Origin of the sequence: Paenibacillus sp. EKM211P (assembly GCF_011066175.1) — a bacterium.
Lineage (GTDB): Bacteria > Bacillota > Bacilli > Paenibacillales > Paenibacillaceae > Paenibacillus > Paenibacillus polymyxa.
The window spans coordinates 57,672-115,342 of sequence record NZ_JAAMNS010000005.1 but is presented as its reverse complement, the minus strand read 5'-3'; the positions used below and the strand labels follow the sequence as shown (position 1 = coordinate 115,342).

General features: G+C 44.5%; 53 protein-coding genes (2 of these 53 cut by a window edge). 17 read left to right on the top strand and 36 right to left on the bottom strand.

What is annotated here, in order from left to right; all coding sequences use genetic code 11:
- A protein-coding gene (locus tag G9G57_RS10920) for an ABC transporter ATP-binding protein (protein ID WP_013373145.1) crosses the window boundary here: on the top strand, positions 1-209 show its 3' portion. 469 nt of this gene lie to the left of the window's left edge; 209 of the gene's 678 nt are visible here — the last part of the coding sequence; its start codon lies beyond the left edge, outside the window; it ends in the stop codon at positions 207-209.
- On the top strand, positions 206-2,764 hold the full coding sequence (locus tag G9G57_RS10915; protein WP_013373146.1) for an ABC transporter permease: 2,559 nt from the start codon (positions 206-208) through the stop codon (positions 2,762-2,764). The genes G9G57_RS10920 and G9G57_RS10915 overlap by 4 nt, the downstream gene beginning before the upstream one ends.
- Before the next feature lie 305 nt (positions 2,765-3,069).
- On the opposite strand, the gene G9G57_RS10910 is transcribed toward G9G57_RS10915, so the two are convergent.
- Positions 3,070-4,125 (bottom strand): radical SAM/SPASM domain-containing protein, encoded by a 1,056-nt coding sequence (locus G9G57_RS10910; protein WP_013373147.1) that lies wholly within the window; start codon positions 4,123-4,125, stop codon positions 3,070-3,072.
- Positions 4,126-4,150: 25 nt separating this feature from the next.
- Positions 4,151-5,383, bottom strand: a complete 1,233-nt coding sequence (locus G9G57_RS10905; protein WP_013373148.1) for a radical SAM/SPASM domain-containing protein — start codon at positions 5,381-5,383, stop codon at positions 4,151-4,153.
- A 326-nt stretch (positions 5,384-5,709) separates the two neighbouring features.
- Here G9G57_RS10905 and G9G57_RS10900 point away from each other — a divergent pair, with 326 nt between their 5' ends.
- Positions 5,710-6,669, top strand: a complete 960-nt coding sequence (locus G9G57_RS10900) for an ABC transporter transmembrane domain-containing protein (RefSeq protein WP_013373149.1) — start codon at positions 5,710-5,712, stop codon at positions 6,667-6,669.
- A gap of 1 nt (position 6,670) precedes the next feature.
- Complete coding sequence (locus tag G9G57_RS10895; protein ID WP_013373150.1) at positions 6,671-7,291, top strand: ATP-binding cassette domain-containing protein; 621 nt, start codon at positions 6,671-6,673, stop codon at positions 7,289-7,291.
- Positions 7,292-7,346: 55 nt separating this feature from the next.
- On the opposite strand, the gene G9G57_RS10890 is transcribed toward G9G57_RS10895, so the two are convergent.
- The 3 genes from G9G57_RS10890 to G9G57_RS10880 all read right to left on the bottom strand — a co-directional run bounded on the left by G9G57_RS10890 (position 7,347) and on the right by G9G57_RS10880 (position 10,733).
- On the bottom strand, positions 7,347-8,651 hold the full coding sequence (locus G9G57_RS10890) for a sensor histidine kinase (RefSeq protein WP_044786282.1): 1,305 nt from the start codon (positions 8,649-8,651) through the stop codon (positions 7,347-7,349).
- Positions 8,652-9,386 carry a LytR/AlgR family response regulator transcription factor gene (locus tag G9G57_RS10885; RefSeq protein WP_013373152.1) on the bottom strand — a complete coding sequence of 245 codons (735 nt, stop codon included), beginning with the start codon at positions 9,384-9,386 and terminating at the stop codon, positions 8,652-8,654.
- 324 nt (positions 9,387-9,710) lie between these two features.
- Positions 9,711-10,733 carry a S8 family serine peptidase gene (locus tag G9G57_RS10880; RefSeq protein ID WP_013373153.1) on the bottom strand — a complete coding sequence of 341 codons (1,023 nt, stop codon included), beginning with the start codon at positions 10,731-10,733 and terminating at the stop codon, positions 9,711-9,713.
- A gap of 414 nt (positions 10,734-11,147) precedes the next feature.
- Here G9G57_RS10880 and G9G57_RS10875 point away from each other — a divergent pair, with 414 nt between their 5' ends.
- The gene (locus G9G57_RS10875; RefSeq protein WP_013373154.1) at positions 11,148-11,657 is read left to right on the top strand and encodes a thiol reductase thioredoxin; all 510 of its coding nucleotides are present in this window, start codon (positions 11,148-11,150) and stop codon (positions 11,655-11,657) included.
- Positions 11,658-11,767: 110 nt separating this feature from the next.
- Here G9G57_RS10875 and G9G57_RS10870 read toward each other — a convergent pair whose 3' ends face one another.
- Positions 11,768-12,298 carry a GNAT family N-acetyltransferase gene (locus tag G9G57_RS10870; RefSeq protein WP_044786283.1) on the bottom strand — a complete coding sequence of 177 codons (531 nt, stop codon included), beginning with the start codon at positions 12,296-12,298 and terminating at the stop codon, positions 11,768-11,770.
- 248 nt (positions 12,299-12,546) lie between these two features.
- On the opposite strand from G9G57_RS10870, the gene G9G57_RS10865 reads away from it, so the two are divergent.
- On the top strand, positions 12,547-13,521 hold the full coding sequence (locus G9G57_RS10865; RefSeq protein ID WP_013373156.1) for a ring-cleaving dioxygenase: 975 nt from the start codon (positions 12,547-12,549) through the stop codon (positions 13,519-13,521).
- Positions 13,522-13,678: 157 nt separating this feature from the next.
- Here the strand turns inward: G9G57_RS10865 and G9G57_RS10860 are convergent, their stop codons facing one another.
- The 4 genes from G9G57_RS10860 to G9G57_RS10845 all read right to left on the bottom strand — a co-directional run bounded on the left by G9G57_RS10860 (position 13,679) and on the right by G9G57_RS10845 (position 20,182).
- Positions 13,679-15,376 (bottom strand): M3 family oligoendopeptidase, encoded by a 1,698-nt coding sequence (locus tag G9G57_RS10860; RefSeq protein WP_044786284.1) that lies wholly within the window; start codon positions 15,374-15,376, stop codon positions 13,679-13,681.
- Positions 15,377-15,614: 238 nt separating this feature from the next.
- The gene (gene thiD / locus G9G57_RS10855) at positions 15,615-16,424 is read right to left on the bottom strand and encodes a bifunctional hydroxymethylpyrimidine kinase/phosphomethylpyrimidine kinase (protein ID WP_164964931.1); all 810 of its coding nucleotides are present in this window, start codon (positions 16,422-16,424) and stop codon (positions 15,615-15,617) included.
- Positions 16,425-16,621: 197 nt separating this feature from the next.
- Positions 16,622-18,028, bottom strand: coding sequence for a hypothetical protein (locus G9G57_RS10850; protein ID WP_013373159.1), 1,407 nt, complete (start codon positions 18,026-18,028; stop codon positions 16,622-16,624).
- Positions 18,029-18,280: 252 nt separating this feature from the next.
- Positions 18,281-20,182 carry a bifunctional 2',3'-cyclic-nucleotide 2'-phosphodiesterase/3'-nucleotidase gene (locus G9G57_RS10845; protein WP_044786285.1) on the bottom strand — a complete coding sequence of 634 codons (1,902 nt, stop codon included), beginning with the start codon at positions 20,180-20,182 and terminating at the stop codon, positions 18,281-18,283.
- Positions 20,183-20,436: 254 nt separating this feature from the next.
- Between G9G57_RS10845 and G9G57_RS10840 the strand changes: the two genes are divergently transcribed.
- The 4 genes from G9G57_RS10840 (at position 20,437) to phnE (G9G57_RS10825) (ending at position 23,922) form a co-directional block, all read left to right on the top strand.
- Positions 20,437-21,405: a phosphate/phosphite/phosphonate ABC transporter substrate-binding protein gene (locus G9G57_RS10840; RefSeq protein WP_044786286.1), complete on the top strand. Its 969-nt coding sequence runs from the start codon at positions 20,437-20,439 to the stop codon at positions 21,403-21,405.
- 101 nt (positions 21,406-21,506) lie between these two features.
- Positions 21,507-22,277, top strand: coding sequence for a phosphonate ABC transporter ATP-binding protein (phnC, locus tag G9G57_RS10835; protein WP_023990372.1), 771 nt, complete (start codon positions 21,507-21,509; stop codon positions 22,275-22,277).
- Complete coding sequence (gene phnE, locus G9G57_RS10830; RefSeq protein WP_113051019.1) at positions 22,274-23,128, top strand: phosphonate ABC transporter, permease protein PhnE; 855 nt, start codon at positions 22,274-22,276, stop codon at positions 23,126-23,128. Before phnC ends, phnE (G9G57_RS10830) begins: the two co-directional genes overlap by 4 nt.
- Positions 23,125-23,922, top strand: a complete 798-nt coding sequence (gene phnE / locus G9G57_RS10825; RefSeq protein WP_016820374.1) for a phosphonate ABC transporter, permease protein PhnE — start codon at positions 23,125-23,127, stop codon at positions 23,920-23,922. Before phnE (G9G57_RS10830) ends, phnE (G9G57_RS10825) begins: the two co-directional genes overlap by 4 nt.
- 85 nt (positions 23,923-24,007) lie before the next feature.
- Here phnE (G9G57_RS10825) and G9G57_RS10820 read toward each other — a convergent pair whose 3' ends face one another.
- The 16 genes from G9G57_RS10820 to G9G57_RS10745 all read right to left on the bottom strand — a co-directional run bounded on the left by G9G57_RS10820 (position 24,008) and on the right by G9G57_RS10745 (position 39,261).
- Positions 24,008-25,138 carry an aminotransferase class V-fold PLP-dependent enzyme gene (locus G9G57_RS10820; protein WP_016820375.1) on the bottom strand — a complete coding sequence of 377 codons (1,131 nt, stop codon included), beginning with the start codon at positions 25,136-25,138 and terminating at the stop codon, positions 24,008-24,010.
- A gap of 162 nt (positions 25,139-25,300) precedes the next feature.
- Positions 25,301-26,176: a sulfate ABC transporter permease subunit CysW gene (cysW, locus tag G9G57_RS10815; RefSeq protein ID WP_013373166.1), complete on the bottom strand. Its 876-nt coding sequence runs from the start codon at positions 26,174-26,176 to the stop codon at positions 25,301-25,303.
- A gap of 73 nt (positions 26,177-26,249) precedes the next feature.
- On the bottom strand, positions 26,250-27,083 hold the full coding sequence (gene cysT / locus G9G57_RS10810) for a sulfate ABC transporter permease subunit CysT (RefSeq protein WP_016820376.1): 834 nt from the start codon (positions 27,081-27,083) through the stop codon (positions 26,250-26,252).
- 79 nt (positions 27,084-27,162) lie between these two features.
- The gene (locus tag G9G57_RS10805) at positions 27,163-28,227 is read right to left on the bottom strand and encodes a sulfate ABC transporter substrate-binding protein (RefSeq protein ID WP_044786287.1); all 1,065 of its coding nucleotides are present in this window, start codon (positions 28,225-28,227) and stop codon (positions 27,163-27,165) included.
- A gap of 367 nt (positions 28,228-28,594) precedes the next feature.
- Positions 28,595-29,275 carry a hypothetical protein gene (locus tag G9G57_RS10800; RefSeq protein WP_016820378.1) on the bottom strand — a complete coding sequence of 227 codons (681 nt, stop codon included), beginning with the start codon at positions 29,273-29,275 and terminating at the stop codon, positions 28,595-28,597.
- A gap of 116 nt (positions 29,276-29,391) precedes the next feature.
- Complete coding sequence (locus tag G9G57_RS10795; protein ID WP_044786288.1) at positions 29,392-29,892, bottom strand: hypothetical protein; 501 nt, start codon at positions 29,890-29,892, stop codon at positions 29,392-29,394.
- Between the two features lie 60 nt (positions 29,893-29,952).
- A complete protein-coding gene (locus G9G57_RS10790) occupies positions 29,953-30,267 on the bottom strand; it encodes a hypothetical protein (protein WP_102997602.1) in 315 nt (104 codons plus the stop codon).
- A 145-nt stretch (positions 30,268-30,412) separates the two neighbouring features.
- Positions 30,413-31,603, bottom strand: coding sequence for an MFS transporter (locus G9G57_RS10785; protein ID WP_102997601.1), 1,191 nt, complete (start codon positions 31,601-31,603; stop codon positions 30,413-30,415).
- Positions 31,604-31,651: 48 nt separating this feature from the next.
- Positions 31,652-32,224 carry a TetR/AcrR family transcriptional regulator gene (locus G9G57_RS10780; RefSeq protein WP_102997600.1) on the bottom strand — a complete coding sequence of 191 codons (573 nt, stop codon included), beginning with the start codon at positions 32,222-32,224 and terminating at the stop codon, positions 31,652-31,654.
- 201 nt (positions 32,225-32,425) lie between these two features.
- On the bottom strand, positions 32,426-33,727 hold the full coding sequence (locus tag G9G57_RS10775; RefSeq protein WP_164964930.1) for a pyrimidine-nucleoside phosphorylase: 1,302 nt from the start codon (positions 33,725-33,727) through the stop codon (positions 32,426-32,428).
- A gap of 32 nt (positions 33,728-33,759) precedes the next feature.
- The gene (gene deoD / locus G9G57_RS10770) at positions 33,760-34,467 is read right to left on the bottom strand and encodes a purine-nucleoside phosphorylase (RefSeq protein WP_013373173.1); all 708 of its coding nucleotides are present in this window, start codon (positions 34,465-34,467) and stop codon (positions 33,760-33,762) included.
- A 91-nt stretch (positions 34,468-34,558) separates the two neighbouring features.
- Positions 34,559-35,743, bottom strand: a complete 1,185-nt coding sequence (gene deoB / locus G9G57_RS10765; RefSeq protein WP_180361613.1) for a phosphopentomutase — start codon at positions 35,741-35,743, stop codon at positions 34,559-34,561.
- 29 nt (positions 35,744-35,772) lie between these two features.
- Complete coding sequence (locus tag G9G57_RS10760; RefSeq protein ID WP_016820385.1) at positions 35,773-36,951, bottom strand: NupC/NupG family nucleoside CNT transporter; 1,179 nt, start codon at positions 36,949-36,951, stop codon at positions 35,773-35,775.
- A 75-nt stretch (positions 36,952-37,026) separates the two neighbouring features.
- Positions 37,027-37,422 carry a cytidine deaminase gene (locus G9G57_RS10755; protein WP_016820386.1) on the bottom strand — a complete coding sequence of 132 codons (396 nt, stop codon included), beginning with the start codon at positions 37,420-37,422 and terminating at the stop codon, positions 37,027-37,029.
- A 30-nt stretch (positions 37,423-37,452) separates the two neighbouring features.
- A complete protein-coding gene (deoC, locus tag G9G57_RS10750) occupies positions 37,453-38,115 on the bottom strand; it encodes a deoxyribose-phosphate aldolase (protein ID WP_044786291.1) in 663 nt (220 codons plus the stop codon).
- 210 nt (positions 38,116-38,325) lie between these two features.
- Complete coding sequence (locus tag G9G57_RS10745; protein ID WP_017425578.1) at positions 38,326-39,261, bottom strand: sugar-binding transcriptional regulator; 936 nt, start codon at positions 39,259-39,261, stop codon at positions 38,326-38,328.
- Between the two features lie 275 nt (positions 39,262-39,536).
- Here G9G57_RS10745 and G9G57_RS10740 point away from each other — a divergent pair, with 275 nt between their 5' ends.
- Entirely contained in the window at positions 39,537-39,950 is a 414-nt protein-coding gene (locus G9G57_RS10740; protein WP_017425579.1) for a chemotaxis protein CheW, read from the top strand.
- 56 nt (positions 39,951-40,006) lie between these two features.
- Here G9G57_RS10740 and G9G57_RS10735 read toward each other — a convergent pair whose 3' ends face one another.
- The 6 genes from G9G57_RS10735 to G9G57_RS10710 all read right to left on the bottom strand — a co-directional run bounded on the left by G9G57_RS10735 (position 40,007) and on the right by G9G57_RS10710 (position 49,134).
- Positions 40,007-41,125, bottom strand: a complete 1,119-nt coding sequence (locus G9G57_RS10735; protein ID WP_107734518.1) for a slipin family protein — start codon at positions 41,123-41,125, stop codon at positions 40,007-40,009.
- Positions 41,126-41,930: 805 nt separating this feature from the next.
- Positions 41,931-42,560: a class I SAM-dependent methyltransferase gene (locus G9G57_RS10730; protein WP_107734516.1), complete on the bottom strand. Its 630-nt coding sequence runs from the start codon at positions 42,558-42,560 to the stop codon at positions 41,931-41,933.
- A 42-nt stretch (positions 42,561-42,602) separates the two neighbouring features.
- On the bottom strand, positions 42,603-45,527 hold the full coding sequence (locus tag G9G57_RS10725) for a glycosyl hydrolase (protein WP_113051023.1): 2,925 nt from the start codon (positions 45,525-45,527) through the stop codon (positions 42,603-42,605).
- Positions 45,528-46,088: 561 nt separating this feature from the next.
- Positions 46,089-47,192, bottom strand: a complete 1,104-nt coding sequence (gene ribD, locus G9G57_RS10720) for a bifunctional diaminohydroxyphosphoribosylaminopyrimidine deaminase/5-amino-6-(5-phosphoribosylamino)uracil reductase RibD (protein ID WP_113051024.1) — start codon at positions 47,190-47,192, stop codon at positions 46,089-46,091.
- The gene (locus tag G9G57_RS10715) at positions 47,189-47,953 is read right to left on the bottom strand and encodes a GTP cyclohydrolase II (protein ID WP_016820395.1); all 765 of its coding nucleotides are present in this window, start codon (positions 47,951-47,953) and stop codon (positions 47,189-47,191) included. The genes ribD and G9G57_RS10715 overlap by 4 nt, the downstream gene beginning before the upstream one ends.
- An 83-nt stretch (positions 47,954-48,036) precedes the next feature.
- Entirely contained in the window at positions 48,037-49,134 is a 1,098-nt protein-coding gene (locus G9G57_RS10710; protein WP_044786299.1) for an FAD-dependent monooxygenase, read from the bottom strand.
- 256 nt (positions 49,135-49,390) lie between these two features.
- Here G9G57_RS10710 and G9G57_RS10705 point away from each other — a divergent pair, with 256 nt between their 5' ends.
- Positions 49,391-49,726 (top strand): winged helix-turn-helix transcriptional regulator, encoded by a 336-nt coding sequence (locus tag G9G57_RS10705; RefSeq protein ID WP_164964929.1) that lies wholly within the window; start codon positions 49,391-49,393, stop codon positions 49,724-49,726.
- 169 nt (positions 49,727-49,895) lie between these two features.
- On the opposite strand, the gene G9G57_RS10700 is transcribed toward G9G57_RS10705, so the two are convergent.
- On the bottom strand, positions 49,896-50,288 hold the full coding sequence (locus tag G9G57_RS10700) for a winged helix-turn-helix transcriptional regulator (RefSeq protein WP_016820397.1): 393 nt from the start codon (positions 50,286-50,288) through the stop codon (positions 49,896-49,898).
- A 149-nt stretch (positions 50,289-50,437) separates the two neighbouring features.
- Here G9G57_RS10700 and G9G57_RS10695 point away from each other — a divergent pair, with 149 nt between their 5' ends.
- Both G9G57_RS10695 and G9G57_RS10690 read left to right on the top strand, forming a co-directional pair.
- Positions 50,438-50,956, top strand: a complete 519-nt coding sequence (locus tag G9G57_RS10695) for a DJ-1/PfpI family protein (protein ID WP_153794242.1) — start codon at positions 50,438-50,440, stop codon at positions 50,954-50,956.
- Between the two features lie 193 nt (positions 50,957-51,149).
- Entirely contained in the window at positions 51,150-51,851 is a 702-nt protein-coding gene (locus tag G9G57_RS10690; protein WP_017425588.1) for a YoaK family protein, read from the top strand.
- 12 nt (positions 51,852-51,863) lie between these two features.
- Here G9G57_RS10690 and G9G57_RS10685 read toward each other — a convergent pair whose 3' ends face one another.
- The gene (locus tag G9G57_RS10685; protein ID WP_164964928.1) at positions 51,864-53,039 is read right to left on the bottom strand and encodes an alanyl-tRNA editing protein; all 1,176 of its coding nucleotides are present in this window, start codon (positions 53,037-53,039) and stop codon (positions 51,864-51,866) included.
- Positions 53,040-53,279: 240 nt separating this feature from the next.
- Here G9G57_RS10685 and G9G57_RS10680 point away from each other — a divergent pair, with 240 nt between their 5' ends.
- The 3 genes from G9G57_RS10680 (at position 53,280) to G9G57_RS10670 (ending at position 56,503) form a co-directional block, all read left to right on the top strand.
- The gene (locus tag G9G57_RS10680; protein WP_019688671.1) at positions 53,280-53,813 is read left to right on the top strand and encodes a MarR family winged helix-turn-helix transcriptional regulator; all 534 of its coding nucleotides are present in this window, start codon (positions 53,280-53,282) and stop codon (positions 53,811-53,813) included.
- A 136-nt stretch (positions 53,814-53,949) separates the two neighbouring features.
- The gene (locus tag G9G57_RS10675) at positions 53,950-55,269 is read left to right on the top strand and encodes an HlyD family secretion protein (RefSeq protein WP_164964927.1); all 1,320 of its coding nucleotides are present in this window, start codon (positions 53,950-53,952) and stop codon (positions 55,267-55,269) included.
- On the top strand, positions 55,253-56,503 hold the full coding sequence (locus tag G9G57_RS10670) for an ABC transporter permease (protein WP_126666618.1): 1,251 nt from the start codon (positions 55,253-55,255) through the stop codon (positions 56,501-56,503). The genes G9G57_RS10675 and G9G57_RS10670 overlap by 17 nt, the downstream gene beginning before the upstream one ends.
- Before the next feature lie 155 nt (positions 56,504-56,658).
- Here the strand turns inward: G9G57_RS10670 and arsC are convergent, their stop codons facing one another.
- Together arsC and G9G57_RS10660 are read right to left on the bottom strand one after the other, a co-directional pair.
- Positions 56,659-57,078 (bottom strand): arsenate reductase (thioredoxin), encoded by a 420-nt coding sequence (gene arsC / locus G9G57_RS10665; protein ID WP_016820404.1) that lies wholly within the window; start codon positions 57,076-57,078, stop codon positions 56,659-56,661.
- Positions 57,079-57,103: 25 nt separating this feature from the next.
- Positions 57,104-57,671: the final stretch of an arsenic transporter gene (locus tag G9G57_RS10660; RefSeq protein ID WP_274597698.1), read on the bottom strand. 722 nt of this gene lie beyond the right edge of the window; only the last 568 of its 1,290 coding nucleotides appear in the window; its start codon lies off the right edge, out of view; its stop codon occupies positions 57,104-57,106.

The window sequence follows — 57,671 nt, the reverse complement described above, 5'->3', positions numbered from 1 at the left end:
CGACGAAACCAGCCATTATTTTGGCTGACGAGCCTACTGGCAACCTGGACAGTAAAACCAGTCTGGATGTGATGGGATTGATCAAGGTATCCAGCCAGCAGTTCGCCCAGACAATGGTGATGATTACCCACAACGAGGAAATCGCGCAGATGGCAGATCGCATCATCCGCATTGAGGACGGTAAAATAGTAGGTGGTGCGACTAGATGATCAAAATAAAAAACAGTAAGGCAGTTCGTAATTTATCAGATAAAAGTTTTAAAGCGAATAAAACCCGCAATATTATTGCGATTATCGCTATTGCCTTAACCACTTTGTTATTTACATCTCTGTTTACTATGGGGATTGGCGCGATAGAAAGTCTCCAGCAGGCAACGATGCGGCAGTCCGGGGGAACTGCGCATGCTTTACTTAAATATATCAACGATGAGGAATTTAATCAGGTCAAAGACCACCCTCTTATTAAGGAGATAGCATATAACCGCTTGTTAAGTGGAAAGGTAACAAACGAGCAATTTTTAAAGCGCAAAACGGAGTTCTGGTATCATGACGATGTAGGGCTAAAGCTAGGATTGATTGAGCTAGAAAAAGGCCACAAACCGGTGGCAGAAAATGAGGTTATCGCGGACTCTAGCACCTTACAGTTACTGGGTATTCCCCTGAAAGAGGGCGCCACATTGTCCTTGAAGCTTGAGGTTCACGGCAAAATGGTACAGCGTGAATTTATCCTCTCCGGCTGGTGGAAGAGTGACCCCGCCGCCATGATAGACAGAGGTCAAATTTATGCTTCTAAAGCTTATGTGGATGCACATGCCGAAGAATTACGCTACACATATAAGCAGGATCATGATATGACCGGAGCCATCAATGCAGGTATCATGTTCGATAACAGCTCGAACATCCAGGGAAAACTTGATCAAGTGATTACAGAAAGTGGTTATTCCCTTGACAAAAATGCACCGAACTTCATTGAAACTTCTATGAACTGGGCGTATCTTTCCAACACTTTCAGTTCGGACCCTGAAACCATCTTTGTCCTAGCTGGTGGCCTGTTACTGATCATGCTTACTGGCTATTTGATCATCTATAATATTTTCCAAATCTCGGTGATGCGTGATATTCGTTTCTACGGTCTTCTAAAAACCATCGGCACAAGCAGTAGTCAACTCCGTAGGCTCATTCATAGACAGGCATTATTTCTTTCCTTGATCGGGGTTCCCATCGGCTTGCTCGGGGGTTTTGGGGTCGGCAAATCGCTTATCCCTCTGCTGCTTATGAACAATTATAGGCACGCAAATGCTGAGGTAACCCTATCCCCCAGCCCATGGATTTTTATCGGCTCAGCTCTGTTTGCAGTCGTGACAGTTATGATCAGCATTTATAAGCCTATTAGGGTTGCAGCGACTGTGTCTCCAATCGAGGCTGTAAGATACGTAGACGGAGATACCAAAAAGGGTGAGAAAAAACTAAAAAAATCAACTAACGGTGCTAAAATGCCGCTGATGGCTCGAGCCAACTTAGGGCGCAATAAGAAGCGGACCACTTTAGTGCTGCTTAGCCTTTCTCTAGGTTTAATGCTACTGAATACTACTCTTACATTATCCCAGAGTCTGGATATGGATAACTTTGTGTCAAAAAACAATGATACTGACTTTCTGATTGCACATGCTGATTATTTTCAAGAATATTTCACAGGCCCTGACAATGCAACGACGGAAAGCTATATTCAGGCCGTACAGACACAACCCGGTTTTGAAGAAGGTGGACGATTGTACAGTGGCAGCAATTTATTCACTGTCGAGCATAAAGAGAACAAAGAGGGGATGAAGTTGTACGGGGAAATCGTCACTCCTGACGCTCGTGGCAACTTATCTACAGTAGTGTATGGGCTTGAAGCTCTCCCCCTTCACCGACTAAAATTAATTGATGGTGAACTTGATTATGACAAGCTAGCTTCGGGAAAGTATATTTTGGAAGGGATCATATTAGACAATTACGATAATCCTGACATGGAACTATCCGTATACAAAGTAGGTGAAAAGGTTACTCTTCATAACTATATGGGCACAGCAAATGCCCAGGGGTATACTAGTCATGAATTCACAGTGCTTGGTCATGTTGGCGTAAAATCAACCAATTCTGGTGTAGCCGTTCCTACTTATACTAACTTATATCTCCCGGCGGATATCTATAAAACGCTTGTGAAGAAGCCTGTGGTGATGAGTTATGCCTTTAATGTGTCCAATAGTAAAGAAAAAACGATGGAGAGCTTCTTAAAGAACTATACCGAAATAAAGGAGCCAACGATGCATTATAAATCCAAATTCACCTCAATTGACACGCTTTCAGGTATGCAAAAAACAATTCTGATGATCGGCGGTACGCTCAGTATTATTATTGGTGTGATTGGCATTATTAATTTTGCAAACACGCTTCTAACTAGCATTCTGACCCGCCATCAAGAATTTGCTATACTACAAAGCATCGGCATGACCAACAAACAATTAAAAACAATGCTTGTTTATGAGGGGATGTACTATGTGCTCGGCACCAGCTTATGCTCCATCTTATTAGGAAGCCTATTTTCCATCTTGATTGTGAGACCCTTGAGTGCCCAAATATGGTTTATGAGTTATAGATTTATTATCTGGCCGCTGATCCTCGTGCTACTTGTTCTGCTCGTGCTTGGGATCTGTCTTCCTCTCGCTATTTATTCTCTGAGCAACAAGAAAACTATCGTAGAACGACTGCGAACAGCAGAATAAATATCCCCTAGTCAAGAAAAGAAATGACCTAGCAAAAACTTCTGGCTAGGTCATTTCTTATTTACTCACCTCTATAGTTTGTACTTGTTCTCTAACCTCCCTGAAATTAATTATAATAATGAGAAAACAGAGAAAATGCATACGTACCACCTTCAATTTGAACTCTGGTGTGTATATTCTAAACTTCTGTTCTTTGATGGCCATGACAAATCCCCTTTAGAAAGTAGTGCCAGATCACATCATATATGTGCTCTTTTAACACTCTCTACCCAAAGGGGATAATATCACCGTCCCCATCTGAGGAATCAGTGGGTAGAAAGAAGAAGCTCGAAGTTTTTTAATATATATTCATACTCCTTCACTATTGAATAGTGTATCCTTTGAGTTGCACAAAATACGGGTGATGATTCATAATGATTTCCAGTTTGGATTTTATTAATAATTTTACACATTTTGCTGCGACAATTATTATACATAGCACACTTTGTACAATCCCCTTGATCTTTTTGGTTGATTACATCTAAATTGGACAAACGATGTTCAATTATATCAGAAAATACATCCCCCATGGAAAATTCTTCGTGGCCTACTGCAAGAATACAAGGATAAATATTCCCAGCACTAGAAATATGAAAGCTGCTATGACATCCATCGCACGTTCCTCTTGGCCGAAAATATGCGTTTTTGAAATTATATAAAAAATACTGTGCTTTGATGATATCTTTATTCACCATATATGAAAATATTTCGTCAAGATTCTTTTGATAAACTTTCATAAGTTCTTTATTCCAATTCGGATTACTTTCATCTAGCGCAAAGCTGACAGTCGGATACCCTTTTTCAAAAAGGAAAATATAATTGTCAGCAAAATATGAAACATTATTAGGTGTAACAGTCATTCTTACTCGAAAAAAATGTGATTGATGATTAATGTAGTCAAGAGTTTCAATCACTCGATTGAAGCTTCCTTTCCCATTTCTGTATACTCTGTTGATATCGTGACTTTCTTGCTTCCCATCCAAACTAATTGTTAATTGGATATTTTCAGAAACATAATCAAGTATTTCTTGATTATAAATGGTGCCGTTCGTTGTCATTCTAAAAGAAACTTCGCCATGAATTTTTTGCTTTAACTCTTCTACTAGATAACGAATGATCGGATAATTAAGTAATGGTTCCCCCCCATGTAATGCTATGCGTATTTTATCTTTAGGATCCAAAGGATTTGCTGCAAGCTTTTTTTCCGTAAAATCAATAGCTTTTGCAGCCGTTTCCCTACTCATCATTTTTGGTACTTTACTAACATAACAATATTTACATTTCAAGTTACAATCTTCAGTTACCCAATATGTGAAGTTCATGGCATTACTCTCCTTAAATAAAAATTTAGCTATTCCAAACTAGTTCTTGAAGTTGTTTCTTTTGTTTTTGACAAATGGTATCGAACAACTCTTGGTTTTGATGCAAATAGTAGATGTTGCTTATGCAGTGATGGCAAAATAAATTAACGTTGCAGTTCTTACAGGGTTCAAATTCCCATGGTCTTACACATCCGATTTTATTATGATCTGCTTTTGGATTGCCTTTAGCCATTAATTCAATTAAATTATCATCAAATACATTTCCTAAAACAAAATCATCAGAATCCATCAACCCCCCACAAGGATAAATTTTCCCATTACCTCCAATAAATAACTCCCTTTTCCCTGGTGAACAAAGTCGACAGGTAACATCTTGAGAGGTCAGATCATCTACAAATGGCTTTTCGGGAAAAATCTCTTCACTATTCTCTCCTGCCCTTCCAGCGGATGTTAAGATTCTTAAAATAGGTTTAACACCTAATTTTTCACACAAATCAAGGAATTTATCTTCACCTCCATCAAAAGTATATTTTGTAATAACCATTGATAATGCGATTTTTTTCAGCCCATTACTTTGCATTAGTTTTATACTTTTTAGAACTCTACTAAAAACACCTTTGCCTCTAATTTGATCGCAAGTTTCTTCATCATAACCGTCCAGACTAAGGGAAACCTTATCTACATACCTAATCAATTGTTCCACATTTTTTGGGGTTATAAAAAGGCCATTGGTAGAGAGCAAAATGGCTCCGTTGAATGTTTGTTTTATGTACGCCAAAAGCTCCATGATATCTAATCGCATCATAGGCTCTCCACCCGTAACATTGATGGCTTGGGGTTTAAGTACGACGATCTGATCAATGATTTCTTTCACTTTTTCAGTTGTTAGTGCATCGGTAAAATGAGCATCCGCTGAAGCGCTGCAATGTTTACAGTGTAAATTACATCTATTTGTTAATCCTAGATAAACAACATCCAAGACCTCCTCATGAATATTTGTTAATTGTTCTTCGGTTAGAATACATTTGATATTCACCAATTCATAAAAGAGACTTGTTAAATTATGAATAACATCAGCATGTTGAGAACTTTTGGTAGGACTTAATAACGACTCAATCTCCCCATTATTAACCATATCCTTCAGCACAAGATAATAAGATTTAGAGGTTTTCAAAAAAGCTCCTGATTTTGTATTCGCGATAATGACTTGATGATTATGAAATAGTTCACGTGAGTAAGGATTTAAAACATATACCATGATTTTTTCTCCTCTCATACATCCCAAATTCATTTTCCATTCTATTAAATAGATCATGAATTGTTCTGATATTTACTGTTATGTCATAATCTAATGTTTTAATGCCATAAATTGATAATAATCAGAGTTAAATAACAAATGGATTCTTTAGAGTATTTGAGGGGATGAGAGAAAGACGCGCTACATCCGTAAAAAACGTATACATAGATGTATTTCACGACATTAAAGAGGTCATTTATACCATAAATATAATTATTAGATATTCGATAGTAGAATGAGAAGTAGCTTCTTTATATATTTGTATCAGAAGGGCGGAATGGAATTTTATGCTTAGAAAATATAATTGGATTTTTAAAGAAGTTCATAAATTTTATCTTTTTATTGTACTTATTTTAGTTTTTCAAGCTTTAGATACAATACTTAGCATGATAATTCCCCAATACATAAGTAAGATTGTTGATTCTGGACTAGTATCCAAAGATCTCTCCTTAATTGTGAAGTTTATAGGAATAGCAACAGGCTTATTTATTCTATCTCACCTATGCAGTTTACTTTGTGAATTCATTTTTGCCGAATTAGGTAAAAGAATCTCTTATGCTATGAAAAAAAAGTTGTTAGAAAAGTTTTTTGTTTTGCCAGGTGAGACCATTACTTCAAACAGCGATAAGCTATTTTCCCTGTTTATTAACGACATTGGAATCATCGAAAGATTAGTATCCCACGGTATCCCTATGCTAATATCAAACTTACTTTTTCTAATTGTTATTTGTATTGTATTGCTTTTTTTCAACTACAAATTATTTACACTTGTACTTTTGATCATGCTTCTAACAATGATTAGTCAAATTTTCTTTAATAAAAGAATTACTCACAAGACAAAAGCAGTCATGAATGCTTATGATGACTCTATTTCTTATATTAGGCATACGCTTGGATCACTTTTATATTCTATTGGAATGGATATAAAAGACTATATTTTGGGAAAGTACATGCCTTTAGAGGAAAAATCACTTGAAGCTTATAGACAGAGAAGCAATACAATTATCGTAGCTTCCACTGTCCCTTCTGTCATTACCTCTATTGGAAGTGTATTGCTTTTGGGGGTGGGTACAATTTTAGTAATGAAAGGCCAAACAAGTATGGGAGTACTGACGGTATTTGTTTATTATTCAAATCAGATCATAAGTCCGATCAAAAGTGTTACAAACTATGTGGCCACTTGGAAGCAGACAAAAGTATCAATCGAAAGAATTGAGTCGATTATAAGAGCTGAAGAGGTGAAATAAAATGGACATAGAATTTAAAAATGTAAGTTATAGCTATAACGGTTTGGAAAAAGCGCTATCCGATGTTTCGTTCTCTGTTCATGGAAATCATATTTATTGCCTTTCAGGACGCAACGGGGCAGGAAAAAGCACACTATTAAAATTACTCACCAAGATTAATTGTAATTATACAGGTGATATCTTAGTGAACGAAAAGGAAATGAGAGAATGGAAACGCAAAGATATTATCAGCAAAGTAGGGATATGCTTCCAGGAACCCGTCATGTATGTAGATACGATCTTTAACAATATAACTCTGGGGCAACAGGGTATCCCTATGAGTCAGCTGAATTCATATATCGAATTATTGGATACCAAGAAATTTATCGAAGAAAGTAAAAAAGATCAAATAATCGGTAAAAATTTTTCTTTATCAGGAGGACAGCAGCAATTAATTTCGATACTGCGGAATATCTATACTAATAAAGAAGTATTAATTTTTGATGAACCCACTTCAAATTTAGATGGTGTTGTAAAAAAGAACTTTATTGATCTATTAGATGATCTAAAGTACAACCATACCATCATATTAATTACACATGATAGTGAACTAGGGAGTAAATATGAACAAATATTGTTGTAATGCAGGAGCAGGACGTAGCTGCATAAGCGTCTACGCCCTTTCACGAATTGGGTTCCTATTCTAAGTCCCATAAAATAATATTGACGCAAAACCGGTCTCCCCCGGTCCTTATATCCAGGATTCCTGAGTTTTCTTTTACAATCTGCTTGACACTTTTCAATCCAAAACCATGATTTTTTCTATTCTTTTTATTACTTATAAAATTACTATTTACAAACAGTGGATTAAACGTATTGGAAATCTCTATATAAAGCTGCTTTTCATGATATTTTAATTTTATATCCATTGTTTTCTTACCTACAGTCACCTTGTCACAGCCCTCTATTGCATTATCCAGCAAATTACCAAAAACAACGGCTATAATATTATTATTTAGAGAAAATTTTTCTGGAAGAAAACTATCAACGTTCACTACAATACTTTTTTTAGTAGCTAAATTTATTTTCTCGGTGAGTACGTAATTAAGCACATTGTTGGGTGTGTATTTCTGAGTTTCAGTACATTTAATATCTGAGAGAATTCCTTCTATAAACCCCTCTGCTGCCTCTACGTTATTTTCTTTCAACAATCCTTTTAAGGTCAACAATTCATTTTTCATATCATGCTTGATTCTCCGAATTTCTTTTTGCGATTTTTCCAGATTATCATAATGAATATTTTCTGCTTTAAGATTGAAGTTTAATAATTCCTGCTCTATGATTTCGCCGTACATTCGACTTAATTGTTCATAAATAATTAACATGATGATATTGATCGATAAAACACCAATCATAGAAATTACACTTAACCACTCATTTGGGTTCTTGCCTGATCTTAAGATCAAATCAAAATGACTGCACGACAAGCAAAGAGTTATGATAGGAACTGCATACAAACACATGTATAAATAATGCAGAGTAGTTTCTCTTTGAGAAACATCTATTTTAAAAAGTAAAGGAACCCATAAAAAAAAGGAAAATTTACTGATTTTTGAGAGGAGAGCACCCGCTTCGTAATAATAAGATACATTATCTGATGTAAGGAGTACATTTGGAAAACAAACATTCATGATGGCGTAACATACTCCTTCAGATAAGATTTCAATTGCAATTACAACTGTACCCCAACACAGTTTTGTTGTTATATGATTTTTCGGGTAAAAACAAAGTACAGTGAACACTGGAACAACATTTAGCATAACATCAAATGTTATTTTCAAAAAATACATACTGACTACTGTCAGACCTATTAATGCAATCGTAAACAGCCAGATTTTCTCCGTCGAAAGTCCCTTTTTAGTAAATAAAACTTTATTCAGAAATCTACTTATGATGAAAATATCAAATGAATTGAGTATAAAATCAAACATGGCTCTTTCCAATTAGAATCTCTTCCTCATATAATTCATCATTTTTTGTTTAAAATCTTTTTTATACTTTCTACTGATCGGTAGTTCCAAATAAGTATCCTGAATTTCGCCATTTACGATCCGTTTCATCATAATATTTTCGCATTTTATTCCTACAACGTATTTCAGGTTAATGATATACGAAGCATGAACCTGAGTGAAAGCCATCGGATCAAGTTGAGCAAGTATTTGTGAAGTTGTCTGATTACACTTATATTCTTTTGTCTCTGTATAAATATAAGCAGCCCTTCCACTTTTCTCAAAGTACATAATTTCATCTTCGTTTACAATGAGCTTATTTCGTTCATAGCTAAACTCAAAATAACTATGTGAACTATGCAAATAGTGATCAGCTCTTTGAAGAACCTCAAAAAGGGTTTCTTTATTCACAGGTTTCAGTATGTAATCAAAGGTTTGTACTTTAAATACATCTGGCATGTATTCGTCATAATTGGTTACAAAGATAATTACAGCTTTATTGTCAAACTCTCTTACTTTTTTGGCTAAACTAATGCCATCCATATCCGCCATCTCAATATCAAGCAGATAAATATTGTATTCCGTTTTATTCTTAGCTACATATTGCAGCAACTTTTGCCCACTTCCAAAAGTATCTACTTCTACTTTAGTAAAGGGATATTCTAACGTAAACCTCTCCACCCGGGCAAGTTCTACATTTGTATCATCACACAGAGCAATGTTTAACATCCAATCACATCCCTACATACATTAATTATTCTTAATTGTAAAGTATCGTGTATAGGTTAACTCATGAACTTCACATCAATGAATTAATTCTCAGTTGCAAGGAACAATATGATTTCCGGTCATGCCCAGCACAATTCCAATCCCCTCTTTGCCGGGTTTATTATGTAGTTTCAAAGTTAACCTTATATATTATATAATGCTTACTAATTACATATATAGTATAGCATTTCAAGTTTTCTATAATCAACTCTTTTTTCTAAATAAATACATTTTTATGTTTTTATTTAAATACTAAAAATATAGATTTCAAACAGCTTAATTTGATTAAATACCTAGCTCCTCCAAGTACTTCAACAATGCTGCAAGAGAACATACATTTAATATATGTATATTGTGATAATCGTTTAAGGTATGATTCAACTCTTTTTCTAAGCTACTCCAAAAATCATCAAAATTACTAAAAGTTATTCCCGTTAACTCAGAAATAAAGGGAAACTTATATAAAGAATGGATGTCAATTTCAAGATTAGTGGTTTCATAAATCGCTTTTTCTATAGACTTGCCAAATTTTTTTACTAAGTTACTATCAATGTCAGCATCAAGGATGGGTTTAAATTTAGGTACTGTCACCTCATATTCCAAAGCACTGCGTTCAAGAATATCATTAACCTCTGAAAACGTGATATCTTTATTATAAATGACAGAGTTCGTCACCTCAGAAGAGATCAGTTGCATACTTCTCCCCACACAAAGAGCATTCGCTTTAGAGGTACCTTTAAAAAAGGCAAATCGTTCGGCAAGTGTATAGACAAAAATTGGAGCTTCATCAAATACGGCTTGGATCTCTTTACTTTTTGAAAACAAAAATGACTCAATTGAACAAAACATTTGCCCATTTACACCAATGACAGTAGGCAGACTAGCTGGATAACTACTCTGACTACCATTTTTTACAGATACAAAAATAAGTTTATTTTGATCTACTAACTGCTGTGTAATTTGGCTAAGTTGCTGATAGTATCCTTCTGAAGTAACCGAAATGCTTATGCATATATATTTAATATTCAGATTAAGGCATTTCTTCAACGCCATCTGCAAGAGTCTAGTACTCGTTTTCCCTTCTTCATTTGCTATTTTTATGATGTAAAACTGAGCCTCACTAAAAACTTGCATAATCGTATCTGCCACAGATGTTCCATGCCCATGGTCATCCTGAAAATCATTATCCTCGATAATTTCGTTTCCTGAAAATTGAAATCTCACTCCATCTATAACATGTTTATTTAAACTTTGATTCGTCATATCCATTCCAGTATCAATTATGACTACTTGTTTGTTGTTAAACATAGTCTTCACCTATCCTATCAAATTTGTAGAATGCTATATATAAATTAGCACTTTAGTTTGATATAGAATGTGTAAGTGATAAAATAACCAATTTCATGCTATAAAAAGCAAATTTTCGATAAAAATGTATTAGAAATTCAATGCTGACCATTATAATTACGAGTTACTAGAGTATTCAGCAAGACGCAAAATGACACAATATGCGCTGATTATTACAGTAATATTTTTACGTAGATCAACTGTAGTAACCTTATTCATAGATTAACTACAGCTTAAGAATACAGGCTATCTGAAGCAATTAATCTCAATAGTCTGTTAAGGCTCCGTATAAATATTTTAAGAAGGTGATAATCAAAATAATATTATATGTCCGTAAAATTAGTATCAGGCAAAAAATTAATGTGGAGGTTTCTTATGATAAAAAACCGAAAAATTCTACCGTTCAAACTAGCTTTTATATTCTGTATGTGTTTGACAAGCTTTTTCATTGCTAATGATACTAACTATGCTGCAAAACATAAGAATTTTACGACTATAGAACAAAATAAAAATATTCCGACTGTTGAAGAATACGAGAATGATGTAAAAGATTTACCTAGACTTAATGCGAATGAAACCATGGACAAATTCAACTCGGGAGAAGGTTTTTACCTTTATATTGGTAGACCTAGTTGCTCCGATTGTCGTGAATTCTCTCCCATTTTAAAAGAATTTTCTGTGCGTATATCACAACCCATCTATTATTACAATCTGGATGGTGGGGACTGGGGACCAGCCATTCGGCAATTTCTTAGAGATCACATCAATTTACAAGCTACTCCAACATTAGCATATATTAAAGATGGAAAAGTCGTTGCCCAACAAGTTGATACTGGACCAAATGCTGATGAATTGCTAACTATTTTTGCCGATTGTCCTCAGTAACCTTTCGCATTCCAAAAATGATCGATTCAAATCATTGAAACTTTGACTCGCAAGATGGGATTCTTTGAAAAAAGATCCTTCTTGCGAGTCTTCTATACTTTATATTTTAATCACACTTCCCACTCTTCCCGTAAAAGCCCCATTCGGATCGAATCATAATACTTTCCATTATAATATCTGCACTTGCGAAGCCTGGCTTCGAGGGTCATGCCCAGCTTCTCCCCGACCTTCATCATCCGATGGTTTCCTGACCAGGTTGTAAAGCCTACTCTTACTAGAGGCAATGTATTAAACAAATGGTCGATCCACAATCGAAGTGCTCTCGTACCATAGCCACCACTCCAATACCCCGAATCATAGATACCTCTCCCTATTTCAAGCCATAGCGAAGGCTTATGCTCCCAGTAGTAACTCACGGATCCAATGACCTTGCCTTCCACTTCAATGAGCCAAAAGTCATCTTGTCCGATTCGCTTTTCCTTCTCTTTTAAATACTCCTCCAAAGAAAGCGTCTTATGCTCATAATAAGGTGCATCCCATTGCTTCCATTCCGGTGCTTCTTCCTTGTAAATTAGCGTCCAAAGTGCATATAGGTCTTCTTCTGTAGCAGGCCTAATCGTTAAATCTTTTTCTGTATACATCGAGTCCCTCCTTATCACAAAACGCTCATTTCTATGCTGGGTTGTATGATGCTTTATTGTATCTGCTTTTGCATAATATCGAGTATCTAGTTTATCTATCTTTGGAGCCAGCGAATAATTCATGTTGACAAACAATCAAAAATAATATATCTTAATATCAAGATAATAAATATGAAGAAAAATTTACACCGACGGTTTATTTTGCTTTGAAAAACCTAATCATATAAAAACCAAGGAGGGCAAATAATATGAAACTGTTAGGATTGCATCACGTTTCGGCGATTACAGCAGCAGCGGCTAAAAATGTTGAATTTTATACTCAGGTATTGGGGCTTCGGCTGATTAAAAAAACAGTGAACCAGGACGATGTTAGTGTGTATCACCTCTTTTACGGAGATGAGCGCGGAACCGCGGGTACGGAAGTCACTTTCTTTGAAATTCCACATGCTGGACAAACGCGTACAGGGAATAACAGCATTTCGGCGCTCTCCCTACGTGTACCGAACGACAAGGCTCTGAATTATTGGAAAAACCGCTTCGAGCAGCTGGATGTGAAGCATGGCGAAATTATAGATCAAGCAGGACGCTTGGCGCTTTCGTTCGAGGATTTTGAAGGACAACGCTTCTTCCTCGTTTCAGATGAGCATGATCACGGAATGCGCGGCGGCACGCCTTGGGAGAAGAGCCCTGTCCCTGCGGAATACGGCATCGTTGGACTTGGTCCGGTTCATCTGACCATTCCCAAAGCGGAGAATACCATTCTTATTCTTGAACAGGTTATGGGCTTCCGCAAAAAGGGCTCCTACCCCTCCCCTGTTGCCGGACAACCGGATGTGGTTATCTACGAAACAGGTGAAGGCGGTACAGGAACTGAAGTTCATCTGGAAGAGCGCAACGATCTGCCACAAGAGCGACCAGGACGCGGCAGTGTGCATCACGTCGCTTTCCGTGTTGAAACCGAGGAAGAGCTCAAACAGTGGGTAGAGCGTATTGGTCAGCTGCAAATTTCCAACTCTGGTTTTGTAGATCGCTTTTACTTCCGTTCCTTGTACTTCCGTGAGCCGAACGGCATTCTGTTTGAATTGGCTACCGATGGACCTGGCTTTGACACCGACGAGGAACTGGAGTTTCTGGGCGAATCTCTGGCACTGCCTCCATTCTTGGAGCCGCGCCGTGCATCAATTGAAGCCAATCTCAAACCACTCAACACCAAACATGAATAAAGTTATATTTACTCTAAAATAAACACAAAGCCGGGGCTTCTACATCATGTAGGGTTCCCGGCTTTTTTCGTGCAACTGCTCTGCTTTCATTAAAAAAAGCATCTCATCTACAAGCTTTTAGCTAGACAGGTAAGTGAAATACCCTTTTTGGCTATGCTTATAGCTTTTTATCATCCACGCTGGTCAGCCATGCTTCGATTTCTCCGATTACAGAGGCGATGCAGCCGTCTTGGAACGGCGAGATCAATCCAGCCAGCTCAACCAATCCGGTAAAGGATCGGCTTCCTCCGGCACGACACAGCTTCAAATAATCTTTCCATGCTGCTGCGCGGTCTTCACCCATGCGTTTCCAAAACTGGAATGCACACAATTGTGCCAGTGTATAGTCAATATAATAGAACGGAGATTGAAAAATATGTCCCTGCTTGTGCCAGAATCCACCCTTTTCGAGGTACTCGTTGCCTTCATAATCCAGATGCGGTTTATACTTCCGTTCAATGGAACGCCATGCACTTTTACGTTCGGCCGGTGTCCAATCCGGGTGTTCATATACGGCATGCTGGAATTCGTCTACGGCTACGCCGTAAGGCACGAACAGCAACGATGAAGATAGGTGTTCAAAGTGATATTTGTCCGTGTCTTCCTCGAAGAACAGCTTCATCCAAGGCCATGCGAAAAACTCCATACTCATCGAATGAATTTCAGCCGCCTCCATGGTTGGCCAGTGGTACTCGGGAATTTCAAAATGTCGGCTTTCATAGACCTGGAAGGCATGACCTGCCTCATGAGTCAATACGTCGATATCACCGGATGTCCCATTAAAATTGGAGAAAATAAATGGCGTGCCATATTCGCTCAAAAATGTACAGTAGCCTCCGCTTTGCTTGCCTTTTTTACTGATTAAATCCATCAGTCCACGCTCGACCATAAAACTGAAAAATTCATGTGTTTCCGGTGATAGCTCTTCATACATACGCGCTCCATTACGAAGAATCCAGTCCGGGTCACCTTTTGGCGTAGGATTGCCTGACAAGAAGTTGAAGCCCTCGTCGTAATAACGGAGCTGATCTACTCCGATCCGCTCGCGTTGGCGCTCTTTCAGCTTGGTTGCCAGAGGAACAATGTGCTTCAGCACCTGCTCGCGGAAATTGGCTACCATTTCTGCGTTGTAATCTGTACGTCCCAAGCGGGCATAGCCCAATTCTACGAAGTTGTCATAGCCCAGCTTGTGTGCCATGCGCGTACGTACCTTGACCAATTCATCATAAATTCGATCCAGCTCGTCCTCATGCTCACTCATAAATTGATACTTGGCCTCGGAGGCCTGTTTGCGTGTCTCGCGGTTGGTTGCCATTTCAAATGGCAGGAGCTGTGACAATGTGCGTTCTTCTCCCTCGAACGGGATCTTCGCTGAGGCAATTAATTGGGCATATTCCGAAGTCAACTTATTTTCCTGCTGCAAATCCTCAATGATATCCGGGTGGAACGACTTGAGCGCCACCTCGGCAATACTGAAAAGCTGGCTGCCCCATTGGCTCTCCAACTCAGCTCTAAATGGAGAATCTACCAATGCGCGGTAGTAATCGGTTACATACTCCTGAATAACCGGCATGAAATCATCAGCGTACTCTTGCTCCGCTTTGTAAAAAGCATCTTCCGTATCAATGGAGTGCCGAACTTCCACCAATTGCAATTGCGTTTCCACGTTACTGCGCAGCTTGTTAATGGCATGAATAACTTCATTTTGACGTTCTACACTGTCCGCTTCACGAAACTGCTGTAACAGTGTTTTAAACCGCTGTTCAATTTCAGGTTGTTCTGGCCGGCTGTAAGCCATTTCGCTGAATAATGTCATTGCTTCATTTCCCCCTTTAATGTAATAAATCTGATGCCTATTATACAGTACGATTAGACCAAACTGGAAGCTGAAATACCAAAATAATACAACCTCAAAAGCCGCAATACCATGTATTGCGGCTTTTGAGCCTAGGCTAACTCCATATATCATAGATGTCGTTATCTAAAGTAACCTCAATATATATACAGTCTGGTGGAGATTTATAAGTCTCCTTCCTATGGCAGCCCTTCATACTTTATTGATTTTGCAAACGATGTGCCACATGCAGGGTCGGACCGACAAATTCATTTAACTTGAAGCCACCTTCAATGGCCTGTGTAATGAATTTCTTGGCCTGATCCACAGCTTCACGCACAGTCAGACCTTGTGCCAAACCAGCCGTTACCGCGGCCGAAGTGGTACAGCCTGCACCGTGGGTAAAGTTGGTTTGTACAACATCCGCTTCAAACCAGTCAAAAGTGATTCCGTCATACAGCAGATCCATTGCTTTACCTGCACGAACTTTGCCACGGTCCTTGATCAGTACATGCTTAGCACCACGCTCGTGGATAATAGCAGCCGCTTCCTGCATCTGCTCCAGTGTCGTGATCGGTCCATTCTTCGCCAGTTGCGAAGCCTCGAACAGGTTTGGTGTTACCAGATCAGCGCCAGGAATCAACAATTCCAGCATGGCCTCTGTATTTTCTGGCTGGAGCACTTCATCCGTGCCTTTGCAGACCATAACCGGGTCAATTACAATCCGTTTCAGATCATGCTTTTTCAAATGGCTGGCCACCAGTTCGATGATATCTACGGAACCCAGCATACCGGTCTTCATTGCATCAAAACCGATACCTTCCAATACAGTACGCAGCTGCGCCTCAACCACGTCCAACGCAACAGGATATACAAGATGGTTCCAGGTTTTAGGTTCCATCGCAACTACGGTAGTCAATACAGTCATGCCATATACACCAAGCTCCTGAAAGGTTTTCAGGTCCGCCTGAATACCTGCTCCGCCGCTTGTGTCGGAGCCGGCTATCGTTAGTGTTTTGGGAATCGTCATTAGTATATGCTCTCCTTCACTTTCTGTGCTGCATTTATCCTAATCCTGCATGCGAAACTTGTCAACGCGCAAAACAGTCCTTTCCATACGAAAAGTCACAAGAACCAGCAACAGCTAAAAAACGAGAATATCCCCCTTTGAAATGAGAACATCCTCGTAAGTACGTGTTATATGAAGAATTTGAATGAATTTTAGACTTATAAATACCCACCCGTACTGTGATCATAGGCATGATTTTTTTCATTTGCCCGTACGCCGAGGCAAAAACTCTGATACAACTGCTGCTGTCTTGGGGTAGCAAAATTCCGGTGCTGCTCAAATAAAGCCATACAACCAATGATATGCTCGGTATAGCTGTTATCGACAGACAGTTGCAGGCAATGTAGTGTTTGTTCCAACCCTTCGGGGTAATCGCCTTTTCGAAAATAATATTCCGCATACACCTTACAAAAGGAGGCAAAGCGAAATGCATTAAAGTGCTTGCGATAATGTGTGTCCCATTGTTCCGGTGCAAGCTCCCAGAAACTCTTGAGTTGCTGGCTGAACAGCTCCAGCTCGGCATCCACGAAATAACCAAACCGATTCGCTGATTCGAGCAACGTATTCAAGCCTTCCAATGTCTCATCCGGATGCTCGCGCAGGTAAGTAATATATTCATAGATTGCAGAAGTGTTACCCATTTTGATTTCAATACAAAGTCGGTTGCCCTGTGCATATACACGATGCAGGTTGACTACTTTCCAGCCTTCCTCGTCCAGACCCTCAAACCAGCTCAAATCTGCATAACCTTCAATCCATTGCTTGGATTCCTCATATCTACCCTGAAACTCATAGCAGCTGGCCTTCAGCAGATGCCCTTGAGCATAGTAATAAACGAGCGGCTTAAGCAGCTCCAGGTGCTCATCTCCAAAACGGTTCCGATTGCGATACAATGCCTGCGCCAGCTCCCTTAGCTCGTCCGCATACATTTCCATCTCGGACCATTGCATTTTTAAAGCAAACACTTGAGATAGCATATGTAAGCCTTCCAGTGCATAAATTTCCGGTAGACGACTACGGTATAAATGGAATTGTACAGCAGCCTTCAAGTTCCGTTGGTTATCCTTAATCTGAATCTGGAATATGCGAAAATAGCTAATCGCCAACCGTTCGGAGTGGGTATACTTCTCACTCTCAATAACACAATCATACAAAAGCATGGAGGCTTCATGTCGGCCATCCTCAAACATCGCTTCTGCAGTCTCAAAAATAGCCGGAATATTTGATAAATCGTCCATCAAATAGCCCAGCACACTGCGTATACAGTCCAGCTTGTTCAACTCTGAGCAACGAAGAAGAAATGGACGCAACCTTCTCCAGTGGGGCAAGGAATGAATAAAACACTCATCTACATACATCTCGAACAAAGATCCTTCTTCCAATCCCATCGCCTCAGTAATCAGATCAAGCTGATTAACTGAAATAGGCCGTGGTGGGTTTCGGTTAAGTATACCGCTAAGTGTACCCGGATTTACCTTGGAAGCATCTGCAAAACATTGCATCGAAATACCTTCACTTTGAATATACTTTTCTATCTGTGCGCGGATCGTGGTGTTTTTTTCCAAAGGGACACCCCCTCAAACGAATGATGGTGACTTTTTCATTACCTTTTAAACCAAAATTTGTTTAATCAAAGTATATGTCTAATTATACGAGAGGTCAATAACTTTAAACACGACTCAGGACATACAAAATCACGAGTTTCGTACGATTTTAAATCTGTTTTATGAAAAAAGACCGTCCTCTGAGAGACAGTCTTTCTCTATTATTTTGATGCTGTGGACTTAGAAGATCACAACTTGCAAAATGATTTAGAATCACCGAAAATCAAGAGCAAACTTAGCGTATCCTTCTACCGTCAGCCCTTCGTAAAGCAATTCAGAATAAGCATTGGCGACATGCGTTGCTTGCGGCGAGGTTAGGAACGTCACATGTGGACGACCCGACCATGGGGCGAGGGACCAGTGACCGTCAGCCTTTGGCGTCAACGTCTTCATATGCCGCACATACTCAGTCAGCACATGCCGGTTCTCATCCGGTGAAGCCAGTATAATTCGCTCCCCACCTGGATTAACCAACGCAGAGGAGAACGCGCGATAGTTATTCGTAACAACCAGATAACTCCGCTGCATATCCATCGGTTCCCCTTCAAAAGACATATGAATGATTCTGTGCGCATCTAGGTCCTTTAGTTCCCCGGCAGCATCATATCTGGCTGGCTGTGTTACATCAATCTGGTACTCGATGCCATCGATGATATCAAAATTAAAGCTTGGAAACTCAGAATTAATCAGCTCTTGCTCCTCCTCTGCCGAAAGATCAATTTGCCGGAATTGACCGGCAGACCACTCCAGCCATTCCCGAATTTCTGCCCCGCTCAGTTGAACGACATGCAGCGTATTCGGAAAATTGTACAGATCGGCGATATGTTTGATCGCCATCGTCCCTGCGGGAATATCGGTATAATACGCCGGACCATATCTGCCCCCTGTTTTAAAAGGAGCGGCTGCCGACAGAACGGGAACCCCCTCATACTCGCTCCCTTGTAGCTGCTGTTTCACATACCAAATTTGTGCATCATTCACAAGCTGAACCGAAGCATCATCCATCACCTGGGCAAAAAAGCTGTTCACTGCTACCGTCGTTCGACCTACAGGTGCACGAATATAATCCAGGGTTCCAGCATGTTCATCTGCTACCGCCTGCTGAATAGCAGTATCTGGTTGGACGAGTGCTTCCTTGCGTATCGGGTCATACACCGGGCGTACCTCGGCAGCAGATGCAGCCACTTGCCACTTTCCTCCAATAAGAGCCAGATCCAGATCAATGATACCCAGATGATCTCCCCAGAAGCCCGGCTCTACTGCTGGAATGCCATGAATGGTGCCCTGCTCTGCATTAACACCTGTCATACCTATAAACGAAGGGCCAGGAAATACTTTATGTGCATGACCAAACACAATGGCATCGATCCCCTCCTCCCTGCTCAGATGCAGCACCGCATTTTCCATATTGGGGGTTTCGGGAATATCCTCAAAGCCTGCATGAGGCATAGCAATAATGAGGTCGGCTCCGGCCGCCTGCATTTCTGGAATAAACCGTCTGGCGGTTTCCAGCATATCTTTGACGATAAGTTTTCCTTCCAACCATGCCTTGTCCCATTGCATAATTTGCGGAGGTACAAAGCCGATGACACCCACCTTCAGCAGATGCTTGTTGCCTGCTTCATCCTCTACTGTCTTATCCAGCAATAGATAAGGCGTAAAGTAGTTTTGTTCTTCCTTTCCTGCTATATATATGTTGGCATTCACGTAAGGAAATTGCGCTCCTCGAAGACAAGTCTGCAAATATTCCAACCCATAGTTAAATTCATGATTACCGATACTGCCTGCCTCGTATCCCAGCAGATTCATTGCTTTATAGGCGGGATGCACCTCACTTGGGTCCTGTTGGAGCCGCTGTACAGCGTAATCTCCCATTGGATTCCCCTGAATTACATCTCCGTTATCCAGCAGCAGGTGATTGGGCACCTCTGCCCGGGCCTTATGAATCAGACTCGCGGTTTGCGCCAGACCATAATGCTGCGTTTCCTGATCCATATAGTAATCATAATTCCACAAGCTGACATGCAGATCGGTGGTAACCATAATGCGGAATTTCACCTTCCCAGCACCTGCATGTTCCCGCCCTGTCTTATCATTAACGTCCAAAATATCCAATCTTGTTCTCTCCCTCAGCTTCGGTCATAGAGCTTGAATAAGTCTAACAAAGCACTGTTAAGAGAATGTTAAAACAAGCAATTCGCTTAAGTACAGTCTACGGCCTCTAGCAAATGATAAATTTTACATCATTTTTACCAAAGTCAGGAGTGCTTTTTACCCTACCTGTGGGACTAGCTGTTAAGATTTGGTTTGTCACTGAATTTACAGGTTTTTTAAATTTTCGTTATTACGATGTTTAGGGGGAAATTATTTTGTTCAAAAAAGCACTGACCTTGTGCATGACCTTCACACTGGCAGCGGGTTTAGCCGCTTGTGGCTCAAATGCAAACAATAACAACAGCGCCTCCACTCCGGGTACAGATGGCTCTAAAAACGAAAGCACAGCCTATGTCCCTAAGGAGTTAAAGGTACAATTCGTTCCTTCTCAAAATGCAGATACCCTCGAAGCCAAAGCTAAACCGCTCGAAAAACTGCTGGGGGACAAGCTGGGAATCCCGGTGAAAGTAACCGTATCTCCTGACTACAATACGATTGTGGAAGCCATGTCTTCCAAACAGGTAGATGTAGGGTTCCTTCCGCCTAATGCTTATGTACTGGCACACGATAACCGTAAAGCGGCCGACTTGCTCCTGCAAGCTCAACGCTATGGCATTGAAGATGCCACAGGCAAGGACACGACTGAAAAAGTAAACTTTTATAAAGCAATGATCGTGGTGAAAAAGGATTCTCCAATTCAAAGTCTGGCTGATCTGAAAGGCAAGAAGGTTGGCTGGCAAAATGTAACCTCCTCCGCAGGCTATGTGTACCCCGCAGCAGAGCTGAAAAAAGCTGGCGTGGACCCGGACACAGATGTGCAGGGTGTGACGATCAAAGGCCACGACGCTGCTATTCTGGCGCTGCTGAACGGTCAGGTTGATGCTGTCGCTGTTTTCCAGGATGCACGTAACACAGTGAAGAAGGAAATCCCGGACGTATTTGAAAAAACACGTGTCATTCATTACACAGCTAAAATTCCAAATGACACCGTCAGCGTACGTTCCGATATGGATCAAACATGGAGAGACAAAATCGCCCAAGCCTTTATTGACATTGCCAACGACCCTGAGGGCGGCGAAATCATTAAAGAAATTTACACCCATGTAGGTTATGAAAAGGGCGACGATAAAAACTTCGATTCTGTGCGTGAATACGCCGAAGCTGTCGGCCAAGCGGTAAAGTAACAGGTACGAAACAGGCTTTACGAATGACAGGGCAGCACCGTCCATGTATTCATGGCGGTGTTGTTTTCATTCCACCCCATCGGGGAGAAAGTTGGGAGCATATGATTGAATTTCGAAACGTATCGAAAACATACCCGAACGGCACCAAAGGGTTGAATAATATTAATTTGACGATTCAGGAGGGAGAAATGGTCGTCATTGTCGGCTTATCCGGTGCGGGTAAGTCCACCCTGCTGCGTTCCATTAACCGACTGCATGACATTACGTCCGGCGACATCGTTGTAGGTGGCAGGTCTGTCACGTCTGCTGGAAGCAGCGAGCTGCGGCGCATTCGCCGTGATATCGGCATGATCTTTCAAAGCTTCAATCTGGTTAAGCGTTCGACGGTGCTTCGCAACGTACTTTCGGGCCGCGTCGGTTATCATTCGACGCTGCGGACCATTCTTGGTCTCTTCCCGAAGGAAGACATCGAACTGGCACTAACGGCGCTGGAACGCGTGAATATCCGCGAAAAGGCCTATAGCCGCGCCGATGAATTGTCCGGTGGCCAACAGCAGCGTGTATCCATCGCGCGTGCTCTGGCGCAGGAAGCTAAAATCATTCTGGCGGACGAGCCTGTCGCGTCGCTTGATCCGCTGACCACCCGCCAGGTGATGGACGATCTCCAGCGAATTAACCGGGAAATGCAGATTACGACCATTGTCAATCTGCATTTCATTGATCTGGCGCGCGAATATGCAACACGGATCATCGGATTACGCGCGGGAGAGGTCGTCTTTGATGGCACACCGGAGGAGGCTACGGATGAAGCCTTTGCGGAGATCTACGGCCGGGCCATCAAGCATGATGAACTGCTGGGAGTGGGATCATGAAGCCCGACTCTACTGCCCAGCCGCTCTCTTCGTCGCAACCGTCACCATCTGCTGGACCACCGCAGCCAGGCAAGCCACCTGCAGGGCCACCTTTGCCAGGACGTTATAAGCGTTACGCTACCTGGATGATTTTTATCGTGGTGCTGATAGCCTGCTCCATTCATACGGATGCCACGCCTTACCAATTGATCGTTGGCTTACCAGAGATGGGCAAATTGCTGGAAGAAATGTTTCCTCCTGACTGGAGTTACCTGCCTATCATCTGGAAACCGATGCTGGAAACGATCCAGATCGCTATTGTCGGTACGACACTGGGAGCCATATTGGCAATCCCTGTCGCGTTGCTGTGCGCCTATAATGTGATGCCGCGCAAGCTAATCTCGCTGCCGATGCGCACGATCCTGAACCTGGTACGGACGATTCCCGATTTGCTGTTTGCCTCGATCTTTGTGGCCGTATTCGGCATCGGACCGTTTGCAGGGATGCTCGCCCTGCTGTTCTTCTCCTTCGGGATCATAGCCAAGCTGACCTTTGAGGCGATTGAAGCCATTGATCCCGGGCCACTGGAGGCCATGACCGCTGTTGGCGCGAGCCGCATTCAAGTCATCGCCTTTGGTGTGGTTCCGCAGGCACTGCCTTATTTTGTGTCGTATTTGCTATACACCTTTGAGGTTAATGTGCGCGCAGCTTCTGTTCTGGGACTGGTCGGTGCGGGCGGCATCGGTCTGCTGCTTGACCGTTCCCTTGGGCTGTTCCGATATGACCGGGCAAGCATTATTATTCTACTGACCCTCGTCATCGTCCTTGCGATTGATTACGGCAGTAACCTGCTACGGAGGAAATTATTATGAATGATCCTACGCTTCGCAGACCTATTGGCTCCCGCCTGCGCTTTTGGGCGTTAGCTATTCTGCTAATTATCATTTACATTTGGGCTTTTCGCGGGATGCAGTTTGAAGGATTACAAGGGACGGCCAAAAGCGTCTCTGTCGCAATATTGGACGGCTTTCTTCATCCCGACTGGTCATTTGTCTACATCCCTGAGGGGGAGGACTTGCTGCGTGGGTTGCTGGATACACTGGTCATTTCAGTGCTCGGAACCTTCGTATCCGCATTTGTCTGTCTTCCGTTTGCCTTTTGGGCATCGAGCAATATGACCCGTCTACGCCCCTTATCAGGCAGCGGGAAGTTTGTACTTAGTGTCATTCGGGTATTTCCCGAAATGATCGTCGCCATTCTATTCATTAAAGCCGTAGGTCCCGGCTCGTTTGCAGGTGTGCTTGCCCTCGGCATTCACTCCATCGGCATGCTGGCCAAGCTTTTCTCAGAAACGATTGAAAGCGTCGATCACGGACCGCAGGAAGCTTTGATCGCGTGCGGTGCCAACCGTTGGCAGGTCATTTTCTTCGCCGTGCTGCCGCAGGTGATTCCACAGTTTCTTTCCTATTCGCTCTATCGTTTTGAAATTAACATCCGGTCCGCAACCACGCTCGGTCTGGTTGGTGCAGGTGGTATTGGTACTCCGCTGCTGTTTGCACTCCAAATGCGCAACTGGAACCGTGTAGGCGTCATTTTACTCGGCATTGTAGTCTTGATCATTTTGACGGATCTGATATCCGGCTGGCTGCGCAAACGGATTGTATAATTAAACATCTCTATCCTAACAAAAGCCTCTCCTGTGTAAAAGGGAAATGCTACGCTCCCATTGACTCGGAAGAGGCTTTTGCTGTTCAACAACTCCCACCTAGTTCATCTAGGACCCGTCGGACTTCCTCTGCCGTATTGTAAAAATGCGGAGCCACACGAATAACATCCTTTCGTGCTGACACAATCATATTTCGGCTCCGCAAACGCCTCTCTACTGCCGACACGTCGGCTACTTCAACAGCGAGCAGACTTGGTAAAGTGCCTCCTCCATCAGGTATACGTATGTGTAACCCTTTGCTACGTCCATATTCAATAGAAAAGTCCAACAGCTCATTCATATAGGTCTGAATGTTCGTGACCCCAATTTCCAGCAGCAGCTTTAAGGCTGCATTGGCGGCAAAAATGCTAATGAAGGAAGGTAATCCTGTCTCAAAGCGCCGGGCTCCTGCCGCCGGAACCGGATGAGCAATATCAAACCGGGAGGCTGACTCCTGTCCAAGCCAGCCCGTAAGACGGGGCTTGAAGCGTTCTATTCGCTCCTTACTTATATAAAGAAAAGCCACTCCCGGTATCCCCAGCATATATTTGCGTGCTCCCGCGACCAGCATATCTATGCCCATCGCCTTTACGTCTATCGGAATCATTCCTGCAGACTGATAGGCATCGACGAATAGTAACGCCTGATTTCGATGAGCTATATGTGCAATGGATTTGAGATCCTGCTGAAATCCGTTGGTATAATTCACATGGGATACCATAATAAGCGCAGTATTCTCCGTAACATGCTCCTCATACTGCTCTAGGGTCACTTCTCCCTCCGTAGAAGGGATACAGCAAATATGATCACGGAACATCTCCTGTGCCTGCCAGATGTGGCCCACCGTCGGAAAGTCGGTGTCTGCATACACAATCCCTTCTTTTCCCGGTACATAAGAAAGGGCAGTGGCCACGCCAGCAATCGCCTCAGAGGCTGAGGACAGCACCGCAATTTCGTCAGGCTCCGCCCCGATGAGCTTGGCAAAATGTCCTCTTGCCTCCTCCAACCGTGCCATAGATAGGTCGCCGTTATGACCGTGTTGCAGCAAGCTTCGATGATATTCCTCAATGGCAGCGGAAACCGGTCTCGATATCGCCCCCTGGGAACAGCTTCCTACATGGATATGTGAGGACAGCACCGGAAACAACTGACGGTAGGACTGAAACGGATGTTTCATATTTCCCTTCGCTCCTCCTGGGCACACCAACGTGCCTTGATATGATCATTTTATTATCCATATAAGCCACCTTAGAACAAGGGCCTCTCTTCCCATCTTCTCGCCGTTAACAGACGATAGACACAAAGAGAGGCCCTGTTGGATCATATACACAATTATTAATTAATGCACGCGTTTGCGTCCAAACCAGCTTTTAAGCACCAAGGTTGCCAAAGCAAGTAGCAGCAACAACGAGGCCACCGCAAAAGATGCCGAGAACTGATACTCGTTATACAAAATCTCAACATGCAGCGGAAGTGTATTCGTCTCGCCCCGAATATGTCCCGAGACGACGGACACTGCACCAAACTCGCCCATGGCTCTCGCATTACACAGAATAATGCCGTACAGCAAACCCCATTTGATATTCGGCAGCGTCACTTTCCAGAAAATGCGCCAGCCGCGTGCGCCCAGTGTGACCGCCGCTTCCTCCTCCTGCTGCCCCTGATCTTCCATCAGCGGAATAAGCTCGCGCGCAACAAAAGGAAATGTAATGAACAGCGTTGCCAAAATAATGCCTGGCAAAGCAAATATAATTTTAATATCATGCTCGTCCAGCCACGGCCCAAGCCAGCCCTGTGCGCCAAACACTAATACATACATCAGTCCTCCGACGACAGGCGAGATCGCAAAGGGTAAATCAATCAAGGTGACCAGCACACCTTTGCCGCGAAAATGAAATTTTGTGATCAGCCAGGCGGCCGCTACACCAAATACCGTATTCAGCGGAACCGTTATCGCTGCCACCAGCAGCGTCAAGCGCAATGCGGACATGGCATCCGGGTCCCGTAGCGCTTCAACGTATACGCTCCATCCCTGCTTGAGTGCTTCGGTAAGCACGACGATTAGCGGCAATACCAACACCCAGAGCAAAGCTAAAAAAGCAGCACCAATGAGCGTCCACTTGACCCAAGGGGCTTCGGTTGTAACCCTATTGGGCGGTGCGGATGAAGGCACTGGTGCAGAAGCAAGCTCCTGCCCAGTTATCGCTTGTGACATGATGTATCCCTCCTTGAACACGGGGTTAATGCGCAGACCTCTGCTGTCTGCATGCTAACGTTAGACATTTGCGTTAGACTGCACGGCGCCGTGACCAGCGCTGAAAACTGTTAATCACGAATAACAGTACGAACGAAATGACCAACAGCATCAATGCCACCGCCGTAGCCCCTGCGTAGTCATTTTGCTCCAGCTTGGACATAATGAGCAGCGGAGCAATCTCGGTCTTCATCGGCATATTGCCAGAAATGAAGACGACAGATCCGTACTCGCCAATGCCGCGGGCAAAGGCAAGCGCAAAACCCGTCAGCAGCGGGGGTACCAGCTCCGGCACAATAACGCTGCGGAAGGTACGCCATCTGCCCGCTCCCAGCGTAGCAGCCACCTCTTCCTCATCCTTGTCCAGCTCCTCCAGCACCGGCTGAACTGTCCGTACGACGAACGGAATGCCAATAAACATCAACGCGAGCGTAATCCCTGTCTGTGAGTATGCCATTTTCCACCCAAGCGGTTCGAACAGTGAGCCGATCCAGCCGTTCTGTGCATATAGAGCGGTCAACGCAACCCCTGCCACCGCCGTGGGCAATGCAAAGGGCAGATCGATGACCGCATCAAACATTCGTTTCCCTGGAAACTCATAACGCACCAGTACCCAGGCGATCAATAAACCGAGAAACAGATCGATCAGCGCCGCGGCTGCGGCACACAAAAAGCTCACCTTGTAGGAAGCCAGCACTCTGGCATCCGTCGCCACGTCCCAAAATTTCTCCCACGTCAGCCCGGTTGAATTCAGGAGCAGTGCTGATAATGGCACCAGCACCACCAGACTGAGATACAGCACACTATAACCCATCGTTAACCCGAAACCGGGAAGTACGCGTTTTCGGGTGGCTTGCATTTGACTCATGTTCTGTCCATCCCTCTCTGCATCCTTTGACTATGGCACTCGCGTCAACTGATCCTCTCGCCTTTACACTTCACTTATGTTATGAACTACCAGGTACATAAATCTGGTCAAAAATCCCCTTGTCGCTAAAATGCTTTTGCTGTGTCTCTTTCCATGTTCCGAATACATCCTTCAAGGTTACAAGCTCCAGATTAGGAAATTGATCCTTGAACTTTGCCGTCACACTCTCTAATGTGGGGCGATAATAATTTTCGGCAGCAATGGTCTGCCCTTCTTCACTGTACAAATATTTCAGGTACGCGTCCGCCACCTCGCGTGTACCTTTTTTATCTACCACTTTATCGACCACCGCTACCGGAGGTTCAGCCAAAATACTGATCGACGGATATACGATATCGAATTTATCCGCACCTAGCTCCTTCACAGACAGCAGTGCTTCATTTTCCCAAGCGATCAGCACATCGCCAATTCCACGCTCTACGAAAGTCGTCGTCGCTCCACGCGCTCCGCTATCCAATACCGGCACATGCTTATACAGCTCCTGTACAAACTGCTGGGCTTTGGCATCATCGTTATTGTTCTTTTTGAGCGCATAGGCCCAGGCTGCAAGATAGTTCCAGCGGGCTCCGCCCGAGGTTTTAGGGTTCGGTGTAATGACCTGTACATCGCCGCGGACTAGATCATCCCAGTCCTTGATCCCCTTCGGGTTCCCTTTACGTACCAATAACACGATGGTTGAGGTGTATGGGGAACTGTTATGCTCATATTTACTTTGCCATCCTTCTTTAATAAGCCCTTTCTCCTGTAACGCATCAATATCATAGCCCAGGGCCAATGTAACCACGTCTGCATCCAGCCCGTCCTGCACAGAGCGGCTTTGCTTGCCAGATCCCCCGTGGGATTGCTTGATTGTAACCTTCTGTCCTTTCTCCTTCTCCCAATGGGCGGCAAACGCTTTATTATATGCCTCATACAACTCACGGGTCGGATCATAAGAAACATTGAGCAACTCCACGTCCTTGGAGCCGGAAGCAGAGCTACCATCCGCTTGCGTCCCTTCCTTGCTTGCCCCGCAAGCACTTAGCACCATCGTTAAAACCAAAGATAGTCCGAGAATAAGTCCGGTTTTATAATTCCTCTTCATCAAGACACCCCTCATTCTATGTAATTTGTAAATACCCATTCATTTACGCCTGTTATTTACAGACATAATCAAAAAAAAGGGCGGAGAATTCCCTGATGCAGCCCTGATAGGTCAAACCTGTCGCTTGGACAGTGTCTGCCTGCTGTTCCTAGAGGTTCTCCGCCAGAATGGCGAGGTTATACTTTAATACTTTAATTCCTACCTGTTTAATGAGTTATATGGATATAATACGAGAGTTTTATGAGGGATGTCAAACCTTTTTTTGGAATGGGATGATCTATAAATTGCTTTCTTCAAGGGGGGACAGTCAGAAACATGGTATACGTTTCCGACCGCCTAGAGGGCATGGGCACACGTGGAATACGACTTAGTTGGCTACCGTTTCAAGATTAATTGAAAAGACTCCAAAATGCTTCGGATTGTCCGTAGCTCTTCTCAGCCACAGCTCACCCGATCCCACCATAACTCCCTGATAATTAACAAACAACTCATCTGTCTTTTGGTTCACTAGCGCTTCACGAATCGCGTCCGTAAAAATCTGATCATATTTAGCCAGAAAATCTTTTTTGTTCGGAATCGTTAGCGACTTTTCACTATCATTGACACGCAGAGGGTACAAAATAAAATTGGCTACCTTCTCCTTATCATTGTCGGCAACAGCCTTCTGCAAGGCTTTGAATGTGTTCAAAAATGCTTTAGGATCTTGAATACCTGCTACCTCAAAAGGATTTTGAGATGCATTGGAGGCTGCCGGAGCAGAAGATGTATCCTTTGAAGGAGCTGGGACGGAAGGTGACTTTTTCGCATCAGTACCGCTGTTTTCTGCACTCTCGCTCTCTTTAGCTGCTTTGTCATTTTGTGCTGAACTGCTCTGATTGCCTCCAGCACTGTTCTCGATCATGCTTGTACTGCTTCCCGCATCACTCGGTTCAGCATTATTATCCTGACCGCAGCCAGTAAGAGCTACAAATGTAAGTGTAAGTAAAATGGCTGTAAGTGACAGCCTCCGTGACATTTTGTGATTATCGGATTCATGTTTTTTGGGCACAACGGGTCATCCTTTCTGCTTTCTACTCTGACCTATTCTGTTCATTAAGTCTTCAACCGTTCTATTGTAACATAAGTAGACTAATGACCGCATGTCGTGCCCATTCTGGAAGGAGCTTACAGTGTAATATATGCGAAGGTTTTAATGTCTCCTCGTGATCCGTCGTCCGTACTTACTTTCAAAATCAGCTCTTTCAAGGAGCCATTTGCAGCCTCATTCTGCCCCTCTGGCTTGATAAACAGCAGATCGTGGCGTTCTCCCGGCTGTAACGTTCGGCTAGAAAAGCCGCTCGTTGTGCCTTGCAAGTCTGATCCATTCGAACTGTTGAGCTTGTATCGTACGGGTTGCCTTCCTGTATTCTTGATACTGATATACAGCTTGCGCCCCTCTTCAAATCTAAATTCTGTTTGTCCTTGTCCTCCGAATTGCATTCTTTGGTCATGTACGATACGCTTCGCTGCTTCCCCTTGCTTATTCTGCATGCTAAGCGGAGCTGTCTGATGCGTGGCACCCGCCGTTGATGTAGTATAGGTGTTCGTCGGAACGCTCATATTGGCAAAAGCGACATAGCCTACGATCACCCCCGCCACACCCATCCAAACCCATTTTTCCACCATTTCATGTCCCTCCTTCACAAAATATACTGAAGCTATGCTGTATGAAGTCAGTTGTCACCGTCAGGAAAACAGGCTGGACGCCGCATGCTTTAATACTCTTCCAGCCTCAGGCGTGCATTGGTACCGGTAAAAGGTTCCGGCTGTGTAGGCAATGGAATGCTTTCCCCTTATTTCCTCATAGGAGTGCGTGGACAGCAAAAAAGGATTCAATTGCTGTAACAATTTCTCGAACAAAACATCCTTGTCGGCGACTCCATTGTCATCCTCAGTTACCCAGTTATGTACGCCTAGCATAAATGTATCTGCCCGTTCCATAGCATAATCAATCAGTCTTTCATAAGCTGTCCCACGAACATCGCTGTATAATCGGAACATGTCTCTCCTCCTCTGTGCTGTCCTGCACCCTAACAATAAAAAAAGCCAAACTCATATCTATTATGAGTCTGACTGTCATATTTTTCAAACTTGTTCATAGGAATCCATACGGTGGCTCTCTATCTAGATCATCCATATTAGTAGATTACACGTTCAACGTGTTACGGGACTTTTTCTTATCCAGCACACTATACACCACAAAGATAATTAAATAAGCCGCAATCAGCAAAGTGGAAAATAGATACATTGTTTTATAAGAGGTTAATCCGGCAATCATCCCTAGAATCAAAGAACCGCCACCAATCCCCAAATCGAAAAAATTATAAAAGGAGCCTACAGCGTCCTCTCGCTCATCTTCTCCGACTACACTGATAGCCCAAGCCTGTAAAGCTGGAAAAATAGCACCAAAACTCAAACCATACAGCACAGCAGCAACCAAAAATTGTAGCTCGGTCCGTGATGAAGCCACCATAACGATGGCGACGATAAGCACAATTCCTGCGGGGATCAAGATATAAGCTGGACCTTTAGTATCAAAAATCCTACCGGACACCAGCCGAACGAGGAAGCTTGCCATTGCCACCGTAAAGAAGAACCAGGCCGCATTTGTAAAACCCTGCTCCTTGGCAAATAAGGCCACGAAAGACATCACTCCCCCTGCCACCACGCCAATTAGCAGCACAAGACCAGATTGCAGCAGCACTCTTTTTTCAAATAATTTAAAGGGAACCTTCTTTTTGTCCTTTGCTGTATCTGCCGTCGTGGGGTTCGCAGAACGGCGACGAACCAATATGCTCATCACAAGCGACAGCAGCAAAATTATAGCTCCCGTGGAAAATAGCCCGCTAAAACCTGCCGCATGAAGCATCCATATGCCGAGCAGGGGGCCGACTGAAATCGCTATGGTTTCACCTACGCCAAAGTAGCCCATTCCTTCCCCCATACGATGAGGAGGCAAATCATCTGATGCTGAGGTAGCATACAATGTGCTCGCAATACCGAATCCAAAACCATGTACTAGCCGAAAGACTAACAGCAATACCAAACTGGTGGAAAGCATGTAGCTTCCTGTTGCCAGCATACAAATCACAACTCCAATAATCAGTACATATTTCTTGTCCAAAAGCTGGATCAGTGTGCCGGAGAATGGACGAATCAATATAGCTGAGCACATAAACACGCCTGTCACCAAGCCAATCTGTGATGGACTGCCGCCAAGACTTTCCACAAACAGTGGCAACGTGGGCATAAGCATTTCAAATGCCATAAATAATAGAGCGTTGGATATCATCAAAAATATAAAATTTCTGGACCAAAAGGTTTCTTTCACAGACACAGCTCTCTTCCCCCAATACAATCATATTTACTTTAAAGGCTTAGATGATCAGACCTGAACCAAGCCGTGCCAGTAAATATCCCAGGAGCTTTCCAGACGCGGATCAAAACCAGCGGTGCCGTTGTACACCAGTTCTACCAGCATCCCTTCAATCAAATTCATATAGGCTATAGTGGCAGATTGAACTGGAACACGAAGCTTAACCGACGTTTCGGCTGCCAGCCGCTCATATACCAAGCTGGTTTTGTGCTGTACATAGCGTGTAACCAAAGCCTGAACCTGGTTTTCCAGCGCAGATGGAATCAGAAATCCGACATACAGAATCAATCGCAGATTCTCGGCACTCTCATAGCGTTCTTTGAATTCAATAATCAATCCTCGCAGTACAGCTTCAAGTGATTGTTCAGCTTGAGCTTGAAAATAACGATCCAGCTCCAAAATCTCTTGGTCTACCGCGTCCGCAAATATGTCTAAGAACAAATCGTCTTTGCTTTTAAAATGAGCATAAATAGACTGCTTTTTGATTCCTACCTCATCAGCAATCAATTGTAGGGAGGCGGCATCGTATCCCTTTCTCGCAAATTGCTTTAGGCTTGCTGTTTTAATTTTCTGTAGTGTCATGTGTTCCCTCCAATAACCTTACGAACGGTCGTCAGTTTATAAATTTAGTATAGTTCCCTCGCTAGAAATTGACAACCGCTTTTTTAATTCCACCGCTCAGTTGCCTGAGCTAAGAACAAAAAAAGCCGGAAGCCCTCTAATGTAGGGGCTCCGGCTCTATAACTGTTGATCTGCTAACGCCTTATACTATACAGCTACAGCTTACTCTGTCACCGTTCCATAGATCAGCACAGGAGCTTCCGCGTGATCCGCAATACGGATGTTTGCGTAGATTTTCTCCAGCACTTGATCTACGTCTTCACGGTTGGCATGGATAGTAACCAGCGAATCGCCTTTTTGAACTGCATCGCCGACTTTTTTGTTCAGCATCAAGCCGACAGCCAAATCAATCTCGGATTCTTTGGTCGCACGACCTGCTCCCAGCAGCATCGCAGCGGTACCGATTTCGTCTGCCACAATTTCAGCTACCACACCGTCCTGCTTTGCAGGTACTTCAATAAGATACTGCGCTTGTGGCAAGCGTTCTGGATGATCCACTACAGAAGCGTCGCCACCCTGATTTGTAATAAACTCTTTAAATTTCTCCAGTGCTTTGCCGTTACGAATGACCTCTTTGAGCTTCTCTTCAGCGTCTTCGAGAGAGTCTGCTTTCCCGGCCAAAAATACCATCTGACTGCCCAAAGCCATACACAGCTCTTCCAGATCTTTGGGTCCTTCGCCGCGCAGCGTATCGATCGCTTCTTTAACTTCCAGTGAGTTCCCGATAGCCAGTCCCAACGGTTGGCTCATGTCGGAAATAACCGCCATAGTCTTGCGACCCACATTGTTCCCGATGCTTACCATGGCATGTGCCAGTTCTTTGGCATCTTCTACTGTTTTCATGAATGCCCCCGCACCTGTCTTGACATCCAGTACGATGGCATCAGAGTCGGCAGCGATTTTCTTACTCATAATCGAGCTGGCAATCAGCGGAATCGAATTTACCGTTGCTGTAACATCACGCAAAGCATACAATTTTTTATCCGCAGGGGTCAGGTTGCCACTTTGTCCGACGACCGCAATTTTGCTGCGATTCACCAAATCTACGAATTCATCCTTAGTGATCTCCACGTGAAAGCCTGCAATGGCCTCCAGCTTGTCGATCGTTCCGCCCGTGTGCCCAAGGCCGCGACCTGACATTTTCGCTACTGGAATGTCTAAGGCTGCTACAAGCGGAGCCAGTACCAGTGTGGTCGTATCACCCACACCACCAGTGGAGTGCTTATCTACCTTTACACCTTCAATTGCGGACAAATCAATCGTATCTCCTGAATGAACCATTGCCATGGTCAAATCAGCACGTTCCCGTTCGTTCATATCTTTGAAGAAAATAGACATCGCCAATGCACTGACCTGATAATCAGGAATTTCACCCTGAGTATAGCCTTGGATAATAAAGTTAATTTCCTCAGTGCTCAGTTCTTTTCCGTCACGTTTTTTTTCAATCAAGTCTACCATTCTCATATGTCATTTCTCCTCACTGTGCGTATGATCGTTTACAGGGATACTGCTGTATCCAGTGCAACTTCCATCATTTCTTTAAACGTGGTTTGTCGTTCTTCTGCCGTCGTTTCTTCACCTGTCAGCAAATGATCACTTACCGTCAGAATGGTCAGTGCGTTTACACCAAACTTGGCTGCTAGCGTGTATAAAGCCGAAGTCTCCATCTCCACACCCAGCACGCCGTATTCCATCAGCTTTTGTACCACTGATTTGTCATCACGGTAGAAGCTGTCTGAGCTGAATACGTTGCCGACATGCATGTTCAAGCCTTTGGCAACACCGCGATCATAAGCGCCCTTTAAGAGAGGGAAGCTGGCAATCGGTGAGAAATCATAGCCGCCAAAGATATGGCGGTTCATGCCGGAATCTGTACAGGATGCCTGTGCCAAAATGACGTCACGAACGTGCACATGCTCCTTCATTCCGCCGCAAGTACCCACACGGAACAAGTTTTTCACACCATACTCGCTAATCAGCTCGTTGACATAAATACTGATGGAAGGCAACCCCATCCCGGTTCCCTGTACAGACAGACGTTTGCCTTGGTACGTTCCCGTGAATCCGAGCATTCCGCGTACCTCGTTGTAGCAGGTCACGTCCTCTAGATACGTTTCAGCGATAAATTTCGCCCGTAGCGGGTCTCCTGGCAGCAAAATCGTTTCTGCAATTTCTCCAGGTTTGGCTCCAATGTGTACACTCATGTTTTTATTCCTCCGTCCCATTTGTCCATGCTCATATTGTTACTCATATCGTTACTAATCATCCTACCTGCACTCTTGCTAGGGTCCTGGATTACTGAAGCTCTGCCAAAAAGCTAGTTCCGTGTTCAGGCAGTTTTACACCAAAGTTATCCGCTACGGTCGCTCCAATATCCGCAAACGTCTTGCGAACCGCCAGTTCCTTGCCTCCAGCAGCAAAACGAGGGGAATATGCCAGCAAAGGCACATATTCGCGGGTATGATCCGTTCCGCGATATGTTGGGTCATTCCCATGGTCTGCGGTGATGATCAGCAGATCGTCATCATTCATTTTGGCGAATACCTCGGGGAGACGGGCATCGTAATCGTCCAAGGCTTGACCGTACCCCTGCGGATCACGGCGGTGGCCGTATACAGCATCAAAGTCCACCAAATTTAAGAAGCTTAATCCGGTGAATTCCTCGTCCAGCGTAGCCACCAGCTTATCCATGCCGTCCATGTTGGACACTGTGCGCACTGCTTTCGTTACACCCTCGCCGTCATAAATGTCAGAGATTTTACCCAAGGCGATTACATCCAGACCTGCATCCTTCAGCTCGTTCATTGTGGTACGACCAAATGGCTTGAGCGCATAGTCATGTCGATTGGAGGTACGAGAGAAGTTCCCTGCTTCACCTACGAACGGACGGGCAATAATTCGACCCAGCATGTACGGATCTTCCAGCGTGATTTTACGACAGAACTCACAAATCTCATAAAGCTCCTTCAAAGGTACAACTTCCTCATGTGCCGCAATTTGCAACACTGAATCTGCTGAGGTATAGATGATGAGTGCACCTGTTTTGACGTGTTCTTCGCCCAGTTCGTCAATGATTTCCGTGCCACTGGCTGGCTTGTTGCCAATAACTTTACGACCTGTATGCTCCTCAATGCGCTGGATCAGCTCATCTGGAAACCCATCCGGGAATACACGGAAAGGAACTGCAATATTCAACCCCATGATTTCCCAATGACCTGTCATTGTGTCCTTGCCGTTGGAGGCTTCCTGCATTTTGGTGTAATATGCGAGTGGCTTATCGGCCACCGGTACCCCTTCTATGGAACGAATGTTGGACAGACCGAGCTTACCCATATTCGGCATGTTCAGACCGCCGCGTTCGCGCGCAATATGACCGAGTGTATCTACATCATAATCATCAAACTGGGCAGCATCCGGTGCTTCGCCGATACCAACCGAGTCCATAACGACCAAGTGAATCCGTTTAAATTTAGACATCATAAAAATCCTTTCCTGATTCGCTGTTTTTTTTACAAAAACAACCCTGCAATCGTTGCCGACAGCACGCTAACCAGCGTCGCTCCGTACAACAGCTTCAGACCAAAACGGGCCACTACATTTCCCTGTTTTTCATGCAGACCCTTCACAGCCCCAGAAATGATACCGATGGATGAGAAGTTTGCAAAGGATACGAGGAATACCGATACGATTCCGACCGTACGCTCGGACAAGCCTGTTTGCTTGGTCAGATCCAGCATGGCCACAAATTCGTTGGATACGAGCTTGGTAGCCATAATGCTGCCCGCCTGCACTGCCTCATTCCACGGAATCCCCATAACAAAGGCGAACGGTGCAAACACATAGCCAAGCAGCGCCTGAAAGCTGATCCCAAACAACCAGGAGAAAATACCGTTAACCATGGCAATCAGCGCCACAAAACCGATCAGCATCGCAGCTACCGTAATAGCAACCTTGAAACCATCCATAATATACTCCCCGAGCATTTCGAAGAAGGACTGCTTCTCTTCCTCTTGAACCTCCAGTAAATCGTCTTCCTTCTCAATCTTGTACGGATTAATAATGGAAGCGATAATAAAGCCGCCAAACAGGTTCAGCACCAATGCGGTAACCACATATTTGGGGTTCAACATTTGCATGTAGGCTCCCACAATCGACATGGACACCGTAGACATCGCAGATGCACACAATGTATACAGCCGATGTTTTGGCAGCAGACCAATTTGTTTCTTAACGGAAATAAACACCTCGGATTGACCCAAGATAGCCGAAGCTACAGCGTTGTAGGATTCCAGTTTACCCATTCCGTTTACTTTGCTCAAGACAAGCCCGATATATTTAATAATGAAAGGCAGCACTTTTACATATTGTAAAATCCCAATCAGTGCGGATATGAACACGATTGGCAGCAGTACACCGATAAAGAACGGTGCTGCTCCTTCATTCGCAATTCCGCCAAAAACAAAGTTAATCCCTTCCATAGCATAACCAATCAGACTATTAAAACCTTTTGCAAAACCTTTGACTAGAATTTCACCAATCTCTGTATTCAGCAGTACGAAAGCAAGCGCTGCTTGCAGAACAACCATAACTATCAGCGGACGATACCTGATTTTACGTTTGTCACTGCTGGCAACGTAAGTAAGTGCAAATACAACGAGCAATCCCACCAAAGCGATTACATATTTCATTTCAATTCCTCCTCATTACATTAAGCGCTTACATTGCCCATAAAAAGAATGCGCCCCAAAGAGGCATTCTTTTTTTTATTTCCCCAGATCCGCAGGTCGAAAGGCACCCGGCAGTAATTGATCCACCGTCCACTCTTCCGTATTGCCATGAAGGTTTGTCAGATAAATTTTGGTATCTTGATGAGCAAATTCGGAAATGACCTGACGACAGGCCCCACATGGAGACACAGGTCCTTCCGTATCAGCTGCTACCGCAATCGAATCAATTTTTCGGCAGCCTTCGGATACCATTTTGAAAATCGCTGTCCGCTCTGCACAATTACATAAGCCGTAGGAGGCATTTTCCACATTGCATCCGTGATAAATCGTGCCATCGCTCCCAAGAACCGCAGCACCCACTTGAAAATTCGAATACGGAACATATGCCTGATTACGCGCCTCAAGCGCTTTCTGAATCAATTGATCCTTCATCGCGAATCCCTCCATGACTTTAAAATAAACTTAGTAGGAAGATGTTGATTGCTCGCCCTCGATGATTTTCACACCGGAACTTGCACCGATCCGACTTGCGCCAGCTTCTACTAATTTTTGCACGTCCTCCAGGCTGCGTACGCCGCCAGAAGCTTTAACACCAATATCAGGTCCTACTGTTTTGCGCATCAACGCTACGTCTTCCACAGTAGCTCCACCTGTAGAGAAACCCGTCGAAGTTTTCACAAAATTTGCTCCGGCTTTGACGGACAGCTCACACGCCAGTACCTTCTCTTCGTCTGTCAGCAGGCAGGTTTCGATAATTACTTTTACCAGTGTACCCGCAGCCGCTTCCACAACCGCACGGATATCCTGCTCAACGAGCTGTACATCACGCGTCTTCAAAGCGCCTATGTTAATTACCATATCAATTTCAGTTGCACCGTTAGCAATAGCATCTTTGGTTTCGAACGCTTTCGTTGCCGATGTATTGGCTCCCAGTGGAAATCCGATAACCGTACAAATAGCCACGCCTGTGCCTGCGAGCTGTTCGGCTGCATAAGCTACCCACGCCGGATTCACACATACGGAAGCAAACTGGTATTTTTTTGCCTCAGCAGTCAGTTTTGTAATTTCATCCTTCGTCGCATCTGCACGCAACAATGTATGGTCGATTAATGCTGCAATGTTCATATCTAAAGGCTCCTTCATTTAATAAATAGTGTGAAGAAAATGAATCGATTATTTCTCTGTGATGAGATCATCATAGCACGACTCTGAACATATGTAAAACACATTTTGAAATTATGTTCACGCTTGTACACAGGCCGTTCACCTACAATTCATGTTACCCTGTAGGCACACTCCGTAACCATGTTTAATTGGAATTGAGACCCACAGGTTCTATTGCAAAAGTGCTTGTGCTGTAAACTGATCCGTCACCAAGATATTCGCATACTTGCCGCGCAGTGATGCCCGAATGGCCTCTACTTTGCGCTGGCCTCCAGCTACAAGGATGGACTTCTCCTTCTTTCGCAGCTCAGGTAAATCAATTCCAACGGTACGGCTGTTGATTTCCTGACTGCATATGTTGCCCTCATCGTCAAAAAAGCGTGAACAAATATCGCCCTTGCCGATTTTTTGCAGCAGCTTCTGCTCTTCATGGTTAAAATAGCCTAATCGGAACAGCAGCGCATCCTCCTTGACCGTCCCCACCGTAAACACCGCAATGTTCGCCTGCTTGCCAAGTTCAATGATACGCTGGATATGCCGATCCTCCTCGACCATTTTCTTAACAGCTTGACTGTCGAAAATCACAGGCAGCGGCAAATACCGAGCGATGGTGTTAAAGGCTTCTGCGAACAAATTTACGGTTTCCACGGCATAAGTGTTGACATGTGAATGGCTTACGCCTCCTTTGAGCTGAACCACCTCAACTCCCTTGACCTGCTTTTGTTGGAGATGAAGCGCCACCGCATGCATGGTTGTTCCCCATGTCACTCCAATAATATCAGCATCCTGTACCGTTTCATGCAAATAGTCGGCTGCTTTTTTGCTAATATGCTTCTTGATCTCCTGATATTCATTTAATGGCGAATAACAGACCAGCACGGTATCCAGCCCGTATTTCTTCTTCACCTGCTCTCCGAGCGCGTCCATATCCTCCATGGGGTCCACAATACTGATCCGCACGTATCCCTGTTCCTTGGCAGCCTGAAGTAACCGCGATACCGTAGGCCGTGAAACTCCGAGTCTGACCGCGATATCCTGCTGGCTATAGTCGTTCAGATAGTATAATCTGGCTGCCTCGATACTTAACCGCTGCTTTTCATGATCCATTCTACCTCAACCCGCTTATCTTAAAATGTAGTGCATCGGACACGACCTCAGCTCCAAACATTATATATGAAGGGAAATTCGAAGCCACGCCTTGTCCGGTTGGTTGTTATTTTGGAAGATTTAACTGCTCGTTTGTGATATTCTGTGATTAACTAAAACCATTTTACCGCATCCTCCACTTTATCGTTCCGTCTGTTAAAACGCAATAGTTAACCCAATTTATCGCTAGTTCACAACTTGTGATGGACTTATCTGAATATGTAAGGAGAATTGCTATGTCTGAATATATTGTGTGCAGTCTGGCGGACAAGAAGTTCGCGTTAAACTTTCTGGAAGTCGAAGAAGTCATGAATGCCAAAAAAGGGACACCGCTCCCCTTTTCCGAGGCGTGGCATGAAGGAATGGTGACCATTCGTGGCGATGTATTTACAATCCTTAACCTACGCAAGAAACTGTTTCTCCCCGCATCAAGCGACTCCTCCGAGGACAAAATGATTTTGCTCAGTCGTGCGAAGATTGCCCTGCTTGTCGATCAGGTGGAGGATACGGCATCTGCTGAAGACAGTCAGCTACAAAGCAATGAGGAAGAATGGCAACGCGAATTGTTTCCTACTGTGATGGAGCATCGGGGTACTCTCATTCCGGTGATCGATATGGACGCTTTTCTCGCATCCACCAAGACGAATTAAAAAAATACTCCCGAACCTTGAGCCAGCTTGCACTCATCGTTCGGGAGTATTTTCCGTTATTGGAGTCCCTGCCCCTCTTTCATATGAACCAACGTGTTTAGCTGCTCCAGCAGCGTATTTCCGCCAGTCAGCGATATCGTACCAATCTTCTCGCAGATTTTTTCCATGAATTCCAGCTCTTTGAGACGATAGAGGGTGGAGTTTTCGTCCATCAGCTTGGCCGTATTGAGCAAACTACGAGTGGATGCCGTCTCTTCACGTCGTGTGATGAGGTTGGCTTGTGCCTTCTTCTCTGCCAATAGCACCGTATTCAGAATATCCTTGATATCCCCCGGCAAAATAATATCCTTCACCCCTGCGGATGTAAAAGTAACCCCATATTCACCGCCCTGCTCATTCAGTCGTGTCAAGACAAATTCCGCGATCTCCTGCTTCATTTTCAGCAAATCATCCAGCTTCATTGTGCCCACGTATTCACGCAGCAGCAGTTGAAGCATAATGTATATTTGTTCCTCGTATGCTCTGAATTCCAACGCCCGTAGCGGCTCAATGATCCGGTACTGACAGACGAAGTTAAGACGCAGCGTGATTTTGTCTTCAGTCATGATTTCCTGCCCCATCAGGTCCATCTGCTGCTGTCGCATATCTAATGTTTTGATCTCTGTATTCACCGTGGACAACCAGAAATAATATTTGCCCGGTTTCAGTTCACCTTGCAGCACATTATCGTAATACAAAAACCCCAATTCATGACTAGCCACCTGAAGGGCTTTCCAGAAGCCCGGTGTCTTGGACAAGAATGCTTGCCCCAAAGCCTTATCAATGGCAGGCTGCCGGGTATCTGCACGAACAAAACGATGCTCCTTGAGCATGTTCCAAAATGCATATTTCCCGGCTGTCAGCAGCTCTACAAACCGATTATCCTCATAATGCAGCACATATTCATGATCCTCTACATCGATGACAGTCAATTGCTCCAGCAATAGAGGATCTGTCAAAAACAAACGAATATCATGATCTGGTACAAAAAATGATTCGGCTACATTCAAAATTTCAACGGCTTCCTGCTGAAATGTCTTCAATAGGTAGGTACCTGGGAGCAACAACTTGTGGTAGCTTCCTTTTTTGAACAACAGTCCGCGCTCATCGGCTTTAATCGTTATCTTCTTAAACATCGTATCACTCCTAGTATTTAAAATCCTCAACTTAAAAATGTACATTTTCCGCGTGTAGCGGCTCCACGTTCCATTTGATCTTCCGATCGCTGTTGCCCCTGAATTTTTGGATTTGATGAACCCCTTATAGGGTTAAAATTCAGGGACAAAGGCGAACGCTTCGCTTCTCCAGATTCAAACGGACCGCTTCACTTATTCGCACGTTGAGTCAAAACACATTTTTAAAATGAGGATTTTTTATTTTTATCTGTTGTAGTGGGTTAGTGACCCTTGCAGAGCATCCCTCCGTGTGAAAGGCGGGGCCAAGCTTAAGGAAAAAGAAAGGAGCCGCCTGTTCCCGTGTTTCGGGGATGGAATTCACCAGCCCAACATCGACTGTGAATCTGTATTCCCGTAGCCTCGGGTCCTGTCGGCGCTTGCTCTCTCCGGTATCCGCTGACCGCATAGCCATCGCTCCGGCATCTGTCATCAAGACCAGACATGGGATGCTCTTATCGGGGTCTTTTCATTGTTTTATTCGTCCATTCGAATACTCTACCAAAAGTCGCTTGGAAGGCGATTGGGAATCGAACCCTAATTGTTGGTGGATACATCAGATTTACAGGATACCTGATCCGATTAGGGCAGGCACTGCGGGACCTTTGGAAATCCTCGCCTCGGTAATATCTTCCTGTATCAGCCTTTATCATTATTGCGCACCCTTGCACTCACGAACATGGCGAAAGTATTACGACCCCATAAAAAACAAAAAAAGACACGGAGGAAGCATATGTGCTTCCCTCGTGTCGTTCTCTCTCCATTCACCTTACAGCTCTTTGTGACATTTGACCATGATAAATTTGAATGGAGGTTTGCTTTCCATATTTTTATGTGGCTCAACAATTTCCGAAATTTCCGTTAATCCATATTTTCCGAATTCTTGTTCTATCGAGTCAGCATCATAAAAAAACATGTTTACCCCTTCCATGATCTCGAAATAGTCTTTACCTAGCTGCTTTCCCTTTCCAAACATCGGAGCTTCCTTTGAAATAGTCGTAAAAACCATATATCCATTTGGCTTTAACTGATGATAGCAATCCTTAATAAACTTTTCTCTCTCTTGCTTATTCAATAAGTGAATAAGCGCATAACAAAATATGCCGTCATAAAGCTTGTTATCAAAAGGCATATCCATTACGGAGCCATGAAAAATACTAATATTGAGCCCTTTTTGTCTTGCCAAATCAATCGCTGTTTTTGAAATCTCAATACCTGTAACATGTATTCCGTTGTCCATAAAAACCTTGGCATTTCTACCATATCCAATACCAGGTATCAATATATTCTTAACGTTCTTTTCAATGAAAAAGTCCTTGGTCAGAATTGCTGAGTCTGAAGGTTCAAAGCCCCACATCATTTGATTTTCTATAAAGCTTGATTCCCAAAATTCTGTCATACTTTTATCTCCTCTATAATTATCATATCCATAATTTAGAATTTATTCAGGAGCAAGCCCGGGCTGGAACGTGTCCAACGCCTCGATCGCGGAAATTTCGGAAACCCCTGTCGTTGTAGAGGCCGTCTGGTGGGTATAGCTGAATGAAGGCGTCTCATATTGCAATCCCGCCTTTTCATAGGTGAACCAATAGCTGACGACCTTTCCGATGGTGAGGTCTTTAACCCGCTGCTCCCAAACACCGGCGTTGTTGGTCATCCGGTAGTTGAGCTGTTGCCCGCCTGCTAAAGTATAATGCACGTCAACATAGGCTGAGGCTGTTTTGGGGGTAAATTGAAGCAGTGCTTCACGATCGCTGACAAAGCGGGCCCGTACGGTGTAATCTTCCGTTTCTCCGCCACCCTCATTGCCGCCAGATGCTGCATCCGTAGTTACCGATACAGCACGACTTGCCGCAGACAGGTTACCGGCTGCATCACGAGCCTTGACGGTAAAGCTATAAGCGGTCGCTGCATTCAGTCCTGTAATTGAAGCGGAAGTGCCGTTTATCTCTGCCGCCTGAGTCCCGTCCTTATACACAATATACTCCGTAACGCCAACATTGTCTGTGGCTGCCTCCCACTCCAGAGTGACCGCCGAAGCCGTTTTGGTCGTAGCTCGCACATTTACCGGGCTTGATGGAGCTTCTGTATCAGGTTGCGGATTGCCGCCGCCGTTTCCATTTCCGGTATTAAAGCTGTTCGGCTGCACGGTAATGCTGTGTCCATCTGAGAAGGTTACTGTTTTGACCTGGTCTGTAAAGTTGTAGGCCACATAGGTTTTTACACCGTTCTTATGAAATACGGCAGAAATAGGTGAATTGGCGGTGACGCTGCGGTCGATGTTGCCAACAGCATCCAAATTATAAATCCAGTGGTAGGCATTCGCCTTGGAATTCCCAGCTTCCGGTGTCATCAACGCTACGCGTGCACTGAATTTGGCCTTGGCGTCGGACGGGTCCGAAATTGCTCTGTACATATACACGATATCTTCCCACGGGCTGAAATTCCCCCCGCTTTTTTGCAGCAGATTGCTAAAATTTTTAGCCGCATATTCCGGATATTGTGTCAGATACAAGGAAGCAGAAGTAATCGGCAGCCAGTTGATGCCATGCACCTCTGCGGGGTTATTGGTCCACCATGTAGCATTCCCGACCGTTTTACCACCCCAGATCATACTTGCCGTCGCACTTTGCATCCCTGAAGGGGTGTTTGTACCTTGTACATCAAACCAGTATTCGTTAATCGCATTCATTTCCGTTGTATATAGATAGATACCCAGATCACGAGTTTGCGTATTTCCCGTCGCCTCGCCCCATAAAATCAGACCGGCCCAAGCATTCATCGCTTCCGAGGAGGATTCATTGTTGTTGCCGTCGCCAAATTTGGCATGACCGGAAGCCCAGGTGTGACCGGCATAGGGATCAAAATTACGTAAATACGGAAATTTAGAATCAGACCTGTCTGTATTGGCAATGTCGCGAATGAGCAACTGCACCATCTGCCCCCATTGTGAATTGGATGCCCAGCTCTTGTCCACCCGTGCAATTTCGGCCGCAGCCTTAATAAAGTATCCATAATGGAAATGATGGTCGTTTAATTCTACCGCGCTGCCAAAGCTGTCGGGATAACCGATTAATGTCCCCCAATTGCTATTGTACACAAATAGGTTTGAGCTTTTCAGGTTTCCTGAGCTGTCGCTAGCCTTAAACCAGTCCTGTAGCCGACTTTTAATCTCATTGCGGAACTGGGTCGCTGCTGCAGTATTGCCCACCTGGTCGGCAATTGGCGCCAAGGCTGCTAGCTTGCCCAAACGTTTTCCAGTCCAGTATGTGTCACCATCGCCAGAATAGACTTCCGCTTTCGCTTCGTCTATATAACTATTCAGCTTATTTTTATCATAAGACCCCAAATCGGGCAAAGAAGGGAGCACGCCTGTAAACTTCATCTTCGTTTGAAAAGAAGCCCCTTCCGCTGTTTTCATCAGACCACGTACAGAATTGTACGTATAGCCCAGCAGGGACTGTGATGAGTTTTTCCACTGATGTGGATATAAGGCAAAAATAGTACCCGCTTGTGTACCTTGCTTCGCGGTTGTTGTAACGGTAAAGTTGGTTGTTACTTCGGAAGAAGCTTCGTTGTAGCTGTACTGTGCTTTGGAGTTTGTAACAAAAGAATAGGCATATTGCTGAAATTTGTCCAAGGTCGCCGTTGTATTGTCAGGCAAAGCCGCCACTGTAAAATAGTTTTTCCCGTTCAATTGATTGATCAGAGTACTCGTTCCGAGACCGGACCAGGTGCTGCCGGAAGGACCAAACAGACCATAGTGTGAGCCATTGATCGTAATGCCAAGCACAGGGGAGGTAGCTGAGCCAGACCAGACCTTGGGTACCTCATTGAACGAGAGCTTGGGATTACCACCGCCAAACTCGAAAAAAACATAGGGGGAGCCATGCCCATAGGTAGCACTCATTTTGTTGCTGCCGCTTTGAAATAAGGATTTGACAAACCAGTCACTGAAGCCATCCACTTTGGCATTCGGAAATGAAGCGCTTTCAGAATGTCCGATGGTAAAATCATTCACATCATCCATCCAGCCTGCAATGTATCCCAGATTCACCGTAATTTTTCCGCTTGGGTTAAAGATGCGTAAACCATTTTGCTGATTTTTCAAGGCAAGCGGATGTGGATATTGAGCCTCGGAGTGGGGCACCCAGGCCAGGCTGCTCCACCAGTCGTTGGTAGGCATTGGGCTAGTTACATTCGCTGTCTTGTAAATTTCGTTTTGCGGTGTAGCTGCTCCGGCAGGTAGTGTGGTTGAATAGGAGCCTGTGCCTTGTGTGACCTCACTCGAAAAGGCTTTAGTAGAAACCGGTGCAGCTAAACATATCAGACTGGCACTTAACAAGCATAATATCATTTTTTTCACAACCAACATCCTCCTTTGAATTCTCTTATCCCTTTCCCTGCAAGGCTTTTCCCTTTTCTTCCAAGCTGAATTCAACTTCATTGTGCTTGATCTCTATTTCCAGGTCAATCCTTATATTTCTAAAATCTAACTAAACGAGGCGAAAGTCTCTAAAAATACACAAGAAACCAGGACGAAAAACCCAAAAATCATGTCATTTTGTATTAAGTTATTATGTCATTTTGATTTCACCCCATAAGACGTTCACCTTATGAGTTATTCACCCCATTAACCATTCACCCTACTAACCGTTTAGTATATAAAAAAAAGAATCCTCCAGGCCTTTTTAGCCCTTCAGATCCTCTGTTCTTTTGAATTTATAAGTTTTTGAATCAATGAGTTTGAGCTTTTAAGTGTTTAGTTTCTCCTGCCCTTCCCATGCTCCACACCATTTCGAAAAATGAGTGACTTTGCGGTGGGATTCTTACCTTTAAATATCTTATACAATCCGAAGAATCCCACTGCAACAGCGATCGGAAGATCAACCCCTTCGCGGAGCGTCCTTCTCTGCCCAAAAACAACTCACTCATTTTTTTTTTCAAAATACCCTTCTATTTTCCAGTCCACGCCAACCTGTGTTACGCTCAAATCCTGCAAGGCCACCGCACCGCTCATCGCAGACACGCCCTCTCCCCCGAGAAAGCCCGGGGCTGCGCGCCCTCCAACCAGCTTCGGCGCCATATACAGCACCAGCTTGTCTGCCAGTCCTTGCTGCACGAACGAAGCGTTCACCTCGGCCCCACCTTCCACGAATACGGACGAGACCTCCGCCGCTCCCAAAATATCCAGCATTTGTGGAAGGTTGACCCGATCACTGTATTCATCCTGTGTCGGATATACCTTTACACCAAGCTGTTCCAGCTGGCTTCGCTTGCCTTCATCATAAGCCCGCCCTGTGAATATCCAGGTTGGCGCCTCTCCATCTGTAATGACACGAGCATCCAATGGAATACGAAGCTTACTATCCACAATGATACGAATCGGATTCCGTCCTTCTGGTAGACGAGTCGTAAGCTGAGGATTATCATGGATCACGGTCTGTACACCGACCAGGATGCCTACATGCTCGTGACGAAGACGATGCACATCCTCCCGTGCAGCCTCAGATGTGATCCACTTGCTTTCAGAGGTTCGAGTTGCAATTTTACCGTCCAGCGTTACTGCCGATTTGATTGTAATAAAAGGTCGCTTGCTCACGATATATTGATTGAACACTTCATTCATGCGGATCGATTCCTGCTCACATACGCCGACAATGACCTCAATGCCCGCATCTTTCAAAATCTGTACCCCTCTGCCTGAAACCAGCGGGTTCGGGTCCAGTGCTGCAATGACCACCCGACGAATGCCTGCCTTCACAATCGCTTCCGCGCATGGGCCTGTCCGGCCGTGATGAGAACACGGCTCCAGCGTTACGTAGATCGTCGCTCCCTGAGCGTGTTCCCCCGCCATACGCAAGGCATGAATCTCGGCATGTGGCTCACCAGGCTTCAAATGAGCGCCGATCCCAACGATACGGCCATTGTTAACAATGACTGATCCGACGAGCGGATTCGGTTCTGTTTGCCCTTTGGTACTTCTGGCATTTTCCAGTGCCAGGCGCATATATTTTTCGTGAGTGTTCATAGAACCTCCCTGAGATCGGAATCCCGCAAATGGCCGGATCGTTCTACTTTTGTATTCAAGTACCGTTCATTATATTGTGACACATCGCCCCAGAGCGGCATACGTCCCGCCACATTCATACCCGACTTCTTCAAGGCATCCAGCTTTTTAGGGTTATTTGTAATCAGAGTTACTGGTTTTTGTCTCAGGTGTTGAAGCACACTAATGGCATCCGCATAATTGCGTGTATCATCTTCAAAACCCAACTGATGGTTGGCTTCGACGGTATCCATGCCTTCTTCTTGCAGAATATAAGCCATGGCTTTACTAAACAAACCGATTCCGCGACCTTCATGATTTGCCAGATAGAACAATGCACCTGTTCCATGTTCCACAATCATTTTCATCGACTGGTGGAGTTGAAATCCGCAATCACAACGCTTGCTACCAAAAATATCTCCAGTATGACAAATACTATGCATGCGAACTAATGCATTTTCGGACTGTTGGAGATCCCCGTACACCAGTACACTTGATTGTTGTCCCTCCGCCAAGTTCAGTGTGGACAATCGCTTCACAATCGTCTCAGCATTGGCATTCAGTAAGTTCTGGCGATCTTCCTCGTCCCGTACAGGTAGCCAGCAATACCATTGAAAAACAACCGTTTCCCCTTCCAAATTAACTGGCAGCTTGATCGGTCCTACCAAAATTGTCGAGGATTGCTCTCCACGAACAGTTTGGATTTTATCGTTAAGTAGCGTAGCTACATCTTTAATGTTCATCTCTCTGCACCATCCTTTATATAAACTCTATATATGAAATGCCTCGCATTTCTCAGGCTAATCGTTGTTGTCGGGGTTTTATATCATTTAACTATGTGTAAGAAATGTTCATGAAACGTGGACTCCATGATCAGTTGACGCTCCTGAAGCTCGGTGACAGCCTGCCGTCGTCCATCTTCGAAAGCCTTCAGGTCTTCTGCCGTATATACCTGCTGGCGTAAACGAAGAAGCTCACTGGCCAGCACATCGGCATCCTTCAAAGCAGCGTTCAAACCAAAAGCTCCCGTAGGTGTCATGGTATGCGCCGCATCTCCAATCAGGACCAGTCCATTCTGTGCCCATGTGTCACTACGGCTGCTGAAAATATCCAACGGTACGAAGTCCTTCCATGAACGAATGTGATCATGCACACTATGCTCTAAATCTGGAAAAGCCTCCGTAAACAGCTGTATAAATGGTTCAAAAGATTGCTTAAACAGGGTGGAAAAGCTCCCCTCCTCCACATTCCAGCCAATTTGGATATAACCCTCAGCCTGCGAGAATAAAGCCAACTGACCTCCGTTGACCAGAGCCAGACGAGTGACGGGCTCCCACCCGGCAGGTGCCGTGATTTTGGCCCATAGCAGATCATAATCGTGGCGAATTTTCGTCACAGGCATCTGCGCCAGCTTGCGCACAGTCGAATAGCGTCCGTCTGCCCCCACAATCAAAGAACTATGAATTGTAATCTCATGACCGTTCTTATCGCGGGCGGTCAAGCCCGTGTACCCCTGCTCGCTGTCACCCTCCAACGCAGTCACAGTTGTACCTGCCAGGTAACGGAAAGACTCGTAGGTGGACGCCTGCTTGAGCAGAGCTTCCAAAAATCGAGGTTGTGGAATATGCACCCCTACATTACGATGGATTGAAGCTGGCTCAACCGTCTTGACCTGCTGCTGATGCTGCCAATATTCGATTCTTGTGGAGGCGAGAATATGATCCTCATGAATTTGTTCGAGCAGTTTATGTTTGCGGATCACTTCCTGACCCTCATCGTTTAAAATTTCACCGCGGAAAGCCTTTCCGGGCACGCTCTGCCGCTCAACCAATATCGTTGAAACACCCTGCTCCGCCAGTAGACAGGATAACAAAGTCCCTGCGGGTCCCCCTCCAACTACGCACACTTCACATTCTAGCTTCATCCGACTTCCCCCTGCACCCAAACCATAACCTCAACGATTCGTCCGTATCTGTTCTTTTTATTACATCATTAATCATATCAAATTAAGTTCAAATTTTAAGCATTTACATCTTAAACTCCGTATCAAAGCTAACAAGTTACTTTATGTAACAAAGTATATTTATATCATTCGATTTCGTCAAGTAATAAATTTATGTAAAGTAAAATCATTTACTTTTAACAGTGAATCGTTAATAATAGGAGCATGAGGTGATCACATGAATATTCCGCAGATGTGCCCACGGTTTGAAAAGGCTATGGAGCTACTGAGCAAGCGTTGGACGGTGTTGATCGTATTTCAACTAACGAATGGTCCGCAACGTTTCGTCGCTATTGAGAATTCAATTTCTAACTTAAGTGGAAAGGTCCTTTCGGACCGTTTGAAAGAGCTGGAGGAAGAAGGAATCATTCAACGTATGGTTTATCCTGAAAAGCCTGTGCGGATTGAATACTCCCTTACGGATAAGGGACGCGATTTAGCTCCTTTATTTGACCATATTGGTACTTGGGCTACACGCTGGATTGAGGTTTTACCAGCACTTGAACAGCAATGATCCATATGGGCTACAGCTATTTTTCCTAGACTAACATGATCCACACACACAGACTGCTAACATGCCAAAGAACGCCTTCGCTCTAGGTACAATTCGTACTCATCGTGCAAGGCGTTCTATTTTTTATATGACGGAGTGTTAAAGGTCCATCTAAGATCGCATCCAAGATTTAAACATTTCCCTCACTGCTGCGTTGCATTTCCTCACGGATGGATTGCACCCGTTTTTTCCCCCAGTCATACATCATCTCCACAATCGGTAAAATCGTCATCCCCAACTCAGTCATCGAATATTCCACCTTTGGAGGCACTTCGGGATACACTTCCCGGTGTACAATACCGTCCTCCATCAACTCCCGTAGCTGGTTGGTCAGCACTTTATGCGACAGCTTCGGAAACAACCTTTGCAGGTCACTGAACCGGTGCGGCCCTTCGACACCCAGATGCCATAAAATAACGACCTTCCATTTCCCGCTCAGCACAGATAGCGTTAATTCCTTTTCGCAGTTGTAGTCTCCGTTTACAATTTTCTCCCGTATTTCTTCTCTCAGCGTATCAGACATATATCAATTAACTCCTTCTAAATCATCATGATCTTCCACATGAATAGTAACCTGCAGGTAACCTCCGTACTTGAAAGTGCATTCTTCACAGCCCGACGAAGCCACCCTACAATAGTAAATAACGTTACACATTCAAGGAGGAATAGAGTATGAGTAAAAAAGCTCTTTTTATTATACCCCCAGAGCGCTTTAATGAGGATGAATTGTTTAAACCAAAAGAAGCGCTGGAGCAAGCAGGTGTTACTGTAACATTAGCCAGTACAAAAACAGGCGAAATCATGGGTGACTACAACGGTAAAGCGACGGCTGATCTTGTCTTTACAGATGCTGTGCCGGCTGAGTATGATGTAGTATCTGTAATCGGCGGATCAGGAACAAATGATCATCTGTGGAATAACGCGGATCTCCAAGCTCTGCTGAAACAAGCTCATGAGCAAAAGACTTTAGTGGCTGGCATCTGCGCAGGCTCTGTAGCTGTGGCTCAAACCGGTCTGCTCTCTGGCAGAACGGCTACATGCTACCCTGTGGATGTGCAAAAGGATCAGCTCCAATCGCATCAAGCCGACTATGTCGCTCAGCATGTCGTCGCTCATAGCGATATTATTACAGCCGACGGCCCAGATGGTGCAGAGGAATTTGGCGCAGCACTCGTTCAAGCTCTGCAATAAGCATATTCTCGAAGTTCCAGATGGCACTTTAACCAGCACTCCAACAAGCCGCATCACGTCCTTTCTATTGTATGGGACCTGATGTGGCTTCTTTGTGTCATTTTCATGCTTAAGTGATTAATTTAATTGTATGGTCCTGGATTTTCGTGTTAGCTTTAAAGAATCGACGTTTAGTATAGGAGGCTTATATGCCGTGTTTATGAAAGGCAAAATCCATTTACATCAGGTAACGTCCGAATCGTTACGACTGGGCGCCTTACTATCATTAGTAGGGGGCTTTTTGGACACATATACCTTTGTTGGAAGAGGCGGTGTTTTCGCCAACGCACAGACAGGCAATATCGTCCTGCTGGCTGTCAAAGTCATTCAGGGGCACTGGGTTCAGGCATTATCCTATATCCCGCCTCTGATCGCCTTTTCACTGGGGGTTTTTGTTGCTGAAGGGATTAAACGCAAATCAACCCACCGTTTAACTCCAGACTGGACCCGCGCAATTCTTTTACTGGAAATCGCGATTTTTTTCATCGTGGGATTGATTCCGCAAGGAGTTCCCAATACGGTAGTAGTGGTGATCGTCTCATTCGTCGCTTCCGTGCAAATGACTTCCTTCCGCAAGCTCATTGATGTGCCGTACACCTCTACGGTCAGCACCGGTAACCTTCGATCAGCTATCGAGGCTGTGTATGTCGCTGTAACGACCAAGGACACGAACGCTGCCATTCGAGCGATGCGTTATGGTGTCATCCTGGCTGCCTTCTTGGTAGGAGCCTTGCTGGGGGGATTTCTGACTTTGACGATTGGGGATAAAGCCGTTTGGGGCGCTGTTGTTGCACTAATTTTTTCTTTTATTTTATTTACAGAAGAGGAAAAGTGGAAGCTACCGCTGCGTCACTAATCCTCCATTATATTATCCCTGAATGAACTGCCGCTGGGCCGTTTCAAAGAAATTCAAGAGGTTCTCGCGGGACGAAAATGCTGCCTGAGCAGATTGGTTGCTACCGCCCCCCTTGCCCTGAAACGCGCCCAGATTCTCTTTCAAAAACGCTCCGCAGCTAACGGATTGGCTACCATTATGTGCCAGAATGATTTTGTTTTCGGCTGTTGTGGCAAATAAAACAAGCAAATCATGCTCAGCGGTCAGCTTGGCAGCCAATTGCTGCATCTCCTGAATGGATTTTTGTTCAAATACATGAGCAAGAACATGCCCCTGTACAGCAGACAGCAGCTCTTTCGCTTGGTACGATGCATTTTCCTCTTGTAGAAACTCCACTTGCGCCTTGAGCTGCTTATGCTCCTGCTCCCACTTTTCGAATCGAGTCAAAATATCCTTTCGCCCAGTATTGAACTTCGTAGATAACACGTCCAAAATCCGAGCACTCTCATTAAAGTCTTGGAGTGCGCGAGCACCACATTTGAAATGGATTCTCGCCATCCCTTTTTGCTTTTCCCATTTCAAGCATTTAATCATTCCAATTTCCCCGGTTTGAGCCACATGTGTACCGCCGCAAGCATTATATTCAATGCCTTCGATCTCAACAATCCGAATATTTTCTGTTACTTTAGGCATTTTCACAAGCGGAATGTCCTTCAATTGCTCATGGGTTACAAAATAACTTTTTATGCTGCGGTTATTGTAGATTTGCCGATTTGCTTCCTGCTCGATTGCCGATAGCTGCGCGGATGTTATATCAGAACAGTTGACATCAATTGTGGCGTACTCTTGTCCCAAATGAAAGCTTTCTGTACGCGCACCTAACAGTTCCAGACAAATCGCTGACAGCAAATGCTGCCCGCTATGCTGCTGCATATGATCAAATCTGCGCTCCCAATCCAATTGGCAGGCCACTTTCTCCTCCTCCGGCAAACGTTCTACCTGATGCCAAATGTCCCCATCCTCAAGAACCACATCTAATACACGGATGCCCTGAATCGTTCCTGTATCACATGGCTGACCTCCACCATGCGGATAAAAGGCCGTTTCCTTGAGCATAACAAAAAATGCTTCGTCTCTTTCCCTGCTCTGTGTAATATGAGTGTCCCACTCCGTAAGATTTGGAGCGGTGTAATATAATTTTGTCGCCATGTCAGGTCCCTCACTTTTGGGTATCTTTGTCTCGTGCGATATCCACTTATTATCAAGCACTTCACTGTAAATATCAATGTAGTGAATAGCTTAAAATACTGCACGGACAACCTCCATATAGTGAAAAATCTGCATGACGATTAACAAAATTTAGCTTGAAATTCATTTTTGAATCGATTAAGATTAGTCGGCTAACTAATTTGTCGACTGGAACACAATGTAAGAAGAAAGGAGAACCTTATGGATTTTGATTTACGGGATTTGCCCACTCGTGAAGCGCTGCAAGAATTTTCTATGCGTATCCCAGAGATTGATGTAAGAGCGACAGAAGCGATGCTATTTTTTATGCGCGTATCCTCCAGTCTTTTTAAAGTGAGCTTTGAAGGCTTTGAGAAGTTTGGTATATCTCACGGAAAATTTTCAATATTAATTCTCCTGTATCGCAACATTCAAACAGGGTTGCTGGCTACAGAGCTTGCGGAGAAAGTAGGGGTTAGCAAGCCTACCGTTACCGGTCTGCTTGACCGTCTGGAACGCGATGGGCTTATTATGAGATCCGTTCACCCTTCCGACCGCCGTATGAGTATTGTTAAACTGACCGAACAAGGAACAGAAATGATGGAGAGACTGCTGCCTGTACATTTTACATGCACTTCCACACTGATGAGCCATCTATCCAACGATGAAAAAGAACTGCTCCTGACATTACTGAAAAAAATAGAAAGCGGCATCCCTCAAGCAAAAGAGATATATGAAGCAGCAAAGCCAGAGTAAGTTTTAATTTTTGCATTTTAGTTAGCCGGCTAACATCTAAATTATTAAATAATAGAATAAATAAAATGTACATAATCAGGATATTTATTCGAGTCTAGGTTGAATCCATTTTATGAACTTAAGGAGCATATTACCCATGAATCGCACACAAGTCACCAGCCTTATCATCCCTGTCATTTCTATTGCCTGTCTGATCGGCGGGGGGTTCCTGCTTCAGACTAACGGACAAGATCAAGTCACTGCTTCGCGATCCGTTAAAGGCACAACGCTCAATGCTGATAGCATTCATGTATCTTTTGAACAAGTAGGCGGCAAAGTCCTAAACATCCCGGTAACAGAAGAAACGAAAGTGAAAAAAGGAACTGTCCTTATGGCTTTGGATTCCAAAGATGTGGATTTGCAAATTGAGCAGCTGCGGACACAAATTGCGCAGTTCAATACACAGATCAGCCAACAGCAACAATCCATCCAATTAGGGTACACACGAGCAACAACTCAGGAAAAACAAGCACAGCTGGATATCGCGCAAGCTCAAGTCACTGAGAGCAAAAGCCAAGCGGCACTGCTGCGGGCACAGGCAGTTGAGCGTCAAGCCACTGCTGCGGAACAACAGGTCAATAATGGTGCTCGGGATGAAGATGTTCAGCAGCAACGAATTGCCGTAGCTTCTGCCACCAAAAACGTTCAGACGGCTCAGACTAACTACAAACGTAATAAAGCACTTTATGATGCAGGAAGTGCATCCAAAGCAGTGTTGGATGATGCTGAATCCTCATTGACTTTAGCGACAAATCAGTTGAGCCAGCAAAAGGAGTCTCTTCAAAAGCTGCTCCATGGCGCTACTCCTGAAGAACGTATGCAGGCCAGTGAACAGACCACACAAGCAGCGGTTGCGGTAAAACAAGCCGAGGAGGAAATCCGTGGTGCCCAATTGTCCGTCGATCGTTCCAGAACCCAACTGGAAACCATTCAGCAAAGCCGTCAACAGTTGGCAGATCAGAAGTTGGCTATCGACCTTTTAAGGCAACAAAAAGACACACAGGAAGTTCAGCTTAAAACATTGCTGCTCAAAAAAGAGAGACTGGTATTAAAGGCACCACAGGATGGCAAGGTTACTTCGATTAGTACAAAAGTCGGGGAAAATGTCGCGCAAGGAGCGCCTGTGATTACCCTGGAAACCAACGATTTATATTACGATCTGTATGTCAATGAGGAACAAGCGGGTAAATTCAAGGCCACTCAAGAAGTTAAAACCCGAGTATCTGCTCTCAACAAGGACTTGAAAGGTACCGTACGTTATGTGACCGCTGCGCCGCAATTCGCTAATGTAAAGATGTCCCGTGAAAAAGGTGAGGCAGATACCGCCACATTCCAAGTACGTGTATATGTAACAAGAGAAGCCGCTTTGCTACCAGGCATGACAGTTGAGGTGAATACGAATGAAATCACTTCGTGATGAATGGACGTATCTGGTTCACTCCAAGTATCCGATCATAGCTATCATCTTCCCGCTGATTGCAGTGCTGGGGTACTCCCTGCTGCTCCCAAGCAGCCAAATTAACGATGCTAACGTGGTAGTAGTGGATCAGGACAACACAGCCTACAGCCGTGAGTTGATCCAGAAGATAGATGCTTCTCCATATATGAACGTAGCAGAGATTGTTTCGTTTACGGACAATCCTGAGCAGTATTTTTATCACGAAAAATATTTAGCCGTTATTTCCCTGCCGCACGGTTTAGAGGACAATCACCATCGTTCCCTTTCCAGTCGCGTGGGTCTCATTCTTGATAATACCAACGTTCAATCTATTACTTCCATTCGTACAGCTATGCAGGAAATTAGCGTTTCTGAGAATATGGAACTGTCTGTTCCAGCTATGTTGAAAACGGGGATGAACGCCGAACAGGCTCAGGGAGCTCTCAATGGTATTGCCTTGGAGGTGCGTTCCCTGTTTAACCCAACCAATGATTATCAGAATACGACGATACTTGCATTCACTTGTATGTTCTCTTTTATGATACTCAATATCAATAGCTTACCTATCGTCGCCAGACTAAGGGTTTCCAAGAGACTGGCTGCCGAACTGCAAAATCCGTTCAACATCCTACTGCGTATTCTTCCTTATACGCTGTTTTCGACGGCTGGCTTAATCTTCTCTCTCGGGATGCTTAAAATGTTTGGGGGAGGTCGTTTCGAAGCCAATCCGATCCTCTTCATGATTCCGGTTGTCCTGTATGTATTCGGTACCGTATGCTTCAATGTTCTGGTTGCATGGGGCGCTGCACATCCGGGGATTGCCATTGGCAGAATGGTGATGGTGCTCATGCCTGCTTTTGTACTATCGGGGGCCGTTCTTTCCAGATCACTGTTTCCACCTTTAGCGATTCAAATCGGTGATTTCTTTCCCTTCGTATGGATGTACAAATTCCTCCGCACCATGGGACTGCGCGGTGCATCTTTTCAGGAGATGCTTCCGGAACTCGGATCTTTGTTACTATATGTCGGTGTACTCTCCATGCTGGTGATCGCCAGAGCACTGTGGGAAAAACAGAAGCTGACCAAGCAGACTGCGGGCGCTGCTTCTGAAAAGGGATCGCCACATCCCGTTATTCCAGCAAGCTCAACTGGCGGCGGGTTATCTATGCAAGGAGCACCATCAGCACCTATGCACGAGCCTATAAAAGGATAGAGTCTCGTCTGTAAAATAAAAAGGGTTAAGTGTCGTCTAACGAGCTTTAACCCTTTTTCATTAACATGAAGATCTTCTATTTCAAAAATGCCAAACAAACACCGCCCTTTTAAGGAAGTATGCCTGAGTTCGCCCTTCCTAAGCCGTGCACTGCTTTATTCACCGGTCTCCGCAAATTTGCGAATACGAGCCCCGACTTCATCCCGTACACGCTGGAATACACTCCATTTCTCTTCTTCTGTTCCTTGTGCTTTAGCCGGATCATCAAATCCCCAATGTTCGCGGCGCACGTACGGAGGTGTAGTAGGACATTTATCGGCAGCATCTCCGCATAAGGTCACAACTAAATCCGCACTATTCAGCAAAACAGAATCAATAATATCTGAAGTTTGACCGGAAATATCCATCCCAACTTCATTCATCGCTTGCACCGCTTTAGGGTTGAGGCCGTGTGCTTCAATGCCCGCACTGTATACATTCCAACGGTCTCCCAAGTATTGTTTAGCCCAGCCTTCTGCCATTTGACTGCGGCAAGAATTACCAGTGCACAAAAAATAAATTGTCTTCTTATCCATCATCAGCGTCTCCTTCAATTGTCCATTATGAAATGATTAACCACAGATATAAGCCCAGTAGGGTAATAAAAAGTGTAGGAATAGTTAAGACGATGCCTGTTTTAAAATAAGTCCCCCATGAAATTTTCACGTTTTTCGAACGAAGCACATGCAACCACAATAAGGTGGCTAACGAACCAATTGGGGTTATCTTCGGTCCGAGATCCGACCCTATAACGTTAGCATAAATCAGTGCCTCTTTGACTATACCAGTTGTATGGGTGGCATCAATGGCAAGCGCATTAATCATGACCGTAGGCAAGTTATTCATACCCGACGAGATAATCGCCGCAATAAATCCCATGACCATGGTGGCCACAAACATACCTTGATCAGCAGCCGCTTGAATCACATGGGACAGCAGATCCGTCAAACCGGCATTACGCACACCATACACCACCACATACATTCCGATAGAGAAAAACACGATGGCCCATGGAGCGCCCTTGATGACTTCTTTCATGGGTACCACAGGGCTTCTTCTAGCCATCAGCAAGAAAAAGATGGCAATGATACCGGCCACCACCGAGACGGGAATGTCTAAAAATTCGCTT

Bases quoted from the DNA above. Each gene is read 5' to 3' on its own strand.
- G9G57_RS10735 (WP_107734518.1), bottom strand. From the start codon at position 41,125: ATGTTTAAGAAGATAACGATTAAAGCCGATGAGCGCGGACTGTTGTTC.
- G9G57_RS10675 (WP_164964927.1), top strand. From the start codon at position 53,950: ATGAATCGCACACAAGTCACCAGCCTTATCATCCCTGTCATTTCTATT.
- G9G57_RS10715 (WP_016820395.1), bottom strand. From the start codon at position 47,953: ATGAACATTAAAGATGTAGCTACGCTACTTAACGATAAAATCCAAACT.
- G9G57_RS10695 (WP_153794242.1), top strand. From the start codon at position 50,438: ATGAGTAAAAAAGCTCTTTTTATTATACCCCCAGAGCGCTTTAATGAG.
- phnE (WP_016820374.1), top strand. From the start codon at position 23,125: ATGAATGATCCTACGCTTCGCAGACCTATTGGCTCCCGCCTGCGCTTT.
- G9G57_RS10700 (WP_016820397.1), bottom strand. From the start codon at position 50,288: ATGTCTGATACGCTGAGAGAAGAAATACGGGAGAAAATTGTAAACGGA.
- G9G57_RS10880 (WP_013373153.1), bottom strand. From the start codon at position 10,733: ATGTTTAACAACAAACAAGTAGTCATAATTGATACTGGAATGGATATG.
- thiD (WP_164964931.1), bottom strand. From the start codon at position 16,424: ATGACGATTCCCAAAACACTAACGATAGCCGGCTCCGACACAAGCGGC.
- G9G57_RS10885 (WP_013373152.1), bottom strand. From the start codon at position 9,386: ATGTTAAACATTGCTCTGTGTGATGATACAAATGTAGAACTTGCCCGG.
- G9G57_RS10705 (WP_164964929.1), top strand. From the start codon at position 49,391: ATGAATATTCCGCAGATGTGCCCACGGTTTGAAAAGGCTATGGAGCTA.
- G9G57_RS10865 (WP_013373156.1), top strand. From the start codon at position 12,547: ATGAAACTGTTAGGATTGCATCACGTTTCGGCGATTACAGCAGCAGCG.
- cysW (WP_013373166.1), bottom strand. From the start codon at position 26,176: ATGTCACAAGCGATAACTGGGCAGGAGCTTGCTTCTGCACCAGTGCCT.
- G9G57_RS10870 (WP_044786283.1), bottom strand. From the start codon at position 12,298: ATGTATACAGAAAAAGATTTAACGATTAGGCCTGCTACAGAAGAAGAC.
- deoC (WP_044786291.1), bottom strand. From the start codon at position 38,115: ATGAACATTGCAGCATTAATCGACCATACATTGTTGCGTGCAGATGCG.
- G9G57_RS10730 (WP_107734516.1), bottom strand. From the start codon at position 42,560: ATGACAGAATTTTGGGAATCAAGCTTTATAGAAAATCAAATGATGTGG.
- G9G57_RS10915 (WP_013373146.1), top strand. From the start codon at position 206: ATGATCAAAATAAAAAACAGTAAGGCAGTTCGTAATTTATCAGATAAA.
- G9G57_RS10805 (WP_044786287.1), bottom strand. From the start codon at position 28,227: ATGAAGAGGAATTATAAAACCGGACTTATTCTCGGACTATCTTTGGTT.
- cysT (WP_016820376.1), bottom strand. From the start codon at position 27,083: ATGAGTCAAATGCAAGCCACCCGAAAACGCGTACTTCCCGGTTTCGGG.
- G9G57_RS10755 (WP_016820386.1), bottom strand. From the start codon at position 37,422: ATGAAGGATCAATTGATTCAGAAAGCGCTTGAGGCGCGTAATCAGGCA.
- G9G57_RS10685 (WP_164964928.1), bottom strand. From the start codon at position 53,039: ATGGCGACAAAATTATATTACACCGCTCCAAATCTTACGGAGTGGGAC.
- G9G57_RS10780 (WP_102997600.1), bottom strand. From the start codon at position 32,224: ATGACACTACAGAAAATTAAAACAGCAAGCCTAAAGCAATTTGCGAGA.
- phnE (WP_113051019.1), top strand. From the start codon at position 22,274: ATGAAGCCCGACTCTACTGCCCAGCCGCTCTCTTCGTCGCAACCGTCA.
- G9G57_RS10790 (WP_102997602.1), bottom strand. From the start codon at position 30,267: ATGTTCCGATTATACAGCGATGTTCGTGGGACAGCTTATGAAAGACTG.
- G9G57_RS10875 (WP_013373154.1), top strand. From the start codon at position 11,148: ATGATAAAAAACCGAAAAATTCTACCGTTCAAACTAGCTTTTATATTC.
- G9G57_RS10740 (WP_017425579.1), top strand. From the start codon at position 39,537: ATGTCTGAATATATTGTGTGCAGTCTGGCGGACAAGAAGTTCGCGTTA.
- G9G57_RS10745 (WP_017425578.1), bottom strand. From the start codon at position 39,261: ATGGATCATGAAAAGCAGCGGTTAAGTATCGAGGCAGCCAGATTATAC.
- G9G57_RS10820 (WP_016820375.1), bottom strand. From the start codon at position 25,138: ATGAAACATCCGTTTCAGTCCTACCGTCAGTTGTTTCCGGTGCTGTCC.
- phnC (WP_023990372.1), top strand. From the start codon at position 21,507: ATGATTGAATTTCGAAACGTATCGAAAACATACCCGAACGGCACCAAA.
- G9G57_RS10670 (WP_126666618.1), top strand. From the start codon at position 55,253: ATGAAATCACTTCGTGATGAATGGACGTATCTGGTTCACTCCAAGTAT.
- ribD (WP_113051024.1), bottom strand. From the start codon at position 47,192: ATGAACACTCACGAAAAATATATGCGCCTGGCACTGGAAAATGCCAGA.
- G9G57_RS10760 (WP_016820385.1), bottom strand. From the start codon at position 36,951: ATGAAATATGTAATCGCTTTGGTGGGATTGCTCGTTGTATTTGCACTT.
- G9G57_RS10905 (WP_013373148.1), bottom strand. From the start codon at position 5,383: ATGGTATATGTTTTAAATCCTTACTCACGTGAACTATTTCATAATCAT.
- G9G57_RS10910 (WP_013373147.1), bottom strand. From the start codon at position 4,125: ATGAACTTCACATATTGGGTAACTGAAGATTGTAACTTGAAATGTAAA.
- G9G57_RS10860 (WP_044786284.1), bottom strand. From the start codon at position 15,376: ATGACATTATTCAGCGAAATGGCTTACAGCCGGCCAGAACAACCTGAA.
- deoB (WP_180361613.1), bottom strand. From the start codon at position 35,743: ATGATGTCTAAATTTAAACGGATTCACTTGGTCGTTATGGACTCGGTT.
- G9G57_RS10710 (WP_044786299.1), bottom strand. From the start codon at position 49,134: ATGAAGCTAGAATGTGAAGTGTGCGTAGTTGGAGGGGGACCCGCAGGG.
- G9G57_RS10795 (WP_044786288.1), bottom strand. From the start codon at position 29,892: ATGGTGGAAAAATGGGTTTGGATGGGTGTGGCGGGGGTGATCGTAGGC.
- G9G57_RS10900 (WP_013373149.1), top strand. From the start codon at position 5,710: ATGCTTAGAAAATATAATTGGATTTTTAAAGAAGTTCATAAATTTTAT.
- deoD (WP_013373173.1), bottom strand. From the start codon at position 34,467: ATGAGTGTACACATTGGAGCCAAACCTGGAGAAATTGCAGAAACGATT.
- G9G57_RS10895 (WP_013373150.1), top strand. From the start codon at position 6,671: ATGGACATAGAATTTAAAAATGTAAGTTATAGCTATAACGGTTTGGAA.
- G9G57_RS10680 (WP_019688671.1), top strand. From the start codon at position 53,280: ATGGATTTTGATTTACGGGATTTGCCCACTCGTGAAGCGCTGCAAGAA.
- G9G57_RS10775 (WP_164964930.1), bottom strand. From the start codon at position 33,727: ATGAGAATGGTAGACTTGATTGAAAAAAAACGTGACGGAAAAGAACTG.
- arsC (WP_016820404.1), bottom strand. From the start codon at position 57,078: ATGGATAAGAAGACAATTTATTTTTTGTGCACTGGTAATTCTTGCCGC.